Origin of the sequence: Aeromonas sp. RU39B (assembly GCF_900156095.1) — a bacterium.
GTDB lineage: Bacteria > Pseudomonadota > Gammaproteobacteria > Enterobacterales > Aeromonadaceae > Aeromonas.
In genome coordinates, this window is the sequence record NZ_FTMJ01000002.1 from 54,140 (window position 1) to 111,810 (window position 57,671).

Below are 57,671 nucleotides of genomic sequence, written 5' to 3' on the forward strand. Positions count from 1 at the left end.
GAGCCCGGTATTGATGCGGTTGCCACCGGCGCGGTCGAGATCCACCGCGATGCGGATGCGGGTCTCTTTGGTATTGCGCACCACTTCAGCCTTGCGGCCGCAGCCGAGCAGCTGGTCACGAATCGCCAGCCAGTTGTTCTCGGTCGGGTGGTAGCGAAGCCCGGTAATGCCCATGTTGTCGGCCAGTTGGATGTCAGTTTGACGATCGCCAATCACAAACGAGCGGCTGTAGTCGATACGACCGGAAGCCAGGTACTCCTTGACCAGCCCGAGGTGCGGCTTGCGGCAGCTGCAGCCATCGCCCGGGAAGTGCGGACAGATCAGCACCTTCTCCCAGTTAACACCTTGTGATTCAAACAGATGCATCATCAGATCATGCGGCGGCTGGAAATTTTCAAGCGGCAGGCTCGCGGTGCCCAGCCCATCCTGATTGGTCACCATCACCAGGGTAAATCCGGCGGCCTGCAATTCGCGCAAAACCGGGATCACCATGGGCTCAAAGCGCAGCTTGTCGAGACGGTCTACCTGCTTGTCGGTGACCGGCTCTTCAATCAGGGTGCCGTCACGGTCGATAAAAAGAAACGGTGTGCTCATAAGGTCTCCTTACCTGATATCGCGCAGCACGGTGAGCACGGCGTCCATTTCGCCCTGATAACCGATGGTGATACGCACCGAGTCGGCCAGGGTTGGCTTGTTGGAAAAATCACGCAGTATGATGCCGGACTCTTTCATGGCCGCAAAGACGCGGGCGCCATCGGTAAAGCGCACCAGCACAAAGTTGCCCTTGTCTTCGAAGATTTCGCGCACGCACGGCAGCGTTTTGAGTTCAGCCTTAAGGCGAGCTTTCTGGGCGTTGAGCTCGCGCACCCGCTCCTGCATCAGGGCCATGCCATCTTTCGAAAGCGCCTGCTTGGCAATCTGCGCCACCGGATCCGGGATGGGGTAGGGGGCAATCACCTTGGCCAGCAGGCTGATGATCTCGGCGCTGGCCAGGGTAAAGCCACAGCGGATCCCGGCCAGGGCAAACGCCTTGGAGAGGGTCCGGGTGACAATCAGGTTGGGGTAGCGGGCAAGCAAATCGACCACGCTCGCCTCGGGGCAGAACTCGATATAGGCCTCGTCCACCACAATCAGTGCGCGGCTGTCGGCGGTTTCCAGCAGATCAATCAACCCGTCGCGGCCGACCAGATCGCCGGTCGGATTGTTGGGGGAACAGAGAAACACCACCTTGACGTCTGACAGGCGGCTCTTGATTTCGCCCCAGTCAGGCTGGCGGCGCGTGGTGAGCGGCACTTCGACAATTCCCACCCCACAGGTTTCGGCGCTGATGGCGTACATGCCATAGGTGGGCGGGCAGATCATCACCTGATCCTGGCCGGCTTCGCAAAAGGTGCGAATGACCAGCTCGATGGCCTCATCGGCGCCACGGCTGACCAGTACCTGATCGGCATTGACGCCGGCATAGGCGGCGTAAGAGTCGACCACCTGCGGCGGTTGGCACTCGGGATAGCGGTTGAGGCGATCGGCACTGATGGTAAACGGGTAGGCAAGCGGTGCCTCGTTGGCATTGAGCCAGACGTGCCCCTTGCCGCCAATGCGGCGCGCTGACTGGTAGGGAGTAAGTGCACGCACCGCGCGCCGGGCCAGATCCTTGATACTCATGAGACGTCCTTTTATCAGTTCAGTGCGTTCAAACGCAGGGTCACGGCATTTTTGTGGGCGCCCAGTCCTTCCGACTCGGCGATGCGCTCGACAATCGGTCCCAGCCCTTTGAGCCCGTCCGCTGTCAGCTCCTGCACCGTGTAGCGGCGCTGGTAGTCGGCCAGTCCCAAGCTCGAGCAGGTACGCGCATAGCCATAGGTCGGCAGGGTGTGGTTGGTGCCACTGGCGTAATCGCCTACCGACTCCGGCGTCCAGGGGCCGAGGAAGATGGAGCCGGCGTTTTCCAGCTGACCGAGCAGGGCGCGTGGATCGCGGGTCTGCACAATCAGGTGCTCGGGGGCATAGATGTTGGAGATGGCGCAGGCTTCATCAATGTTGGCACACAGCAAAATCAGGCTGCTTTCGAGCGCCTTGGCGGCGATGTCGCGTCGCGCCAGTTGCGCCAGCTGACGCTCGACCTCTTCTTTGACCCTGGCCGCCAGTGTCTGGCTGTCGGTCACCAGCACCACCTGGCTGTCCGGGCCGTGCTCGGCCTGGGAGAGCAGGTCAGCGGCAATAAAGGCCGGGTTGGCGGTCTCATCGGCAATCACCAACACCTCGGAGGGGCCGGCGGGCATGTCAATGGCGGCGCCGCGCACATCCTGGCTGACCTGACGCTTGGCTTCGGTCACATAGCTGTTGCCCGGGCCAAAGATCTTGTCAACCTTGGGAATGCTCTCGGTGCCATAGGCCATGGCGGCAATAGCTTGGGCGCCGCCGATGGCGAACACCTTCTCCACGCCGCAAGCTCGGGCGGCAAACAGGATCTCGTCACTGGCTGGGGAGGGGGTGCACAGCACCACCTCGCGGCAACCGGCGATGGCGGCCGGAATCGCCAGCATCATCACAGTCGAGGGGAGCGGCGCGCTGCCGCCCGGCACATAAAGGCCAACCCGGGCAATCGGTTGAGTGCGCAGCTCGCACACTACCCCCGGTTGGGTTTCCACGCGCAGCACCGGCTGCGCCTGGGCGGCGTGGAAGGTGCGGATATTGCCGATCGCCTGGCGAATGGCAGATTTGATCTCATCGCCTAGGCGCGCATCGGCGGCAGCGAACTCTTGCTCGCTGATGCGCAGTGTTTCACGCGGTGCCCGCTCGAAGCGGCGCGACAACTCGCGCAGCGCTGCATCACCGTCGCGGCGCACCTGAGCAATGATGCCGCTCACGGTCGTGGCCAGCGATTCGGCGTTGGCCAGTGCCGGGCGCTCGAGCAGGCTGCGCTGCTCGGCTAAAGAGAGGATGTTCCAGTCGCAGGTTTTCATCGCCTTACTCCATCATCTTCTCGATGGGCAGCACCAGAATCGAGCTGGCACCGAGGGCCTTGAGGCGCTCCATGGTTTCCCAGAACAGGGTTTCGCTAGAGACCACATGCAGGGCGACCTGATTGGTGTCGCCAGCCAGCTGCATGATGGTCGGGTGCTCGGCGCCCGGCAGCAGGGAGGTGATCGCCTCAAGCTTCTCTTTCGGAGCGTGCAGCATGATGTATTTGCTCTCACGCGCCTGCAACATGCCTTGAATGCGCGGCATCAGCTTGTCGATCAGCTGCTGCTTGCTGCTCTCAAGGGGTTGGGCGGCCTGGATCAGCACGGCCTTGGAGCGGTAGATAACTTCCACCTCTTTCAGACCGTTAGCTTCGAGCGTAGCGCCTGTTGAGACCAGATCGCAGATGGCATCGGCAAGACCGGCGCGCGGGGCCACTTCCACCGAGCCGCCCAGCATCACGCTTTTGAACGGCAGGCCACGCTCGGCAAAAAAGCGCTTGAGCAAGCCGGGGTAGGAGGTGGCGATACGCTTGTCGGCAAGGCACTCGGCGCCGGTGTAATCGAGCTCGCGCGGCACTGCCAGCGACAGGCGGCAGCCTCCGAAGTCGAGCTGCTTGAGGGTTTTGACCTCGGCGGCCAGTCCCAGAGCCTGACGGCGCAGCTGCTCTTCTTCCAGCACGTTTTCACCGATGATGCCAAGGTCCACCACGCCATCCATCACCAGACCCGGGATGTCGTCGTCACGTACGCGCAGAATGTCGATGGGCATGTTTTCGACGTGGGCAATCAGCCGCTGCTCGAGCAGGTTGATCTTGAGGCCGCAGCTTTTGAGCAGGGCTTGGGAATCCTGGCTAAGACGGCCGGACTTTTGCATTGCGATACGCAGACGTTGTGTTTCCATTGCTCAATTTTCCTTTAACTAAAAACAAAAAACCCTCGGAAGCGGTGCTTCCGAGGGTCTGCTGATCGAGGGCCTGTGGAAGTCACCAGTATCGGTCTTCCAGCAGCCAACCTCCTGAAAGACTATTCGGGATGATGGTGGTGGTGATGATGAGCTTTCAGCAGGGTGGACATGGTGTTCTCTCACTTAACAAACAGGTGGCCGTCTTCTTAGACGCCGATGTGGTTTTAAATTACCCATCTGGAGCGAAATTGCAACCCCCGTATGAAATAAAACTACAAGGTCAAGTTCGCAGGCGGCCGGTCGATAAATCATCAACCATGATTGATAGAGACAGGCAGTGCTGCCAGGAGCGCAAAATGGCCAATCAGGATCTCATCTACTCCATCTTGCCTCGTGCCCCCGCCGCGCCCGGCTCTGATACAGTGCCGCGGGACGTGCGGGCCATTGCCAAGAAACCGCGTATTGACCCGAGCAGCCCCGATAGCCGTGAGCAGAGCAAGCAGCAAGCCAAGCCGCAGGTGCGTCCCCCACACCAGCCCACCGAAGGGGAAGTGCCGGAAGATCCTCCGCACCAGATTGACCTCTTCGTCTGACGCTCGCTTTTGGTATACTCGGGCTTTTGGTCACGACGCCCGCACCTGATGTCTGTTCACACCCTGTTTGCCCCCGATGGCGCCCTGTCTCGTCATATCGACGGTTTTGTTGCTCGCGCTCCCCAGCTGGAGATGGCTCGCGCCGTCGAGCAGGCAATTGGCGCCCACGGCCGTCTGCTGGTTGAGGCGGGCACCGGGACCGGCAAAACCTACGCTTATCTGGTGCCAGCCCTGGCCTCGGGCCAGCGCATCGTTATCAGCACAGGCTCGAAGAACCTGCAAGAGCAGCTCTATCACCGGGATTTACCGACCATCATCGGGGCGCTTGATTACGCCCGTCCGGTCGCGCTACTCAAAGGGCGCAGCAACTACCTCTGCCTTGAGCGCCTGCACAACCTGATGAGCGAGTCGCACCTGCAAAAGGCCGAAGTATTGGCCGATTTGGTCAAGGTCCGCTCCTGGTCCGGCACCACCACCACCGGCGATGTGGGGGATATTCCGGGCTTGCAGGAGAACGCAGAAATCCTGGCGCACATCACCAGCACCAACGACAACTGCCTGGGGCGCGATTGCCCCTATTACGATGATTGCCATTTGGTGGTGGCTCGCCGCCGGGCCATGGATGCTCAGGTGGTCGTGATCAATCATCACCTCTTTTTCGCCGATCTTGCGGTGAAAGACACCGGATTTGGTGAGTTGGTGCCCGAAGCCCAGGTGTATGTTTTTGACGAAGCGCACCAGCTGCCCGAGATTGCCACCGGCTATTTTGGCAAGTCGGTTTCGAGCCGCTCCCTGCAAGACTTGGCGCAGGATATTCAACTGGCCTATCGCAGTGAAGCGCAGGACATGGCCCAGCTTGGCAAGGCGGCCGATCGCCTGCAGATTGCCAGTCAGGATCTGCGGCTCGCCTTTGGCATCGAGAGCGGGCGCGGCAACACCCGCGACATGATCAAAAACAGTTATTGGGGACAGGCGCTGGCTCGCCTCACCGATGCGCTCACTCTGTGTTATGACGTGCTGAAACTGGCGCTTGGTCGCGGGGAGCGGCTGGATCAATGTTTTGAGCGGGTGAGCGAGATAAAGGGGCGCCTTGGTGAGGTGCTGGCACTTAATCAAACCGGCTGCTCTTACTGGTTTGAGTGCAGCCGCCTGCACTTTTCGCTCAATCTCACGCCGCTGTCGGTGGCCGAGCGTTTTGGCGCCGAGGTGCTGCGCCCCGAGGTGAGCTGGATTTTCACCTCGGCCACCCTGACGGTCGATGGCCATTTTGCCCACTTTGCCAGTGAGTTGGGGCTCGCTGGCAGTGCCGAGCTGGTGCTCGATAGTCCGTTTGATTACAGCGCCCAGGCCCGTTTATGTGTACCACGGTGTCTGCCTGAGCCCAACGTCTTTGGCCGGGCCGAGCAGCTGGCAAACATGATGATTCCGCTGATTAACCGCACCCCCGGCGGCTGCTTTTTCCTTTGCACCAGCCATCAGGCCATGCGTCAGGTGAGCGAAGTGCTGCGCCGCGAGGCCGGGCGGACCATCCTGATGCAGGGGGAGGACAGCAAGTCCCGGCTGCTGGCGACGTTTGTCGAAAACGGTCATGCCGTGCTGGTGGCCACCGCCAGTTTTTGGGAGGGGATCGACGTGCGCGGCGCAGCGCTCTCCTGTGTTATTATCGACAAGTTGCCGTTTGCCTCGCCCGATGATCCGCTGCTTAAAGCCCGGGTTGAGGATTGCCGGCTGCGCGGTGGCGATCCTTTCTCCGATATCCAGTTGCCCAAGGCGGTGATTGCCCTGAAACAGGGGGTGGGGCGGCTGATCCGTGATCGCTCGGATCACGGCGTGCTGGTCATTTGCGACCCGCGTCTGGTCAACCGCGCTTACGGCGCAACCTTTCTCAAGAGTCTGCCGGCCATTCCGCGTACCCGCGAGTTGGCGCGGCTCGGCGACTTTTTCAATCAGATTCCCAGCCAAGTTGAGGATGTAGCGTGTTGAAGATCCTGGCCGTTGATACTGCCACCGAGGCCTGCTCGGCCGCCCTGTTGATGGGTGAGCAGGTGTTTTCCCGTTTTGAAGAGGCGCCGCGCGACCACACCCGCAAGATCCTGCCGATGGTGCAATCGCTGCTCGATGAGGCCGGCATTACCCTCGAAGATCTTGATGCCATCGCCTTTGGCCGCGGCCCCGGCTCGTTTACCGGGGTGCGCATTGGTATCGGTGTGGCGCAAGGCCTGGCGCTCGGGGCTGACAAGCCGATGATCGGCATCTCTACGTTGGCCGCGATGGCGCAAGGGGCGCAGCGCCGGGATGGAGCGACCCGTGTGCTGGCGGCCATCGATGCGCGCATGAACGAAGTGTATGTCGGCCAGTATGAAATGCGCGATGGCCTGATGGTGTTAACCGGCGAGGAGCGGGTGATCGCTCCGCAGGTGTTAGCCGCCGAAGCGACGCTGCCCGGCAGCTGGCATAGCATCGGGACCGGCTTTACCACCTATGCCGAGGTGTTGACCCTTGCAGAGCAGCAAGTGGTTGCCAGTGGAGCGCAACTGCCGATGGCAGAGGATATGCTCCCGCTGGCCAAGGCCGCGTGGGAAGCAGGTGACGCCGTGCCGGTCGAGGCGGCGACGCCGGTGTACTTGCGCGACAAGGTGACCTGGAAGAAACTGCCGGGGCGCGAGTAATCGCAGGTGCGCCTTTTTCGCACATTGAATCTATCGGTCTGTAGCCAACAAACCAGCGTGATACCCACCATGAAGGAGAGTCCGATGCCAACCACCTTGTCGTTTGCGCGTGTACTTCGTCTTGTTGCCGGGTTCCTGCTGGCGAGTCTGCTCAGCGCCTGCGCTGCTGCGCCGCCCGAGCTGGCCTATCAGCCGGAATCGGCCTTGCTGCCCTATGCGCCGGCGCTGAACCGACCGGGTGCCATGGCGCGCTGGAGCGGCATTATCGCCAGTGTACGTAACGAAGCGGATCAGAGCGTGATCGAAGTGGTGGTGGTGCCTCTTCAGGCCAATGGTGCGCCAGAGCAGATGGAGCACAGCCCGGGGCGGTTCCTGGCGCTGGTAGCCGGTTTTGCCGACCCCACACTCTATGCCAAGGGGCGCACCCTCAGCGTCTTGGGCCAGCTGGCCGAGACGGTCGATGGCAAGATTGATCAGCATTCCTACCGGTTCTCGGTCATCAAGGTGCAAAAGAGCAAGCTCTGGCCACCGGTGAAGGATGTGGAAATTCGTTACGTGCGCCCCTTTTTTGGCGGCTTTGACGACGATTGGCCGCGCCGCCGCCCCTGATGAACGCCTGGGAGAGACACGGCGAGCTGCGCCTTGCCGATGGACGCACCATTGCCTGGCAAGCCAGTGGCGATCCGCAGGCGCCGCTTATTGTGGCGCTACACGGCTGGCTGGATAACAGCGAGAGCTTCCGGCCGTTGGCCGCACACCTGCACGGTTATCAGCTGGTGGCCTTTGATCTGCCGGGCCATGGCCATTCGAGCCACAAATCTTCACCGTATGTGTTTATCGATTGGGTCGATGATCTGCACCGCATCACGGTGGCTGCCGGCTGGTCGCGTTTTATCTTGCTCGGGCATTCGCTTGGGGCACTGGTCGCGTCGGCCTATGCCGGTGTCTTTCCCGAACGGGTAGAGCGGCTCATCTTGCTCGAAGGATTAGGGCCGCTCAGCCAGCCGGACAGTACAGTTCCTGCACAGATCCGCCGCGTACTGGAGCGGCGTCTCAATACGGCGCGGCGTCAGCATCCGGGCTTTGCCAGTGCGGCGCAGGCGGTCGCGGCGCGCCGTCAGGTGGGCGATCTCGATGAGGCGTCTGCCACCTTGATTGTTGAGCGCAATCTCAAGGAACAGGATGGCCGCTTTGGGTGGCGCAGCGATCCTGCGTTACGCGAACAATCGCCGCTGCGGATGAGCGAAGGACAGGCATTGGCGCTGCTGCATGCCATCACCGCTCCCGTGCTATTTATTCGCGGCAGCCATGGTTTCCCCGAACTGGGAGAGGCGGCGGATGTGCGCCGTGCTGCGATTTCGCAACTGCGGTGCGAAAAAATTGCGGGAGGTCACCATTTTCACATGGAAAGTCCCGCTGACACGGCCCTTTGTATCGAAAAATTCTGCGCTCTTCGCTAGAATGCCAGCCCTATTTCATCGAATTGTCAATTTGTGCGGCGCGTCCTGTTAATTCGCTGTTAATTCATGTTGCATTGTGTCAACATTCTTCTCCGTTAGAGTCTGAGCTCGAAACGAGCGATTTAATCATCGCTTCGTTGATTAATTTGGGAGGGGGCAAGGTGAGCGCACAAGTTCTTTATATGCAGGAGAATCTCGTGGAAAAAGTCTGGCTGAACCGCTATCCGGCAGGAGTCCCCGCCGAGATCGACCCAGACAAGTACGGCTCTCTGGTTGAGATGTTTGAAGCGTCGGTGGCGAAATTTGCCGACCTGCCGGCCTTCGTCAACATGGGTGAAACCATCACCTATCGTCGTCTCGAAGAGCAGTCCCGGGCCTTTGCCGCTTACCTGCAAAATGATCTCAAGCTGGAGAAGGGCGACCGCGTGGCGGTGATGATGCCCAACCTGCTGCAATACCCCATCGCCGTGTTCGGTATTTTGCGTGCGGGCCTCACCGTGGTGAACGTCAACCCGCTCTACACCCCGCGCGAGCTCGAGCATCAGCTCAAAGACTCCGGCTCTAAAGCCATCGTGATTGTCTCCAACTTTGCGCATACCCTCGAGAAGGTGGTCTACAACACGCCGGTCAAGCACGTGATCCTGACCCGTATGGGCGATAATCTGGGGCTGGCCAAGGGCACCTTGGTTAACTTCGTGGTCAAGTACGTTAAAAAGCTGGTCCCCAAGTATCATCTGCCGGGCGCCAGCTCCATGCGCCACGCGCTTTCGAGCGGCCGTTTTCTTCAGTATGTGAAACCGGAAATTCGCGGTAGTGACATCGCGTTTTTGCAATATACCGGCGGCACTACCGGCCTCTCCAAGGGGGCCATGCTCACCCACCGCAACATGATCGCCAACGTTGAGCAGTGCCTCGGCGTCTATGGCCCGCGCCTGACCCCGGGCAAAGAGCTGGTGGTCACGGCGCTGCCGCTCTATCACGTGTTTGCGCTGACGGTAAACTGCCTGTTGTTCCTGCAACTGGGTGGCTACAACCTGCTGATCAGCAACCCCCGCGACATCGCCGGCTTTGTCAAAGAGATCAAGCGCTACCCCTTTACCTGCATTACCGGGGTTAACACGCTCTTTAACGCCCTGATTAACAATGAAGAGTTCAACGCCATCAACTTTGAGCGCCTCAAGCTCACCATCGGTGGTGGCATGGCGGTGCAAAGAGCGGTAGCCGAAAAGTGGCAAAAGCTGGCCGGTGTCCCGCTGCTGGAAGGCTATGGTCTGACCGAGTGCGCGCCGCTGGTGAGCGTCTGCCCCTACGATCTTGAGTCTTACAACGGCTCCATCGGCTTGCCGGTCTGCTCTACCGATATTCGTCTGGTGGATGATGCGGGCAACGTGGTGACTGAGATTGGCCAACCGGGTGAGCTGCAGGTGCGCGGCCCGCAGGTGATGGTCGGTTACTGGCAGCGTCCCGAAGCCACCGCCGAGGTGATTCAGGATGGGTGGCTCTGTACCGGTGATATCGCCGTGTGCGACGAGCAGGGCTTTTTCAAAATTGTCGATCGCAAGAAAGACATGATTCTGGTCTCGGGCTTTAACGTCTATCCGAACGAAATCGAAGACGTCGTTGCCATGCATGGCAAGGTACTGGAAGTGGCGGCCATCGGCATGCCTAACCCTGTGTCCGGCGAGGTGGTGAAAATCTTTGTTGTACGCAAGGACAAGTCACTGACCGAAGATGAGGTGATTATTCATTGCCGCAAACATCTGACTGCCTATAAAGTACCGAAAGTGGTAGAATTTCGTGACGAATTACCCAAAACCAACGTTGGTAAAATCCTGCGTCGCGTACTGCGTGACGAGGAGCTTGCCAAGCAGTAAGTAGCAAGGCCCCCGCCTGCTCAAGCGCCGTGGTTTGTGCCACGGCGCTGTTGTTTTCGGGGGTTGTCACCACAAGGCGACAGCATGCAATACCAATTCATTTGTGATCAGGCGGCGCTGGAGCAGTTCCTCGCCGGACTTACCGATGCGCCTTTGGCGATCGACACCGAATTCGTGCGCACCCGCACCTACTATCCCCAGCTTGGGCTGTTTCAAATCTATGATGGCGCCAGTCTGGCACTGATTGATCCCCTGACGGTCAATCTGCGTCCGCTGTGGGATCGACTGGTTCGCCCCGGCACCATCAGCGTGTTGCATGCGTCGAGCGAAGATCTGGAGCTCATCCAGCATGAAGCCGGCCATCTGCCGGCCCAGATGCACGACACCCAGCTCGCGGCCGCGTTTCTTGGCTATGGTGTGTCGGTCGGATTTGGCGCGCTGGTCAATGACTTTCTCGGCGTCGAGCTTGTCAAAGATCAGGCGCGTACCGATTGGCTGGCCCGCCCGCTCAGCCCGCGCCAGCTCGACTATGCCGCCGCAGATGTGTTCTATCTGGCACCGCTTTACCAGAAGGTGATGGCGCGACTTGCACAGAGTGGCAAGCTGGCCTGGTTTGAAGAGGAGTGCCGCAATCACTGCGCGCGCAAACTGAGCATCAGTGATCCCTATCAGGCGTATCTCGACATCGGCAACGCCTGGCTGCTTGGCCGCCGTGAGCTTGCCATCCTGCGTGAGTTGGCTGCCTGGCGGCAAAAAGAGGCGGTGCGCCGCGATCTGGCCGTTAACTTTGTTATCAAGGAGCTGAGCCTGTTCAAGGTGGCCGAGAGCCGTCCGACCTCGTTGCGCGAGCTCGGCGATCTGGGTCTGCTGCCCATCGAGATCAAAATTCACGGCAAAACTCTGCTCGATATCGTGGCCCGTGCCCAGTCTGGCAATCCGGACAGCTGGCCGGATCGGGTGCGTCGCTTGGTCGATTTCCCTCAGTACAAGAGCGAGCTCAAGCGCATCAAGGCACTGGTGGAGGAGAAGGCCAAAGAGAGCGGGGTGCCGCCTGAGCTTATTGCCAGCAAGAAGATCATCCATCAATACTTCACCTGGAGCTGGCGCCTGCCCGAGGCGCAGCGCGCCACCGTGGAGCGGCCGAGCCTGCTGTGTGGCTGGCGCCACGAGCTGGTGGGGCATCTGCTGGAAAAACAGTGAAAACGGGGCGCAACAGCGCCCTGTTTTATCTCAGGGCTGCAGGCGATGGGCCAGCAGATAGTCAATCAGAGCGCGTACCCGGCCAGCCTGGGCACTCTGCTTTTGGTAATAGATATGTAACCCGGGATAGGTCACCCAGTAAGGTTCGAGCACCGGCAGTAGCGTCCCTGCCGCCAGATGGGGCGCGGCGACCGGTTCGATCATCTTGCCAATCCCCAACCCCTGTATTGCGGCATCGATCATCGCATCGGTATCGTTGACGATAAGCGCGGTGCTCATGTCGGGTGTGGGCATGTTGTCATCAAGAGCCAAACGCAGCGGCGACAGCCGGTTGGCGGTGACAAAGCGGTAGCGGATCAGCCGGTGCGCGCTGAGCGCCGAAGGGGTGGTCGGCGTGCCGTGTTCGGCCAGATAATCCGGCGAAGCAAACAGCGCCTCACGCAGCGGACCACTCAAGGGTCGAGCCACCATCCCTTCATCGACGCGATCGCCCAAGCGAATGCCCAGATCGATCCCTTCGCGCAATATATCCACCGTGGCATCAGAGAGGTGCAACTCGAGCTCGATATCCGGGTATTGCCGACAAAACCCGGCGTAGAGCGGCTGCACAAAGCGTTGAAATACGAAGCGTGGCAGGGTGAGGCGCACCTTACCGGTTGGGGCGCGGCCATGCTGACCGACCTGATCCATGGCACTGTCGAGCGCCGACATGACGTGCGCGGTCTGGCTGTGCAACTGGCTGCCCGCTTCGGTCAGCTCCATGCTGCGGGTAGTGCGGCGAAACAGGGGCAGCCCCACCGTCTGCTCCAGCTGTTTGAGGGCCAGGCTCACGGTGGGTGCCGACATCTCGAGGCGTCTCGCGGCAGCCCGAATCGAGCCCTCCTGCACGATACAGTGGAAGATCATCAGGCAGTGGAAGGTGGAGCCTCTCATCAAATATCCTGCAGCTGTTAGTTAATGGCTAACAATCATTTTGATTAATTGCGTCTAAAAATAAACAGTTTTCCTCTTTATAGTGGTGCCTGTCCATTTAATTGGGTTCCATAGGAGAACGCATCATGAGCAAGGTGCTGGTTATTTCCGGTCATCCCGATTTGTCCCACTCTTACACCAACCGGGTGATCCTCGCAGAGCTGGAGCAGGCCATCGATACCATCACGGTGCGGCGTCTTGATGAACGTTATCCTGATTTTCGCATCGACGTTGCTGCCGAGCAGCAAGCCTTGCTCGATGCCGACGTGGTGGTACTGCAATTTCCCTTCTACTGGTACTCGGTGCCGGCGCTGCTGAAAAAGTGGATCGACGAGGTGCTGACGTTCAATTTTGCCTATGGCCCGGAAGGGGACAAGCTCAAGGGTAAGCCGCTGCTGCTCTCCCTGACCATCGGCGGTCCGAAAGAGGCGTATACCCCGCTGGGTTATAACCACTTCCCAATTGCTGAGCTGCTCAAACCGCTGGAGCAACTCGCCTATCTGACCGGTATGGTGTATCAGCCACCAGTGTGGAGTCACGGCATGGTCTACATCCCGGGAGTGTATAACACGCAGGAGTTGGTCGAGCGTCGTGCTCGTGAGCATACTGGCCGACTGGTTGCGGCACTGCAGGGGCTGACCTCGTAAGCGGGGGGCGAAGGGTAGTAGAAATGAAACAGGCCGACGTGATGTCGGCCTGCTGGTATCCCTTTATACATTAAAGCTCGCGGGTATGGTTACCCTTGCGATAGCGCGTCTCACAGCGCGGACAGCGCTGGGTGGCAGGATCGTTTTCCAACGCGGCCAGCTCCAGCGGCTCTTCACAGTCGGAGCACAGGCCATAGAGCCCAAGCTCCATCTGGCATAGTGCTGCGTCAACGTGGATCAGCTGGGCCAGTTGCGGCTCGAACTGGGCCGGTAATACCCGGCGAGCCAGTTGCACCAGTTGTTCGACATCGGATTCGGCGGGAGTGCGGCCGGACTCAATCAACTGGGCCGCCGCCAGGCGCGCTACCAGATCGGCGCGCAGCCGATGCCAGTTCTCTTCCAGACGTTGACGAAAGTGGGCCAGCCGGGCCTCGCTCAATTCACACACAGTGCCCCCAACAGGCTGAAAACAGTGGAGTTAGTATAGAGACCCACCATCGGGGTCAAGATGACATGTGTCAAGTTAACTGTGCATTGCCCCCTTTTTCCTGCCGCGCCGGTTTGGGGGCGGCACTGACCACGGCCAGCACACCCACCACCAGACAGACCACTCCGAGTAGCACTCCGGTGCCGGGCAGGGTTTGGCGCAGCACAAAGGCATAGAGCAGGGCGGCCAGCGTTTCAAACACCAGCAAGGGGCCGACCAGTACGGTAGGTAAACGCTGGCTGGCGGCGTTCCAGCACAGGGTTCCCACCCAGGAACAAAACAGCCCCACCGTGGCCATCAGGCCGATAAACCGCCACGGCGTTGGACCAAAGGGGAGGGAAAAATCGGGGGTGGTCAGGCTCAGTTGCAGGCAACCGAGCAGATAGGCAATCAGCGCCACCGGAAGTGTCACCAGCCCTTGCGCCGTGGCCCAGACGGCAGCACTGCGATGGGGGTGGGCTCTGAGCCAGCGGGCGTTACGCAGGGGATACCAAGTCCAGCACACCACAGCCGCAGAGGCGAGGGAGAGGCCGAGCAGTTGCTGGCCAAGGCTTACCGGCTGCCAGGCCAGTTCGGCCCGGTTCACCAGATAAAGTCCTGCGGCAATGATCAGCAGTGCCGGATAGAGGCGCCGGGCAGGCAGTCGTCCGTCACGGTTGCCATAGAGCAGGTTGGCGCTTAGCGCCGTCACCACCGGCAGGGTGCCGATGATCATGGTCGCCAGCGGCGCGCCGATATGACCAATGGCGCTTGCCAGCAGGAAATAGTAGAGCAGGTTGCCCACCAGCGTCAGGGCCAGCGCCTCTTGCCAGTCACTTCTCGACAGTTGAGCCAGACGGCGGCGAGCGCGCCACGCCAGCGGCAGCACCACCAGGCCAAAGGCCACATAACGGCCACAAGAGAGCAGGGTTGCCGGGTAATCCGGTAATAACAGCGGAGTGACAAACACCAAGCCCCACATCAAACCCGCCAGCAGGGCAAACATAACACCAGCAAACATCGCGCATCCTTTCATGACAGCGTGGCGCCATCACAGAAACGCGGCGACAACCTGGCTATTACAGCAGAAATGCGGCAGCGCCGCGACGGCCAAACCGACGGGATTGATCAGGCCAAGGTGCTCTGCAGGCGGACCATTTCAAGCTCCAATGCAGCACGGATCTCGTCGGCCACCTTGATAGTGCGCACCCGGCGAAACAGGTCGTCAGCTTGCGGATATTCACGCACCAGGTAGGAAAACCACTGCTTGATGCGGCTCGGGGTGTAGTCAGCTTTATCACCCGCAGCATCTTCGCGGCTATACGTCACCATCAGTGCCAGCACCTCGGGCCAGCGCAGATGGGCGCAGTGTTGCTTCATTACATTGGCAAGATTGGGCAGCGACAAGGCGCCGCGCCCGACCATCAGCCGCTCGCAACCACTGGCTTGTTGGCAGCGCGTGGCATCGTGGTGATTCCAGATCTCGCCGTTGGCGGTCACCGGGATGGGCAGGGCGCGGCGAATGGCATCGATATATTCCCAGTGCGCCGGAGGGCGGTAGGCTTCGACCTTGGTTCTGGCATGCACGGCGAGCTCATCGGCGCCGCCTTGATAGACTGCGTCGGCGTTTTCCATATAGAGGCTTTTATCCTCAAAGCCAAGGCGGATCTTGGCGCTGACCGTGATGTGGGCCGGCACCGCCTCACGTACCGCCTTGACGATGGCATGCACCGTCTCGGGGGTTTTTAAGAGCACCGCGCCGCCCTGGCTCTTGTTCACCGTGGGGGCGGGGCAGCCGAAGTTAAGATCCACGCCCGGTGAACCGAGCTCAATGGCGCGCAGGGCATTTTCGGCCATCCACTCGGGGTGCTGACCGAGCAGCTGAACCCGGACCGGCGTACCGGCGCGGGTTTTGCCCCCTTGCTTTAATTCCGGGCAGAGACGGTAGAACACCTTGGCCGGCAGCAGCTGATCAACCACCCGCACAAACTCGCTGATGCACAGGTCATAGTCGTTGATGGCGGTGAGGGTTTCGCGCATCAGGTGATCGAGCACCCCCTGCATGGGGGCCAGGGTAACGTGCATGGCGGCTGCAGTTCTCTTGGGATAAAAAGGAGGCGAGATTGTAGTTGTCCGCGCCGCTGCTGTCAGCCCGGATCTCTGCTAGGATGCAGGAATATCCTGTCGGAGGGGCCATGAACCATCTGTTGACCCTGCTGGGCGTGCTCAGTTTGCTCCTTGGCATCATCGGCATTGTGGTGCCGTTGTTACCTACCACCCCGTTTGTGTTGCTGGCGGCCGCGTTGTTTGCCCGCTCGTCGCCGCGTTTTCATCACTGGCTGCTCAATCAGCGCCATTTCGGCCCCATGATCGATGACTGGCAGCGTTATCGCGGGATGCGTCGCTCGGCCAAACGGCGTGCCAATGTGATGATCCTGCTCTCGTTTGGTCTCTCGTTGCTGGTGGTATCGATAGATTGGGTTCGTTTGCTACTGATTATCATGATGGTGATCTTGCTCACTTGGATCAATCGTTTGCCTGTGGTCGAGCCAGTTGCATTGAAGGAGTGAAGTGCCTAAGCTATGGCGGCAAAATGCAATGGAGTTGGCCTGTCATTTTTGCAATGACGGGCCTTTTTGTTTGTCGCGCTAGCGATACGAAGAAATGGTCAAAGCATGAACCAGGATACCCTGCAGTTTCTCGAAGACAGCATCAAAACCATTCCCGACTACCCGAAGCCGGGCATCATGTTCCGTGATATCACCAGCCTGGTAGAGAATGCGGATGCGTTTCGCACCACCATCGATCTGCTGGTCGAGCACTATCGTGATCATGGCGTTACCAAGGTCGTCGGTACTGAAGCGCGTGGCTTCATCTTTGGTGCGCCGGTCGCCTGTGCGCTGGGCGTTGGCTTTGTTCCGGTGCGCAAGCCCGGCAAACTGCCGCGCGAAGTGATCGAGGAGTCTTACGAACTCGAATATGGCCAGGACACCCTGCAGATGCACGTAGATGCCATCTCTGCCGGTGACAATGTGCTGGTGATTGACGATCTGCTGGCCACCGGCGGTACCGTCGAAGCCGCAGTCAAACTGATCCGCCGCGCTGGTGGCACCGTGACCGATGCTGCCTTTGTGATCTCCTTGCCGGCGCTCGGTGGCGAAGCCCGCCTGACCGCAGCCGGTGTCAAGGTGCTCAGTCTGGTCGAATTCGACGGCGAGTAATCTGACGACAGCCAGCACGCACTGTGCAGGTGTTGCAAAACGAGAGGGAAAACCGGCCGGTTTTCCCTCTTGTGTTTGTGGCGTTTGAAAAGCGGTCAGTCGCGCGCACCGGCACGCGCGCAAGGTATTGCCACCGCATCCTTTGTGTTAGCATCCCGGTTTAGATCCGTTTCTTCTCCCCTCTGGAGTGCGATGAGCTATCAGGTATTGGCCCGCAAGTGGCGCCCCCGTACATTCGATCAGGTGGTTGGTCAGCAGCACGTGCTGACGGCGCTGACTCATGCCCTGGATCAGGGGCGGTTGCACCATGCTTACCTGCTCAGTGGCACCCGTGGGGTCGGTAAGACCACGATCGCCCGTATTCTGGCCAAGAGCCTCAACTGCGAGCGCGGGGTGAGCAGTCACCCCTGCGGAGAGTGTGATACCTGCCGCGAAGTGGAGCAGGGTAACTTCGTCGATCTGCTTGAGATTGACGCGGCCTCGCGCACCAAGGTGGAAGATACCCGCGAGCTGCTCGACAACGTGCAGTATCGCCCGGCACGTGGCCGCTTCAAGGTGTACCTCATCGACGAAGTGCACATGCTCTCGCGCCACAGTTTCAACGCGCTGCTCAAAACGCTGGAAGAGCCGCCGCCCTATGTCAAATTCCTGCTGGCGACCACCGATCCGCAGAAATTGCCGATCACCATTCTCTCTCGCTGCCTGCAGTTTCATTTAAAGAGTCTGGATCAAACCCAGATCGCCACGCAGCTGGAGTGGGTGCTTGATCAGGAGGGGCAACCCTTTGAGCCGCGCGCCCTGCTGGCGCTGGCCAAGGCAGCCGACGGCAGTATGCGCGATGCGCTCAGTCTGACCGATCAGGCATTGGCTCACGGCAATGGCAGTGTCCATCTCGAGAGCGTGCTCGCCATGCTCGGTACGCTCGACCATCGCCATCTCTATCAGCTGGTGGAGGCGGTGCTGCGCCAGGATGGTCCGGCAGCGATGGCCAAGGTGGCCGAGATTGCGACGCTCGGTCCCGATTTTGATCAGCTGCATGCCGAGCTCGAATCATTGCTGCACCGGGTGGCCATGGCCCAGCTGCTGCCTGCCAGTGTGCAGGAGGAGGGCGCCGAGGCCGAGCTGTTGCTGCAGCTGGCGCGCACTATGGCCGCCGAAGAGGTGCAGCTTTGCTATCAGATTGCCCTCAATGGCCGCAAAGAGCTGCCTTGGGCGCCGGATGGCCGCAGTGGCCTTGAGATGACGGTGCTGCGTATGTTGGCCTTCTCGCCCCGGCGGGTGGCACTGCCGAGCGCGAGCTTTGCCACTATGGCGCAAGCCGTTGCGCCGCTGGGCGTTGCTGCTCTCTCTGCGCCGGTGGTCGCACCTGCGCCGGGAAAGCCTGAAACGGCGCCAGCCGAGCCAGAGGACCCGGAGCACGACGAGCAGGCGCTCTTTGCCGAGCAGACCGAGTTAATGGCTCAGGCCGAGCAGATGGGGTATCAGGCCGAAGATACGCCTGCTTCGTCTGCTGCACCGAGAAATGAGATCGCACCCGTTGTGATCGAGAGTGCCGCCGAGCCGCCCATGCCTGAAGCACCGGCGCCGCATACCTCCGGTGCGCTGTCGCTGCTTGGCAAGCGCAATATGCTGCGCAGCCGTCTGCGGGGTGATGCCCCGGCTGCGGCGCCAGCCGTTACCGCCGCCAAGCCTTATACGCCGCCAGCTCGGGTGAGCGAGGCGGTGCCTGCGCCGTCAGTGGTGACGCCAGCGCCAGTCGCCGCGTCCCCCGCGTCTGTGCAGCAAGAGGCGAGTGCCCTCGTGCGGCCAGCAAGACGGATGGATCCTGCGTTCGCCGAGCCTGATGAAGAGGAAAGTGACGGCGATAGCTGGAACGATTATGAAGCGGCCATGGCGCAGATCTCGTGGCAGCCACAGGCGCAGACACCGGTCACGCCACCGGTGGTTTCAACCTCCTCCGATTTGCCGCCCTGGTCGTTGGATGATGCGTCTTTGCCAGTGCCGCAGACTGAAGCAATTCAACCGTCCGTGTCGGCCTTAGACGCTGATATGCCGGCACCGATTGCGCCTATGGCTCAGGATGTGCCCGTTGTCGAAGAGCCTGCAGCGAGAGCCCCCATCGATTGGGATGAGTTGGAGTCTGCCGAAGAGAGTGTGTCAGGCTTTGGTGAGCGGTTACTGCCTTCCAGCCTCTTGGCCCACTGCGGTGATAGCTGGTCTGAACTTATCTCCCACACTCAGGTTGCGGGTCGCCTGCGTCAGCTGGCGATTAACTCGGTGATGCGCCGTGAGCCGGGCCTTCTGCATTTGACCCTCAAGCCCGAGCAGCGTCATCTGGTCAGCGAGCGGGCCTGTCAGGCGCTGGCTGAGCATCTGGCCCCGGCGCTGGGTGAAACCGTGCGCGTTGAGGTCGAGCTGGGCGTCATCGACGGGCAGGAGACGCCGCTTGAGGTCGAGCATCGTCTCTATCATCAGGTTTTAGAGCAGGCGAATCGTGATATGCAACATGATCCCCACGTACAGTTTATGCGCCAGCGTTTTGGTGCCGAGCTGCATGTTGACTCCATTGAGCCTCTGGTGGAGTGACCGGCCCCGTCCGGATTTGAAAAACTGCTTGCTCATCCCCATATGTGAAGCAAGCCCCGCGGCCAGGCGCCGTATCCGTTAAGAGATGAGAGACAAGATATGTTTGGTAAAGGTGGAATCGGTAACCTGATGAAACAGGCTCAGCAGATGCAAGATCGCATGCAAAAGATGCAAGAGCAGCTGGCCGAGATGGAAGTGACCGGTGAAGCCGGTGCCGGTATGGTCAAAATCACCATGATGGGTAACCACAACGTGCGCCGCGTCGAGATTGACCAAGGTCTGATGGAAGACGACAAAGAGATGTTGGAAGACCTCATCGCCGCCGCGTTCAACGACGCCGTGCGCCGTGTTGAAGAGCAAAACAAGAGCAAGATGGCTGAGCTGACCGGCGGTATGCAGCTGCCCCCCGGCTTCAAGATGCCGTTCTAATGCCGCTTTCTTGGCGAACGTTTGCGCTGTAGCAAATGTTGCCCATGTGAATATCAACGCAGCCAGCGAGCCTGATGCCCGCTGGCTGCGTTTTTTTTATCGCTGCTCACTGCTTATTATTTTCCACTGTGACTGCAATGAGTGATTTGGCTCACACTTGTGAGAAATAGGGTGGTATGCCCAGCACAGGTATTTGAGCGACAGTTATGCACTGATATCGCTTGGCTAGTAATCTTCGCTTGTAAAATATAGTGCGTGAAAAAATGAAGCACCTGGATATTATTTAATTCATCGCCAGTTGTTAATTTCATGACGAATGCAATTAAGTTCAAACCTATCGTGCTTTGTCATGTAAAGCTATCGAGCTTCACTTGTCGATAGATACAGTGAATGCGCTATGGCTGCAAGCAGGTGCCATGCACTCTGGCGGGATGCTGGCCGTGGCGCCAGGCCTTAAAGGTAGCAGGTTAGAGAAGCGTATTTTCCATATGATTCAAGCATGGCCACGTTAAAACACGATGCTTCCATTGAGCTAATTGATATTCAAACTCATTTCATCTTTAGGTTTAAGCCTGAATGCGTTGCATCATATACACAGTGCCGCGAACATTTATTGTGTTCTGTGGATTGACAGTGAGATAAGAGGAATTGAATATAGAGAATAATATGAGTGATGATTCATTATAAAAATTAAAAGCAGGCAGGTTTTATTTAATTTCAACAGATAAATAAATCGAACGTCCACTCATATTATGCAAGTCAATCACGCTTGCATTTTCTTAACATAATAGTCGCTTAAGGATAAGGGATAATGGGAAATTGGAACAGTTTGCGAGTCAAGGTCAGTGCCGGGTTGATCTTGCTGACAGTGTTGATTTTGCTCAGCAGTGTCTTGAATTATCGGGCGTTGGAGACCCTTAGCCACAACTCCGAGCAGATAGCCGGTAACGTGCTCCCTGCCGTGGAAGGGGTTATCAATGCCGACCGGGATCTCTATCAGGCCTTGTTGGCCGAACATGAGGCGATTCTGGCTACCGATAGCACGCAGGTGGGCGCTAAAAAGGCCGACTTTGATGAAAACGTGCAGCAGGCCCATGAGCGGATGAACGGATTTTTGGCGGCGCTGGCGGCTTATCCGGAGATCACTTCCCGTCTGAGCAACTTTGAGCAGCAGTTTAGTGTTTGGCACAACGCTTCTGCCGAGGTATTCACCCAGCTGGCCAAAGGCGACAAAGCGCAGGCCATCACGCTCTTGAACGGTGCCGATACACTGTTTAACCAGTTACGCCAGCAGTACAACCTTGCTGGCGAGCTGGGCGATCAGCTCGGGGCGCGCCTGCACCAACATTCAACGGCCACCAGTGACAGCCGTCAACAGATGACACTCATCATCGCTGTGATCTCTGTGCTGATCGGGGTGGTACTGAGTTATACCAATCCCAAAGCGATCGTGAATTCGGTCAATCAGGTGCGCAGTAAAATCGATGATATCTCCATGGGGGGCGGTGATCTGGTTAACCGCCTTCCGATTGTCTCCCGTGATGAATTGGGCCAGCTGTCGATGAGCGTGAACCGCTTGCTCGATCAGTTGCAGGGGCTCATCAAGGATGTGATTACCGATGTGAACACGCTCGAGGGAAGTACCCTCAATATGGGTAAGATTGTTCACCATGCTGAAGCGGTCAGTGAGCAGCAACAGCAGCATTTGAGCTCGGTGGTGGCTGCCATTACCGAGATCAGCCATGCGGTGGCCGATATCTCGCAACATGCGCAAACCACCTCAGCGCAGAGCCATGAGGCGCAGCAAGCGGCCAATCATGGCATGTCGCTGCTGGAGACAAACAGCACATTGAGCCATCAGCTCTCAGGCAGTATTCAACACGCCAGCCAGATCGTGACCCAGCTGGAGGCCGAATCGGAGCGGATCGCGACGGTGCTGGATGTGATCCGAAGCATTGCCGAGCAGACCAATTTACTGGCGCTTAACGCAGCCATCGAAGCGGCACGCGCCGGTGAGCAGGGGCGCGGTTTTGCGGTGGTGGCCGATGAGGTCCGTACCCTGGCGGGGCGCACCCAGAATTCGACAGCCGATATTCAGGCGATGATCACCTCGCTCAAGCAACAGGTGAGCGGCGCCGTGGTGGCCATGGACAAGGGTCATGAGCAGGTGCAGAGCTCGGTGGCGATGGCCGAGCAGATGCGCAGCGCCTTCTCCTCCATTCAAGGGCTGGTTGCGCAAGTGCAAGACATGAACTTCCAGATTGCCTCGGCCACCGAGCAGCAGAGCACGGTGATGAACGATATCAACAAGAGTGTTACCGAGCTGGACGAGTTGGCCGGTGAGGGGCGCCAAGTATCCCAATCGGTTAGTCACAGTGGTAAAGAGCTGGATAGGCTTGCTCGTCATCTGGCCGAGCGGGTGGGGCAGTTCAAGGTGTAATCCCTGTTAATCAATCCTTAGGTGTAATCAACGCTCCTGAACGCAAGCGCGGCCGGGAGCGTTTTATTTAGTTTCCATATGGTGCTTTTCTTCGAACACTAGACGAGAGTGGTATAGGCACATGGCCTGCACTCTACTACTCTTCTAGACAGCGTGTGCCCATATAAAGGCATGACATCTCAAGAAGTTAGCAAGTCCGACACCATCATGGAGGAAGATATGGGACGCATCTTGCGCAATTTGTCCGGTCTGTTATTCGCGCTGATCAGCCTGAGTGCATTGGCACAAGAGCCGCTGTTGACCATCAAGGTGGCTGGCTGTTGTGATGGTAAGGACTCGATCGCGCTGACCCGCGCCGATTTTGATGCTTTGCCTCAGCACGAATTAACCACCCGAACGCCCTGGACCGAAGGTGAGCACGTCTATCGCGGTGTCTTGCTGCGCGATCTGGTCAAACACTTCAACATTCGTGGTGATGAGGTCAAAGCTGTGGCGCTTAATGATTATTGGGCTGCACTGCCGCTGGCTGATGGTGAGCAGTTTGATGTGCTGCTGGCATCCCGGCAGGATGGCAAGGAGCTGACACTGCGTAACAAGGGACCACTCTGGGTGATTTACCCTCTCTCGCAACATCCTGAACTGGACAAAGAGATTTACCACAGCCGCATGGTGTGGCAACTCTCTGCTATTGCTGGAAAGTAAGATGCTGCGCGGTAAATTCCTTTCCATGATCTTGCTGATGACCGCCTTTCTTGGCGTCGCAGTCTGGTCAGTCTGGAATTATGATCGCGCCTTCAAGGCTGTGACCCGCTATACCCAGCTTTCGGCATGGTCACTGGCCCAGCTCGAGCTGGAGATTCAAAGCTTTCAGCATGCACTCGATCTCTATCGCGCCGGGGCCACCAGCGCGCAGGAGATGAATCGCCGCTTTGACATCGCCTGGAACCGGCTTGATGTGTTTATCCACGGCGCTGAGGCAAAACCGGTGCGCGATCGCTCTGGCGCAGGCGTCGTGGCAGAGCGCATTTTGCAGCTTTTCCAGCAGCATGAGCGTGACGTGATGACGGGAAAGGCCAGTGATAAAGGGCTGCAGGCATTTTCTGTGCAGTTGCATCAGGCGCTGGCCGATGTGCGCGATGTGATGGTGAGAAACTTCACCGGCCCCATGGCTATTGAGCAGCGCACATTACTGGCTAAAACCCGGGTGCAGAACTTTCTTATCCTGGCCGTTTTGCTGCTGGCCTGCGCCTTGATGCTGCTGCAGCTGTTTCGCGAAGTGAAGCGTCAGCATTATCTGGCCTGGAATGATGCGTTGACCGGATTGCCCAATCGAGCGGCCCTGTTGCAGCATCTGGCGTCTCTGGCGGCCAAACGGCGGGCAGGACAGGGGGAGATCACCCTCTGCTTACTGGATCTGGGTCATTTTCGTGAGGTCAACGACAGTCTGGGGTACGAGCGTGGCGATGCCCTACTCAAAGGGGTGGCCGACGAGCTGACGCGCCATCGGCAGCCCGGCATGTTTATCGCCCGCATCGGCAGTGACGAGTTTGCGCTGGTGATAGCTGGCAAGATCCCTGCCTATTTGCGTTTCCCGTTTTTGGAGACGGTGCTTTGCCGGGTGCAGCGTTTTGTGTTCGATGCCGATCCGGCGCATCGGGTTCGTGCGTTTATGGGGATTTGTCATCAGGCCGGCGCGACGGGCACGCCTAAAGAGCGGTTGCTGTTTGCCGATATTGCCCTCGAGAGTGCCAAGAGACAGCGGGCTCACCGCTATGTGGTGTTCTCTTCCAAAATGCACGAACACTATCAGCGCAATCGTCAACTCTCTGCCGAGCTCAATGAACTTATCCACTCTGCGCCGGGTGATCAGCTGTTTTTGTGTTATCAGCCGATTATCCATGAGCGTGGGGGGAATGTGCTGGGGGCCGAGACCCTGCTGCGCTGGCGCCACCCCACGTTTGGCTTTATCAATCCGTTCGATGTGATAAGCCTTGCAGAAGAGAACGGTATGGGCGAGCGGCTGGGCCAGTGGATTTTCGCCCGCCTGCAACACGATCTCTCGCGCTTTCCTGCATCGACGCTGGCTCGACTCGAGCTGTCGGTTAACTTGTCGGGATCGATGTTCCATACCCGGCTGGCAGAGCATACCGTGCAACTGATGGCGGGTGGCCCACTCAGACTGGATCAGTTGGTTCTGGAGTTAACGGAGACCATCGCGCTGGATGACTTACCCTTAAGCAAACAGATCTTTGCCAGCCTGCGGCGTCATGGCATTCGGGTCGCTCTTGATGATTTCGGGACTGGCTGGTCGTCGTTTTCCTATCTGCGCGAGCTCTATTTTGACAAACTCAAAATAGATCGCTCGTTTATTACCGCCATCGACAGTGACGAGCGTCAGTCCCTGTTTGTCAGCGCCATTACCACGCTCTCGCACCAGCTTGGGGTGCAGGTGGTCGCAGAAGGGGTGGAGACTCAGGCCGAGCTACAAGTAGTACGTCGGATTGGCGTAGATAAAGTGCAAGGGTATGTCTACTCCAAGCCGCTGGCCATCGATGATTTTCTAACCTATTGCCAGCATTGGCAGAAGATCAATCCCGTTACCATGGTGCGCCTCTCCGGGTGACATCTCTGCGCACATTCAGTTTGCCCGCCAGTTTGTGTATAGTCCTGCCAAAGTCCTGCCTTCGAAAATGAGATCCCCATGAAATTCAGTCCCCTGCTTGATGAGATGATCAAGGCGCTGCAAGTGTTGCCGGGTGTGGGGCCCAAATCTGCCCAGCGCATGGCCTTTCAGCTGCTTGAGCGCGAGCGCGGCCGTGGTATCAAACTGGCGCAAACCTTAACCCGGGCACTGACCCAGATTGGTCACTGCAGTCACTGCCGTACCTTTACCGAAAACGAGCAGTGCGAGCTGTGCGCCAATCCCAAACGGGCCGAAAATGGCCTGCTGTGCGTCGTGGAAAGTCCCGCCGATGTGGCGGCTATCGAGCAGACTGGCCACTACAGCGGCCGCTATTTTGTGTTGATGGGTCACCTCTCACCGCTCGATGGCATTGGCCCGGAAGATCTGGGGCTCGATATTCTTGAGCGGCGACTGGCCGATGAGTCGATTTCCGAGCTGATTTTGGCCACCAATCCGACCATCGAAGGGGATGCTACCGCCTATTACATCGCTGAGCTGGCGCGCTCCGCCGGTGTGAACGTGAGCCGGATCGCCCACGGCGTTCCGGTGGGCGGTGAGTTGGAGCTGGTTGATGGCACTACGCTGTCTCATTCTCTGATGGGGCGACAGCCCCTTAACTAAGTCGTGCGACAGGCCCTTAACGAAGCCGGTGCGTCAGCTCTTAACTAAGCGGGAGCGTCAGCTCCTTAACTCAACTTGTGCTGGCGCGCCGCAGCCTGTGATTGTCGTGCGCCAGCGCTCGCAGATTTAGCAATAACCCGCCGTATTTGATGAAAAAGGCAGCAAACGCACTCGTTGCCTCTTGAAAGCTGGTTGGGCGTCCCCATCTTTCCTGACGAAACCGTTCAACCAGAATCGTCAAGGAATTGCCGATGACCCAAGCCGTTCATGCCGAAACCCACGGGTTTCAGACCGAAGTGAAGCAGCTGCTGAGCCTGATGGCCCACAGCTTGTACTCCAACAAAGAAGTGTTCCTGCGCGAACTCATTTCCAACGCCTCCGATGCTGCCGACAAGCTGCGCTTCAAGGCGCTCGAAGAGTCTTCCTTGTATGAGAATGACGGTCAGTTGCGCGTTCGCCTGATCGTCGACAAGGAAAAGCGTACCCTGACCATCTCCGACAACGGGATCGGGATGAGCCGTGATCAGGTGATTGAGCACCTCGGAACTATCGCCCGCTCGGGTACCGCCGAATTTTTCAAGAACCTCTCCGGTGACAAGAGCCAGGACTCCCAGCTGATCGGTCAGTTCGGGGTGGGCTTTTACTCCGCCTTTATCGTGGCCGACAAGGTCACCGTGCTGTCGCGTGCGGCCGGTGAGCCGGCTGATCGCGGCGTGCAGTGGGAATCGGAAGGGGAAGGCTCTTTCACCGTCGCCGATATCACCAAAGAGAGCCGTGGTACTGACGTTATCCTGCACCTGCGCGCCGAAGAGGAAGAGTTCCTCGACGACTGGCGTTTGCGCTCGGTGGTGGGCAAGTACTCCGATCACATCTCCATTCCGGTTGAGATGTACAAAGAGGCGACGCCCGATCGCGAAGAGGATGGCGAAACCATCGTGGGCTCGCCGGCCGAGTGGGAGAAGGTGAACCGCGCCACGGCGCTGTGGACCCGCAATCCCAAAGAGATCACCGACGAAGAGTATCAGGAGTTCTACAAGCACATCGCGCACGATTTTGAGGATGCGCTGCTGTGGGGCCACAACCGGGTAGAAGGGGCGCAGGAGTACACCAGCCTGCTCTACGTCCCGGCCCGTGCGCCGTGGGATCTCTATAACCGCGAGCAAAAACATGGCCTCAAGCTCTATGTTCAGCGCGTCTTTATCATGGACGACGCCGAGCAGTTTATGCCGGCCTATCTGCGCTTTGTGAAAGGGGTGCTCGATTCCAACGATCTGCCGCTCAACGTCAGCCGTGAAATCCTGCAAGACAACAAGACCACTGCGGCCCTGCGCAAAGCGTGCACCAAGCGTGTACTGACCATGCTCTCCAAGCTGGCCAAGGAAGACGCCGAGAAGTACGCCAAGTTCTGGAACGAGTTCGGTAACGTGCTCAAAGAGGGTCCGGCCGAGGATTATGCCAACAAGGAAGAGATTGCCAAGCTGCTGCGCTTTGCCAGCACCGCAGGCGAAGGCGAAGCCGCGACTGTCTCCCTTGAAGATTATGTTGGCCGCATGAAAGAAGGTCAGCAGAAGATTTACTACATCACCGCTGACTCCTATGCCGCCGCCAAGAACAGCCCGCACCTGGAGATCTTCCGCAAGAAGGGCATCGAAGTGCTGCTGATGTGGGAGCGTGTCGATGAGTGGCTGATGAGTCACTTGAGCGAGTTCGATGGTAAGCAACTGATCTCGGTCACCCGTGGTGAGCTGGATCTGGGCGAGTTGGAAGACGATGCCGACAAACAGGCGCAAGAGGCCTCTGAAAAGGCCAACGCCAGCCTGGTTGAGCGCGTCAAGGCAAGCCTTGGTGATGTGGTCAAAGAGGTGCGTGTGACTCACCGTCTGACCGACTCTCCGTCGTGCATCGTGACCGATGCCTACGGCATGAGCACCCAGATGATCAAGCTGATGCGTGCTGCCGGCCAGCCGGTGCCGGAGCAAAAATACATCCTTGAGCTCAACCCGGAGCATCCGCTGGTCAAGAAACTCGACGGCATTGCCGACGAGTCGCTGTTTGGTGAGTGGGTCACCCTGCTGCACGAGCAGGCGCAGCTGGCTGAGCAGGGCGGTCTGACCGATCCGGCCAGCTTTGTGGCGCGGGTAAACCGTCTGCTGCTTGGCTAATAAAGAACATTTCAGTGCAGCCCACCGCTTGCGGTGGGCTTTTTATTCGGCCAAACGCCCAATAACTAACTCAAAAGTGGTGGTAAAATGGCCGGTTGCCGCCCTGCGGCTTGTGGAAGCAGGGGAAAGCGTGTAGTTTTTTCCCGCAAACGATTTGAATAACCCATTTATAGGAGCGTGTATGCGCATTGTTCTGCTCGGAGCACCGGGGGCCGGCAAGGGTACCCAAGCTCAGTTCATCATGGAAAAACACGGTATTCCGCAAATCTCGACCGGCGACATGCTGCGCGCCGCGATCAAGGCGGGCACCGAGCTGGGCCTCAAGGCCAAGGCGGTGATGGACGCAGGCCAGCTGGTCTCCGACGACATCATTATCGGTCTGGTCAAGGAGCGTATCGCCCAGTCCGACTGCGCCAATGGCTTCCTGCTTGACGGTTTCCCGCGCACCATTCCCCAGGCGCAAGCCATGAAGGATGCGGGCGTCAGTGTTGATTTCGTGCTCGAGTTCGACGTGCCGGACGAAGAGATCGTCAAGCGCATGAGCGGCCGTCGTGTGCACCCGGGCTCGGGTCGTACCTACCACGTGGTGTTCAACCCGCCCAAGGTAGAAGGCAAAGATGACGTGACTGGCGACGATCTGGTGATCCGCGCCGATGACGAAGAGACCACTGTGCGCAAGCGTCTCGACGTTTACCACACCCAGACCGCTCCGCTGGTCGGGTTCTACAAGAAAGAGGCCGAAGCCGGCCACACTCAGTACCACAAAATCGACGGTACCCAGAGCGTGGATGCGGTTAGTCAGCAACTGGCTACCCTGCTCGGTTAATTTCTGGTAAAAAAAGGGGCCTCAGGGCCCTTTTTTTCATACCAAAAAATAACGAGAGCAACGTGACGACAAAAACCGGTATTCTGCTTGTCAATCTGGGTACGCCTGCCGCCCCTACCACCGCTGCCGTCAAGGCGTTTTTGCGCCAGTTCCTGCATGATCACAGAGTGGTTGATCTTCCGCGCTCCCTCTGGTGCCCACTGCTTCACTTCATCATTCTGCCAACCCGCTCACCGAAAGTAGCCAAGCTCTATCAATCTATCTGGACGGCCGATGGCTCACCGCTGATGGCCATCAGTGTGCGTCAGCGCACGGCGTTGGAGTTAGAGCTCAAGCGGGAAGGCGTGGATGTGCCGGTTGCGCTGGCCATGACGTATGGCTCGCCCTCGATGGAAAGTGGCTGGCAGCAGCTCAAATCCCAGGGAGTGAATCGGGTCATCATCTTGCCGCTCTATCCGCAATATTCGGTGAGCACCACCGCCAGCGTGTTCGATGCCTGGGCCAGGGTGATGAAGAGCGAGCGAAACTTGCCGGTGATGCGCCTTATTCGTGACTACCATGCTCACCCGGAATACATCCAGGCGCTGGCCCAGAGCGTGCGCCGCTATTGGGAGCAACAGGGGCAGGGGGATCATCTGCTGATGTCGTTTCACGGCATCCCGGAGCGCTACGAGCGCGAGGGGGATCCCTATGGTCAGCAGTGTCGCCACACCGCCGCCCTGCTGGCTGCTGAGCTTGGCCTTGAGACCGGGCGCTGGAGCATCACCTTCCAGTCGCGCTTTGGCAAAGAGGAGTGGCTAAAGCCCTACACCGACGAGACAGTGGCGGCCCTCCCAGGCAAGGGGGTGAAGCGGCTGGATGTGGTGTGTCCGGCGTTTGCGGCCGATTGCCTCGAAACGCTGGAGGAGATCGATGGACAAAACCGCGAGCTCTTTATGGAGCATGGTGGTGAGGCGTTTCACTATATCCCCTCGCTCAATGACAGTGCCGCCCACATTCGCATGATGGTGTCGCTGATTTGCCGTGAGCTGGCCTGAATACTTCAAGGAGCAAGAGAATGACCATTACCCTGCTTTATGGTGGCCTGCTGGGCTTGCTGTTTTTAATATTGACGGTGCTGGTGATTGCAAGGCGCTTCAAATACCGGGTATCGATTGGGGAGGGGAATTGCCCCGAACTGCAGACCGCTATCCGGGCGCACGGCAATTTTGCCGAATATGTTCCGCTGTGCCTGGTGCTGCTCGGTGGCTGCGAGTTAGCCGGCGTCGCCCCGCTCTGGCTGCATATCAGCGGCGCCCTGCTGGTGGTTGGGCGGATATTACACGCCATCGGTATTCAGATTCCCAAGGCGCCCAATCCCTACCGCATGTTTGGCATCTTGAGTACATTTGCCGTGCTGTTGATGCTCTCGCTGTTGGCGCTGTCGCACGCCTTGGCATAGCAAACAGCGTCGTTGAAATCCGGCCGACAAAGATAAAACGTTTGCTTGTCGGCCAGTGACCAAAGAGGGCGCGTGAGCGGCTTTTCGAGTGCCGACGATGTGTTAGAATCGCGGCCCTCTTTTCCTTCCTCTTGAGCCAAAGAGCCACAGTCATGAAATTTCCCGGCCAGCGTAAGTCCAAACACTATTTTCCGGTAGACCGTCGTGATCCTCTTATCTCCCAGAACGTCGAACTGGCAGAGCGCGGTAAAGCCTATGTCATCGGAATAGATCAGACGCTGGTGGATATTGAAGCCCATGTTGACCGTGATTTTCTGGCCCGTTATGGCCTGAGCTGTGGTCACTCGGTGCTGATTTCTGACGAAGTGGCCGAGCAGATTTACGACGAGCTCAAGAGCAATAACATGGTGGTGAGCGAGTTTGCCGGCGGCACCATCGGCAACACCATGCACAACTACTCGGTGCTGGCTGATTCCCACTCCATCCTGCTTGGGGTCATGAGCCAGGACATCCGCATCGGCAGCTATGCCTATCGTTATCTGTGCAACACCTCTTCGCGCGTCAACCTTGATTACTTGCAGCCGGTTGATGGCCCGGTGGGCCGCTGCTTTACCTTTATCGTGGAAGGGGGAGAGCGCAGCTTTGGTATCAATGCCGGCAAAATGGATCACCTCGACGTGGCCCATATCCCGGAAAAGCTGATCCGCGAGGCCTCGGCACTGGTTATCTCTGCCTATCTGGTGCGCGGCGCCGAAGGAACCCCGATGAAAGACGCCGCCATGGCCGCGGTGCGTTATGCCCGAGAAGCCGGCGTTCCGGTGGTGCTGACCTTGGGCACCCGTTTCGTCATTGAATCTAATCCCCAGTGGTGGCGCGACTTTATCAGCGAGAACGTCACCGTGCTCGCCATGAATGAAGAAGAGGGCGAGGCGCTGACCGGGTTCTCCGATCCCCTGGCGGCTGCGGACAAGGCGCTGGACTGGGCTGATCTGGTGCTCTGCACCGCGGGGCCGGTCGGGCTCTATATGGCTGGCTATACCGATGATGACGTCAAGCGTGAAACCACGCTGCCGCTGCTGCCGGGGGTCGTGCCCGAGTTCAACATGTATGAATTTAGCCGTCCCATGCTGCGTAGCAGTTGCCGCAAACCGATGCGGATCTACTCCCACATCGCCCCTTACATGGGCGGCCCCGAGAAGATCAAAAACACCAACGGTGCCGGTGATGGCGCCCTGTCGGCGGTGTTGCATGACATGGTGGCCAATGCCTATCACCGCAATGCCGTGCCCAACTCGGCCAAGCATGTCACCGATTTTCTCACCTATTCGTCGCTCTCCCAGGTGTGCAAATACGCCAACCGTGTCAGTTATGAAGTGCTGGCCCAGAGCAGCCCACGCCTGTCACGGGGCTTGCCCGAAAAGGAAGACAGCCTCGAAGAGGTGTACTGGGAGCGTTGAAAATAAGGGACCGTTTGGTCCCTTTTTGTTTGATCTGACAAGCAGTTACAGAGGTGCGAATTGGACAGGGGGCGATCTGTGCCCTAGCGTCATAGGGATGCCCTTTAGCCGCAGGAGGAACTGACTGTGCTGAGTCATCTCTCTATTCGTCGCCGTTTGTTGCTTATCTCCCTGTTTATTGTGCTGGCGCTGGCCATGCTGACGCTTTTGTCGGCACGCAGTACTTATCAGGAGCTGCGTGCCGAAAAAGATGCCCAAACTCGTTATCAGGTCGAGACCGCCTGGAGTCTGGTCAGAGGCTACGCCGATCAGGTGACCGCCGGCACCCTGACCGATGAGGTTGCCAAGGCGCAGGCTCGTCAGGCGCTTAAGGGAATTCGTTACGGCAACAACGACTACTTCTGGGTCAATGATCTGAAGCCGGCCATGATCATGCACCCCATCAAGCCGGAACTCGATGGCAAGGATCTTTCGGCCGTGGCCGACCCATCCGGCAAGCACCTGTTTGTCGCTTTTGTCGAGGCGACAGCCAATGCGCCGCAAGGGGCTCATGTGGAATATCTCTGGCCCAAACCGGGCCACGACGCGCCGGTGGCCAAGGTATCGTTCGTCAAACGCTTTGCTCCCTGGGGCTGGATCATCGGCACCGGTGTATACATCGATGACATCGAGCAGCAATATCAGCGCACCCTGGCCAAACTGATCGCCTTCAGTGTCGGCGTGCTGGCGATACTGCTACTGCTGCTCGGCTGGTTGAGTCGTACTATCACTGCTCCTTTAACGATTACCACTCGCGCCTTATCCCATCTTGCCGATGGTGAGGGGGATCTGCGTCAGCGCTTGCCGTTGCAAGGTGGCGATGAGCTCTCCCGGTTATGTGGCAACTTCAACCGCTTTACCGGCCAGATGGCCACCTTGGTGCAGGAAGTGCAGCGCATCGCCGCAGGTAATGAGGCGGCGGCGCAACGCATGAGCGATGTGGCGCGCCAACATCACACACTGGCTAATGCCCAGGTCGCGGATACGGCAGAGGCGTCGCGTTCGGTCGCCAGCGTGACGGAGCACTGCGCCCAAATTGGCCAGCATGCCCAAGATGCTGCACAGTTGGCGACTCAGGCCATGACCATGGGCCACGAGGGGGCGCAGCTTATGCAGCGCAGTGATGCGGCGGTCAAGCGCCTGACCGAGCAGCTAACTCATTCGGTGCAGCAGGTGGAACAGTTGGGTGGCGACAGTCAGAGGATCGATAACGTGCTGGAGGTGATCCGCTCGATTGCCGAGCAGACCAATTTGCTGGCGCTCAATGCGGCCATTGAAGCGGCCCGCGCCGGTGAGCAGGGGCGAGGCTTTGCCGTGGTAGCCGACGAGGTGCGCACTCTGGCCAACCGCACTCATGCCTCGACCGATGAGATTCGTACCCTTATCGTCAACGTGCAGCAGGGTAGCCGGCAGGTCAGTGAGCAGATCAGCCAGTTGCAGCAACTGAGCGATGAGACCGCGCGCCTGACCTTGGCGGTGGGGGAGGTGATCGAGCGCATAACCACCGTGGTGGATAAGATGGGTGGCATGAATGACGCTGTCGCCAGTGCGGCAAGCGAGCAGACCCGTGAGGTGGACGGAATCAACCGCCATATGGAGACTATTGCCGGGGCTGCCCACCGGGCACTGGAGCACAATCTCCAGACCGAGCAATCGGCGGGTGAGCTCACTACGCTCAGCCATCAACTCTCGACCCTGGTCAGTCGTTACCAGACCTGACCAGGTGTGGGGTTTTTTGCCATCAATGCTTGAGTCCTGCCGGCTTTTGGGAGACCATTTACCCCCATCTGCCGGCCTTGGCATATGCCAATAGAATAGAGAGACCCCATGAGTAAACTGACCGAAAACCTCGACGCCAACTTTGAACTCTTCGTTGAAGAGGTGCGTGACACGGGTCAACTGTGGGGCTTGCGTTACGGTGAGGATTGGGTGGTTTGCCAATCTGCCGAGTTTGAAGATGCCGATGTCATGCCGCTGTGGTCCAATGAAGAAGATGCCCGCCAGCATTGTGCTGAAGAGTGGGCCGACTACGAGCCGGATGTGATTGATTTGGAAGAGTTCCTTGATGTGTGGGTCAGCGATCTGGACGAAGACGAAGTGCTGATCGGCCCGAACTGGAACAGCGATCTGGAAGGGCGTGAAGTCGAGCCCATCGAACTTGCCAAGGCGCTGGTCGATATCGGCGAAGAGTAATTTCACTAAACATGACAAAGAGCCACCCGAGCGGGTGGCTTTTTTGTTTTTAGTGGTTGTCGGCGCAATCGAAATAACAATCATGTGATTAATATCCTGTCTTGCTGCGCTGTCACTTTCCCTTTTGCTGAATTCAGTTGAGACTCCATAGAGTGAGAACATGGCTGCGGGAGGGACGATGGGCGATGCACTGGGAGCCCGCTATTTTCAGGCTGACGATGCCGGGCTTGTGCCCTGGCTGGAGAGTCGGGCCGAGGCGAATCTGTTTTGTCTGATGGCTGAGCGCGATCGCGTCATTTTGCCTGCCTTGCAACAAGCGTGCAGAGCGCACCATATCGCGCTGCATGGCGCTATCTTCCCGGCTTTAATCAACCAGCAGGGGGTTGAACCGAGCGGCATCTGGCTGTGCCCCGAGCCTCGGGCGCAGCATCGACTGGTTGTGTTTGACCGTGCTCAGGGGGTTGAAGGGCAGGTTCGCTTACTCGAAGAGGCTATCCATGCGCTGCTTGCGAACTGGCCGGATGCCGCCCATCGCCCCTGCTTACGGCTTATCTTTGACGGCCAGCTCCCCCGCGTAGGCTCTCTGGTCGATAGGCTCTACCTCACCTTTGCAGATCGGGTCCGTTATGTCGGGGCCTGCGCTGGGAGCGAGACCTTTGCGCCGATTGACTGCCTGTTTGATACGACCAGCGCCATGGGGAATGGGGTGGTGTGTAGCGTATTGCCAGCGCAAAACTGTCAGGCGCTGCCCCATGGTTATCGCATATCTGATCGGCAGATGCTGCTGACCAGTCACACTGGCAACTGCATCAATCAAATTGACTGGCGGCCGGCCTTCGAGGTGTATCAATCCCTGGCAGAGCAGTTGTGTGACACCCCCATCAGTGCCGAAACCTTTTATCAGGTGGCGGTGCATATGCCCTTTGGGGTGCTGCGTCTCGATCAGGAGCCAGTGGTGCGCATTCCGGTGCAACTCGATGCCAACGGAGCCATCCACTGTGCAGGTGAAGTGCCGGACCACGCCATTTTGACGCTACTCGAAGGGCCACCGGCCAATCTTGAGCTGGCCAGGTCTCTGCACATGAGCGCATTGCCTGCTGCCACCGAGCTGGCACTGTTTTACTGCGCCGGCCGCTATCAACACTTGGGCGATGCGGCTAACGCCGAGCTGCAAGCCTTGTGGCGAGAGAGCGGCGTGCAGCAGCTCTATGGGGCGCTTTCGCTTGGCGAAATCGGGGAGCGCTCGGCCGGCCAGGTGCCGCTGTTTCATAACGGCGCCATCACCTGCTTTACCATGAGCCATCAGCAGGAGAGGGCATGAATCAAACTCAGGCGTTGGCCGTCGTATGCGATTTGGCTCTCTCCATCGGTCGGGAAAATACCCTGGATGCCTTGCTTGGCAATGCGCTGCAGCGCTTTTTGTTTCACAGCGGCTGCCCGGTTGGCATGGTATTAAAACGCTGCGACGAGGTGGACTGGTTGGTCTGCAAGGTGGTGGGAGATCATGTGCTGGCAAGGCAATGTGACCAAACCATGACGCTGCCAACCGAGTTGCAGAGGGAAGGTCACTATACGGTAACCACCCCTCTTCGACTGCACACCGTGCGCCATTATGGTTATGCCTTGCGTCTTGAAATTGATGACGAATACCTGTTGCTCCTGCTTAGCGAGCAGGCGGTGTCCCACTCCTTGCCCCTGTGTCAGATCTTCAAACCGGTGCTCGGTAATTTAGGGCAGGCGATCCGGCTTTGCCGTGACAGTGAACAGTTGGCCACTCGCCGCGAGCAGGAGCTGCGCAGCATGCGGCGGTTCAACGAGTCCTTGCTGCACGCCATTCCCATCCCGGTCTTTTACAAAGACATGTCACAGCGTTTTATCGCCTGTAATCCGGCATTTTCGTCGCTGCTGGATCTGGATATCAGCGATATACGCGGTCGCACGGCTGGCGAACTCTGGCCCGATGCCTGCAGTCAGCCCTTGATTGCGCAAGAGCAGTTACTGCTGTCGCAAGGGGTGGCGCAGCAGCGGGAGTGTCAGGTCTGCAACCGGGCCGGTGACAAGCGCAAGATCATCTATTTCTGTGATCTGTTTTATGACCCGCGAGGTCAGCGTGCAGGTCTCATTGGGGCGTTTGTCGATATCACCGAGATCCGCGACGGGGAAGCTCGTCAGCGTGAGCTGCTGGCCGACAGTGTCAGCGCCCTGTCTACCGCCATGCTGCACCGGGATCGCAGCACGGCAGGTCATGAGCAACGGGTCAGTGATCTGGCCATCGCCATTGGCAAGGCCATGAACCTCGATGCCGACCGGCTTGAGGGTCTGAAACTGGCGGCCATGGTGCACGATATCGGCCTTATCCAGGTACCGGCCGAAATCATCACCCGCCCGCGCAGGCTCAGCGAGTGTGAGTTCGCGCTTATCAAGCTGCACAGTGAGGCCGGTTACGACATTCTCAAAGATATCCATTTCCCTTGGCCGCTGGCCGATATCGCACTGCAACATCACGAGAATATCGATGGCAGTGGCTATCCTCATGGGCTTAAAGGTGACGAGATTTTGCTCGAGGCGCGCATTATCCGGGTGGCAGATTCCATTGATGCCATGCTCTCCCATCGGCCGTTTCGGCGCTGCTACACTCTTGACCATGCCTTAAGTGAGCTGTGCCGCTATAAAGGCTCGCGCTATGACCCGCAGGTGGTCGATGTCTGTCAGGCCCTGTTTGCCGCAGGTTTCTCGTTTAACGACCGGATGGAGTGATTCATGGCCAATGACGCGCCTGCCATTGAGTGTGACCTTGCATCTTGCAGTGTCTTGCAGCGGCTGCCAGTGGGGCTGCTGGCTCAGTTTATCGAGCAGTTGCCGTTTCAGGTGATCCTCAAAGATTGCGACTCCCGTTATATCGCCTGTAATCGCACCTTGGTGAGCCTGCTTGGCCGCGAGCCGCAAGAGATGATTGGCATCACTGATATGGACCTGTTTCCGGCGCCGTTGGCTGAGCGCTATCGACGTGATGACCTGACCGTGATGCAGCAGCATAAAACCCTGCAGCTGGAGGAGCCACTGCAGCTAGGGGAGCAGACTATCTGGCTTCATACCACCAAGTTTCCGCTCTACGGTGAACAGGGCGAGGTGGTGGGGGTGGGGGTATTTTTCGAAGAGGTGACGGATCGTAAAAACCTCTCCAGCGATTACCAGCGTCGCACCTGGGCGCTGGAGGCGATGAGCCAGTGCAACCATTCGCTGGTGGCTGCGGGCAGTGAGAGTGAGTTGCTATACGGGGTGTGCGAAGCGCTGGTGTTGCACGATCGCTACCGTCTGGCGCTGGTGGGGTGGGCTAAGGATGATGAGGACCGACGTGTCGAGCTGGTGGCCGCCGCCGGCCCGGTACGCGACTACGTCAAAGGGCTGCAGCTCTCCTGGGGTGATGTACCACAAGGGCAGGGTCCGGTTGGCCGTTGCTTGCGCGAGCGGCAGATCATCAATACCCCAAATTTTGTCGATAGCTCGCGTACACTCGCCTGGCACGACACCGTGCTGGCGCTGGGGTTGGCGTCGGTGCTGGCTCTGCCACTGACTCGCGCCGATGGCACGGCGGGCGTGCTGGCCCTCTATGCCGATGTGCCGAATGCCTTTGGTAAAGAGGAAGAGGCGCTGTTTGCCGAGCTGGCGAGCAACCTGATGTATGGCTTGCAGGCCCGTCAGACCCAAGCTGATTATGCGGCCTCACTGCTGGCCCAGACCTTGGCCGCCCGGCAACAGGAGCAAGCCCTGTGCGAGGCGCTGGGCGCCATCGCGGCGGTGCTGGAACAGCGCGATCCCTATACGGCGGGTCACCAGACCCACGTCGCCGAGCTCGCCGAGCTCATTGGCAAAGAGCTCGGACTCGATACCGAGCGACTGCGGGTGATTTATCTCAGTGCCATCGTGCACGATCTGGGCAAAATCCAGGTGCCGGTCGAGATCCTGACCAAGCCCGGGCGTTTGACCTCCATCGAATTTGCCCTGATCAAGCAGCACCCGGAAGTGGGGTATGAGATCCTAAAGGGCATTCCCTTTCCCTGGCCGATAGCCGAGATCATTAGGCAGCATCATGAATATCTCGATGGCTCCGGTTATCCGCAGGGGCTTAAAGGCGAGCAGATCCTGCTGGAGTCGCGCATCTTGACCGTGGCCGATATTGTCGAGTCCATGTCGTCGGATCGTCCCTACCGTCCGGCTTTGGGCATCGACGAAGCGCGCATCCAGATAGCGCAGATGCGCGGCGAAAAGCTTGACCCCGTGGTGGTGGATGCCTGTCTGCGGGTTCTGGATCGCGGTGAATTTGAGCCGCATCTGTTGCAGCTCGAGTAGTCGGCTTGCCGCCCGGTACTGTACAAACGTACAATGCCGGCCATGAATCCATCAGATACTCTTCCTGCCGACCTGCCCGGCGAAGGATTTATCCTCACCCGGCATGCTCGCGACCATGGCGGTCATACCGAACTGGTGTTGTGGCTTTGGAGCCGCAGCGGACCGGTGCGTTTGGTGATCCGCGATCAGGAGCCCCTGTTTTTTGTCCCCGACAGCGAGCGGGACGACGCGATGACGCTGTTTCGCGCCCACGGTATGCGTGGACGGGTGCGCCGCCTGCCGCTGCAAACCTTTGATGGCCGCGCTGTGGCTGGCGTCTATTTCTCTACCCTGGCGGCTTTTCACAAGGCGGTCGAGCTGCTGCTTATCAAGGGCATTGAGCACTTCGAAGCCGATATTCGCCTCGCCGAACGCTATCTGATGGAGCGTTTTATCACTGCTGGCGTGCGCTTTGAGGGGCCCAGCAAACGGCGCGCTGGTTATTGGGAAGTCAGTGACGGGCGCTGCGCCCCGGCCGAGGTGACGCCGGATCTCTCCTGGGTATCGCTCGATGTGGAGTGTGCCATGGATGGGGCGCTCTTCTCGGTGGGACTATCGAGTCCACTTGATGAACGAGTGATCATGATTGGCGAGCCGGAAGAGAGCGCGACACCGGTTGAGTGGGTGGACGACGAGCCGGCGCTGCTCAGTGCGCTCGAGCGCTGGTTCCAGCGTTTCGACCCGGATGTGGTAATCGGTTGGAACGTGGTCAATTTTGACTTTCGCCTGCTGCTGCGCCGGGCCGATCTCTATCGGCGCCGGCTGCGCCTTGGACGAGCCCGTGAGCCAGCCTTTTGGCGCGCTTCGCGTCAAGACCCCCAAAGTGGCAATGTAACGCTGCCCGGGCGTATGGTGCTGGACGGGGTGGATACCCTGAAAAGTGCCACCTGGCAGTTTCCCAGTTTTAGCCTCGATGCGGTGGCCAGTGAACTGCTGGGTCGTGGCAAGGATATCGATGATGTGGCCAACCGGGGCCAAAAGATCACCGAGCTGTTTCACTCCGACAAGGGGCGACTGGCGCGTTATAACCTCGAAGATTGCCGCTTGGTGCACGAGATCTTTGCCCACTGTGATCTGCTGGCGTTTGCCATTGAGCGGGCTTCGCTGACCGGCCTTGAGCTTGACCGGGTCGGTGGCTCGGTGGCGGCGTTTACTAACCTCTATCTGCCGCGACTGCATCGGGGCGGCTATGTTGCCCCCAATCTGCCGCAAGGAGGCGGGTTGGCCAGCCCTGGCGGCTATGTGATGGATTCCAGTCCCGGCCTTTATCGTCATGTGCTGGTGCTCGATTTTAAGAGCCTTTATCCAAGCATCATTCGCACCTTTCGCATCGATCCCATGGGCTTGGTGGAGGGGCTGCGCCACCCTGAGCAGGCGATCCCCGGCTTTCGTGGCGCGCTGTTCTCCCGCGAGCGGCACTTCTTGCCGGCCCTGATCGAAGGGCTGTGGCAGGCCCGTGACCGGGCCAAGGCGGCGGCCAATAAGCCGCTCTCCCAGGCTATCAAGATCATCATGAACTCCTTTTACGGCGTACTCGGCTCAGGTGGGTGCCGCTTTTACGATCCGCGCCTGGCAAGCTCCATCACCTTGCGCGGACACGGCATCATGCAGACCACCCGCGAATGGATTGAGGCACAGGGCTATAAGGTGATTTATGGCGATACCGATTCGACCTTTGTGCATTTGGGCCGGGAGGTGGGCAGTGCTGAGGCAGACCGGATTGGCCATGAGCTAGCCAGTCGCATCAATTTACAGTGGCAGGAGAAAATTCGCGCCGAATTTGACCTCGAGAGCGCCCTTGAGATCCAGTACGAAACCCATTATCGCCGCTTTTTGATGCCGACCATTCGCGGTCTCGACAAGGGGAGCAAGAAACGATATGCGGGCCTGGTGGGCGAGGGGGAGAGTGAGCGGCTGGTATTCAAGGGGTTGGAGACGGTGCGCACCGACTGGACCGAGCTTGCCAAGGCCTTTCAAAGTGAGCTGTTTAATCTGGTGTTTCACGACAAGGATCCGGCGGCGCTGGTACGTGATACGGTCGATGCCACCCGCCGTGGTGAGCGTGACAGCCAACTGGTTTATCGCAAGAGATTGCGCCAACAGCTTGAAGAATATCAAAAAAATATTCCGCCCCATGTGCGGGCCGCGCGTCTTGCCGATGATGAAAATCGCCGCCGTGGTCTGCCGCTACGCTATCAGCATCGTGGCAGTATCGCCTATCTGATGACGAGCAACGGCCCCGAGCCACTCGAATACCGGCGCAGTGCCATCGATTATGAGCACTATGTTGAGCGGCAGTTGAGGCCGATTGCCGATGCCATTTTGCCGTTTGTCGGTGAGTCATTTGACCGGATTTGTGGTCAGCAACTCGATCTGTTTTGATCTGTTTTTTCCTTCATCCGGCATATGATACGCAGGTGACCGGATAAGAAGGAGCCGTTGTGCCTTACCTTCAATTTGCTTCCCACGGCAGTTATCGCCTGAGCTATCAAGATGGCGTGCTCTATTACGCCGTCAACGGCTGCTTCAACTTCGAGGGTGTCAGCCGCTGGCGAGATGACATCTTGATGCTGCTCGACAAGGTGGGCCACGCCCCGTTTTGTGTGCTGGTGGACTTGACCCGTTACGATGGGATGACCCAGGATGCGCTGCCGATTGTCAATGAGGTCAACGAGTGCTTTAACCAGCGCCAGCTGGTTGCCAAAGGCTATCTGTGCGCCTCTCGCGTCAAATTCGACATGCTTTATGGCCAGACTCCGGCTATCTCATCCCAGCGCGGCATCATGTTTCGCACTCTCGAAGAGGCCAGGCTGCGTTTGACCGGACTACTTGCCAACGCGCAGCCTGCCTGATGGTCTTTATGCGTTTTCTGCCGTCGGCTCTTCGGCCAGCAGACGAGCCAGCAGTGAGACGGCCGGATCGCTGCGCTGACTGTCATCGGCAAAATGCAGGCCAAGCGCAATCAAGCGACTGGCGCCGCTGGCCAGCGGCAGCGCCTTGAGCGTGCCTTGCACCAAATCCTGCGCCATCAGTCCTCGTGGCAACCATCCGTAGCAGAGCCCCTGGCGCACCGCTTCCAACGCGGTCTCCATAGTATTCATGCGCCACAGCCGTCCCTCATCCGGGCCGGGCTGACTCTCGGTGCTGCGGATTTCACAGCGCAGATGACGGGATAGCGCCAGGTAATCAAGCGGGGCAGGCTCGCTAAAGAGTGGGTGATCGGCATGCGCCACGGCCAGCAGTTCAACGCTTAGCAGCGGGTCGCTCTGACGCGGATCTTGAGCATTGTTCATCAGGATCGCCAAGTCGTAGCTGGCGTGACCTTGTGGCTCTTTTATCTGGCGCACGGTCTCTTGCAGGCTCACCTCCACGTGGGGGTAGTGCTCGGCTAATTCGTGCAGGGCGTAAAACAGACGCTGTTTGGGAAACAGGCAGTCCACATGCAGTCGGATGCGCGAGGCCCCCCCCTGCGCCATCGCCTTGGCGCGCCGCTCAAGCTGCAGCATGCCATCAAGCAGCGGTGTCACGTCGGCCAGCAAAAAGGCACCGGCGTCTGTGAGTACGGCTCGGCGTCCTTTCAGGTCGAGCAGCGGCAGCCCCAAACTCTCTTGCAGGCGGCTGACGGCATAGCTGATGGCCGATTGGCTGCGGTGCAGGGTCTCTGCAGCTTGGCTGAAGCCGCCCTGCTCAACGATGCAGCGCAGCACCGCCCACTGCTCAAGGCTGGTACGGGGAAGTGGATTCATACACAGGGTTCCATATATCTAATTATTGAATCTTTAATCACTAAAAAAGCGACTTTTAATGCAGTTTATTAGATATAGACTGGTTTCGTCACCCAATAAGAGGAATCTGTGATGACTGATCTGTTTGCCTCTACCCAGCCGGAGACGCTGACTGACTTCATTGGCCGCCACGTTATCTATACCTATGACAACGGTTGGCAGTACGAAATCTATATCAAAAACGAGCGCACGCTCGATTATCGTATCCACTCCGGCATGGTGGGTGGCCGCTGGGTGCGTGATCAGCTGGCCCACATCGTTCGCCTAAGCCCCAGCGTGTGCAAGATCTCTTGGGACGAACCGACCGGTACGACGGTGAGCATTGCGCTGAACATCGAAGAGAAGAAACTGCACGGCGTCATCTTCTTCCCGCAGTGGATTGCTCAAGATCCGGTCAAGACAGTGTGCTTCCAAAACGAGCATATCGACCGCATGCTGGCACTGCGTGACGCTGGTCCCACCTATCCCAAGCTGGTGATCGACGAGTTTGCCACCGTAACCTTTATGGAGCAGTGCGGTGCCAATGACGAGAGCGTGATCGCTTGTGCGCCGTCCGAGCTGCCGGCCGGTTACGCCGATCGCCGCAACTGATGCACTGGCAGTTGATGCGTGAAGGCCGCCTCGAGGGCGGCCTTTTGCTTACTGGGGAAACTCAGTTGCGCGCCAGATTGATGCGCCCCGAGCTCTCCAGCCAGCTGCGAATACGTTTGGCATCGGCCACCCGGGCGTCGGTGGTGTCAGCACCAAGCAGAACCATAATCACCGGTTGACTGCTGACCTTGGTTTCCATCACCAGGCAGCGGCCGGCTTCACGAATGTAACCGGTCTTGGAGAGGTTGAACTCCCATTCCCCTTCGCGTACCAGACGATTGGAGTTGCGATAGTGCAGGGTGGTACGTCCGGTGAAGACCTGGCGCTCGGTATCGGTGGAGTATTGGCGAATAAGCGGATAATTAGCGGCCGCTGCCACCATCTTGGCCAGATCGTGGGCAGTCGAGACGTTGCGCGGGGTGAGGCCGGTGCTGTCATAAAAGTGGGTATCCCACATGCCGAGCATGCGGGCTTTGGCGTTCATCGCCTCAACAAAAGCAGGCTTGCCACCCGGATAGTGACGACCCAGTGCCGAGGCCGCGCGGTTTTCCGAGGACATCAAGGCAATGTGCAGCATGTCGGCGCGGCTCAGGCGCGAGCCCACCGCCAGCCGTGAGCCGGTTCCTTTGAGGCGATCCACGTCAGCATCGCCCACGGTGAGTGTTTCGTTAAGTCGCAACCCCGAGTCGAGTACCACCATGGCGGTCATCAGTTTGGTGATAGACGCAATCGGTAACACCTGATTGGCATTGCGCTCCGAGAGAATCTCGCCGGTGCGGTGATTGGCCACCACAAACGAGGCCGAATTGAGCGACGGATTCGCGCGCGAGGAGAGCATTTCACTGGACGACGGGGTCTGCAGGAATGAATTAGCCAGCGCTGGCTGCATGCCGACAGGCAGCATCAGAGCGCCGATCAGCAGGGAAAAAAGAGGACGTATCATCATTTCGGATTACCGCACAAAATACTGGGAATGCACACACATGAAGTTATAAGACGGCTTTTGTCGCTTAACAACCCACTCTGCCTTGAAATGTTTGCCAGAGCGCAATGGTGATGCCGGTCTATCACGTCCGCGCTGTGTGGAGAGCGAGACGGGCGCTCACTCTACCGCTGCGTGCTTCCCTTGTCATCCACTGTGGGCGTTTTTATCGCCAGAGTGGGAGCCAGTTGGCGGGCGACCTGCAACGCCCGGATCACCGCTTCCCGATCAAGGCGTGGGCGGTTGTCATCGAGCAGTTGTTGCCACAGGCTGGCGGCCTCGGCATAGCGAGCATTGAGAAAATGATCGGATGCCAGCAGCATCAGGGCCGTGACCTCTTTCGAATCTTGTGCCAGCGCCTGTTTAAGCTCGCGGTGAGCGGCCGGGGTCAACTGCTGCCCCGCCTGATAATACAAGACAGTGGCGCGCGCAGCATGGGTCGCGGCGCTGGTTTCGCCTTCCAGCTCGGCCAGTCGTTGATAGGCCCAGAGTGACTCGTTAAAACGGTTTTGATAGAGCAGCCACTGGGCGAGCTCGGCCCAGGCATCGCGATCGCGTACATTGGCCTTAATGCGCTGGCGAAGGCGCTCCCCGGCGGCGCTTTTCAGGGCATCGCCCGACAGCGCCAGCAACGGGTCTGGATTGGCTTGCCAATGGCGCCACTGGCCATAATGGCCAAGCGCAGGATAAAGCAGTAGCGCCGAGGTGAGTGAGGCCAGCAACATCACTCGCCACAGCCAGCGGGGCGGGGTGGGCGTGTTCTCAGCGCTGGCTACTGGCAGCGGATCCATGACTGGCTGAGCAGGTTCCGCATCCTGCCGCTTATCGGTTGTATGCCGGTGGGTACGGCTGGCGAGCCACAGACCGCCTAGCACCAATAGCAAGGGCGGCGCGCCCCACAGCAGCCAGGTGGTGGGGTTAAGCGCAGGGCGGTAGCTGATAAATTGGCCGTAGCGGGCAATCAGCGCCTCTTCAATGGTCTTATCCGATTCGCCGGCCGTCACCCGCTGGAGCACTTCGCTGCGCAGATCGCGCGCCAGCGGCGAGTTAGATTCCACCAGATTCTGGTTTTCACAGGCCGGGCAACGCAGCCGCTCGATCAGTTGGCTGGCGCGGCGCGCGTCGTTAGCGCTTAGCGCAGATTCACTCACACTCTGGCTGTGCGCTGTCTGAAGCGGCGCCATAAACAGCGAGAGTGCTAGCAGTAAGTTGCTCAAGCTCACCTTCATGGCGTGGTCTCCTTTAGCAAAGGAGCAAAGCGCGATTGCCAGATTGTTTCGGTCAGCACGCCGCTGTGGCGCGCCAGCAAGGTGCCATCGGCACCCACCAGCCAGGTTTCTGGCGTGCCGATCACCCCAAGTGCCAGCGAAAATGCACCGTGACCATCATCGAGCACCAGCTCATAAGGGTTGCCAGCCTGCTCGAGCCAGGCTTGGGCGGCTGCCGGTTTATCCCGGTAATTGAGCCCAACGATGGGCAGCTTGCCGGCTAGCGTGGTCAACAGTGGATGCTCATTGCGGCAGTTGGCGCACCAGCTGGCCCAGACGTTGAGCAAAAAAGGTCGGCCGCGCAGGATGCGGGTATCAAGGGATTTTCCCTCCAGCGTGGTGAGGGTAAGGGAGGGCAAGGTGCGGCCAATGCCCACCTTGTCGTGACCATCCCCTGCCGGTGTCAGCGATTGCCAAAGCAGCAAGACGATACCTAACGCCACCCCAAGCGGCAGCCAGCGCATCAGTGGGCGCATGCTGCCTCCTGCGCTGCGCTGCGCCGGCGCCTGCATGCCGGCAGCAATCCGGCCAGCGCCAGCAGTGCGCCGCCGAGCCAAAGCCAGCTTGCTCCCGGCTTGTAGGCAATACGCAGGGCGATGCGCTGACCCTGTTTATCACCCGGCACCACATAGAGATCGCCGCGGGCCAGGCGCAGCAATCCCACCTCGTTCATCTGCATGGTGCGCACGCTGTAAAAGCGCTTCTCCGCCCATGTCCGGCCAAGTTCACGGCCATCACGACGCACAATAAGGTGGTAGCGCTCGGCGCTGTAGTTCGGGCCCAGCTCGGCGCTGATATCCGTAAGCTCGAGCTGATAATCGCCGATGAGGGTGTGTTCACCTACAGAGAGCAACTGGTCGCGCTGCTGGGTATAACCGGCGAGCTGGCTGGCGCCGAGCACTGCAATGGCCACCGCCAAATGGGCCAGATGCATGGTCAGATGGTAACGGCCGTCGCGCCAGAGGGCATACAGGGTGACGACCGCGAGCCACATGGCCAGCAAGCTGGCCAGTGCCGGTAGCGGAGCAAGTGGCATGGGATGCTGCAGGTTAAGCCACAAGGCCGGCGGCACTGCCAACAGCAGGCTTCGCAGCAGCCCAGTCCAGGGCGCCAGCGGGTGATCGCCGCGCTGCCAGCACAGCCAAGGCAGCCAGATTAAAAGTGCCATGGCCAGCAGCACCAGCGGCACAAACAGGGCATTGAAATAGGGTGGACCGACCGAGATGGCGCCCCATCCCCAGAAGGCGTAGAGCAGGGGATAAAAGGTGCCGATGAGCACCACGGCGGCCGCCAGCAGCGGCAGGCCAATGGCACAGGCTAGGGCAGTTTCGCGCGACCGCCAGCCAAAACGAACGCGCTCAAAGGTCAGCTGCCCGCGCCATCCATATAAAAGCAGGCCGCCGCCGAGCACGGCGCCCAGCAAGATAAGCAGGGAGTGGCCCCGCTCACTGTCGATGGCAAACGCATGCACCGAGCTCATCACGCCGGCGCGCACCATGAAGGTACCGAGCAGGCTCATGGCAAATGTGAGCAGAGCCAGCAGCAAAATGGCGTGGCCGTAGATGCTGCGCCGCTCAAACGCAGCCAGAGCGTGCAAGAGGGCGGTGCCGAGCAGCCAAGGCAGCAGGGAGGCGTTTTCCACCGGGTCCCAGAACCACCAGCCACCCCAACCGAGTTCGTGATAAGCCCACCAGGCACCGAGTGCAATCCCGGCCGTGAGCCAGCCCCAGGCACTGCGAGCAAGCGGTCGCCAAGTTTGTACCAATGTGCTGTCGAGTCGGCGCTCCCACAAGGCGGTGACCGCCAGGGCAAAGCTGGCGGCAAAGCCCACGTAGCCCAGATAGAGCAGCGGTGGATGGAGGATCAGCGCCACATCTTGCAGCATCGGATTGAGATCACGCCCCTCAAACGGCGGCGGAAACTGGCGGGCAAACGGATTGCTATAGATCAGTAAAAACAGCAGCAGCACCAGACCCAGCCAGCCCATGATGCTTTGCGCGCGCGCCCGGGTGACCAAAGGTTGATGGAGGGCGCCAAGACGCACACTCCAAAGCTGCAGGGCAAAGATAAAAAAGAGCAGCGATCCTTCATGTCCGCCCCAGACGGCGGCCAGCTTGAAGGGAAGCGGCAGCCGGCTGTTGCTGTGCTGCGCCACATAGCTCAGGGTCAAATCGTTGTGGGCAAAGCTCAATGCGAGCAGTAGCAGCGCGCCGCCGCTCAATAGCACACAGAGCCAGGCCAACCTGTTGGCAAGGTGGCTGGCGCCAAGACGGGCCGATAACCAGGGCAGAGCGCCCTGACACAGGGAGAGAAGCGTGGCTAATAACAGGCAGAGCAGCGCAAACTCGGGCAACATGCGAGGCTAGGTCCAAGATGGCGGGGAGAGACTCCCCGCCGGTTTAAACAGCACGCTCATCACGCCACCGTCATCTGGCCGGCATAGAGGATGAAATAGCGCAGTAGCAGGATGCCGGTGAGACTGCAGCAGCACACCAGCAGCAACTTGCCGCGGCCATGTCCCGGCAGACGACCGAGCAGCAACGGTGCGGCCAGACCGATGCCCACCACCCCCAACCAGAAGACGCCGGACCAAAAACCACCACCGAGGGCGCTCATCAGGGCCACCATCTTCTGACCGTCGCCAAACCACAAGCCGGTGAAAAAGCAGACCAGTAACAGGGCTTCGATAAGTACCAGCGGAGTCTCGAAGCGGTGCAGAAAATGCACTGTAGGATCATCAGAGGGCGTCTTGAACGCCGTGACCGCCAGTAAAATCGAACTGGCGACTCCTGAGCTTAACCCCGAGACCAGAAACAGCACCGGCAGCACCGGGTTGTTGAGCATCGGATAGCTTTTGAGCGCCGACAGCAAAAAACCGGTGTAGGCGCCAAGCAGCACGGCAAGCAGTAGCAGCAGCGGCTCCACCAGCTTGTCCAGCCGTGGCAGGGCAGCTAGCAGGGTATCCACCCAGACGAGTTTCCCCGGCAAGAAACGTGCTCGCAGCATCGTCAACTCTCTGGCAAACACGCCGCCGAGCCAGACAAACAGCACCGCCATATAGACCTGAAACAGCATGACCCCCATCGACATCACCGAGTCAAACTGATAGTGGAACATCAGCTTCCAGAAGGTCCACGGGCGGGCCAGGTGGAATATCAGGATCAGCAGCCCGAGGATCACCGAGCCCGGCCCCAAGATAGCCACGGCCTTGAGCACACCGCTCTGGCTCGCCTGCGCCTTGAGCACCTTTTGCTTGAGCAGCACGGCGAAGGTCACGCTCCCGGCCGAGATCCCGAGCAGGAACAAATAGATGGCGATCGGCCAGTCCCACACCAGCGATGGAAAGTGGAACGGATCGGCTGGCAGCATCATGATTTCACCTCCCCGTTGAGCGTCCCGTTCACATAACCGGCGGGTACGCCGTCACGCCCGATCTCGAGCTCTTCACCGCTGCCGGATGCCGCGACCCGATACATCTTGGGCGAGGTGCCCAGATGGGATTTGGCGCGGTAAGTCGGCTGTGTGGCCAGTTTCTGGTTGATGGCGCTGTGCGGATCATCCAGATCGCCAAAGGTCAGTGCCTGGGTCGGGCAGGCTTCCACGCAGGCGGGGAGCTTGCCACGGGCCAGATTGGTGTGCAGACAGAAATCGCACTTGTCGGCGACCCGGGTTTGCGGATTGATAAAGCGCACCCGGTAGGGGCAGGCGGCGATGCAATATTGGCAGCCGACGCAGAGATCGGCATTGACATCGACAATCCCGGTAGCCGCATCCACGTGAGAGGCGCCGGTCGGACAGACATGTACACAGGGTGCGTTATCGCAGTGCTGGCAGGAGTGGCGATAGAAGTGGTAACGGGCTTCGGGGAAGGTACCGATGGGGCCCTTGCGCACGATCTGCAGACGCGACACCCCGTTAGGCACCTTGTTGACCTCGCGGCAGGCATCCATGCAGGCTGTACAGCCAATACAGGCCGTCTCATCGTGCAGCATCCCCAGCCGCTTGCCGTTGACCATCATGCTGGCTGCCAGGCTGTGCACCGGTCCTGTCATCATGATGAGGGCGCCGGCCCCCATCCCGGTCAGGAAACCGCGGCGAGAGCAGCTCATGGGGCCTCCTTGTCGCTCGCCTCAGCCTCGTTGGCCAGTTTGGCGGCGTGCTGCTTGCCGTGACAATCCACACACAGACCGATGCGAGCCTTGTCGCTGATGCCGACCATGGGCTCCTTGGCAATATGCAGTTCATGGCAACTGGTACAGGCCAGCTTGGTGGCGTGCACATCATGGGCCCAGAAGGCTTCACGCAGCGGTTTGGGCTCGTGGCAGCTCAGGCACACGCCATTTTTCTGATCAAGGGGCATGCTGGCGTCGGCAAAGTTCATCACATCCTTCACCCCTTCACGGTGACGGGGCGAAGGCTTGCCGTGGCAGTTGGTACAGGTCACCGGCCCCAGGTTGTTGGGGTTGGTCGCCTTGGCGTGCTTGCCGTGCATCCCTTCGCTCTCTTTTTTGTGGCATTGGGTGCAGGCGTAGTCGGGATTACGCTGGGGCAGCACATCGCTCTGGCTCGTCGTCGTGGCGCTCGCAGTGGTGGCCTCTTCGGCCCGAAGGGCCGGGCTGCCGAGCACCGAGCACAGGGCCAGCGGCAGCAGGAAACGTGAAAGCAGTGTCATCATTTTATCTCATCCCACCGGTTGGCTGCCGGCCCTTGCGAGCCGGCAGGTGACTTACTGGGCCAGTCGGCCCGCCGCTTTGGCCTGTTCGTCCCAGGCCGGTACCGTGGTTTTGAGGAATTGCTGCTTGTCGGAGATGAACTTCTGCATGTCCATACCCAGAGCGGCCTGCGCTTTCTCCTTGGTGCTGATATCCGGCAGCGGAATCTCGCCGGTAATGCCCTTGGTCGCGAGCAGGCGGGCGAGCTGGGTGCGGGCATCGGCCGCCTTGTCCAGTGCCGTACCAAGGACCTTCAGACCCACTTCAGGTGCGTGCATGTGGATGCCGTGGGAGGCAATCGCGTAATCCCAGCGCCATTGGGCGTGACGGATGTCCTGCAAGATGGGCTTCATCTGCTCTTCGGTAGCGCCGGCATCCCAGGCCGCCTTGGCTTCAAAGTGAGCGTGCACCAGTTGGCGCTCGACTTTCAGCTTGAGCTCATGCACCGCATCTTTGCGCTCTTGAACCACTGCTTGCAGGGCTTGTTTGCTCTGGGTGTGGCAGTTAGCGCAGGTTTGTTCGAATCTATCGAACGGATTGCCGACCTTGTGATCGGTATAGAGCTTGCCATCGGCGCCGCGCACCTTGGGCATGTGGCAATCGACACAACCGACATTGTTCTTGCCGTGGATGCCGGCGCGCCAGGTTTCATACTCGGGGTGCTGCGCCTTGAGCATGGGCGTCTTGGAGAGGCCATGTACCCAGTCAGCAAAGCCGAGCTTGTCGTAATAGCGCTCCATATCGTCCACTGAGGTACCCTCATCCCACGGGAATTTCACCGACTTGGTGGGGGCCTTGAAGTAGTATTCGACGTGGCACTGGCCGCACACCTGCGCTTGCTGATCGAAGCGGCCCTGTTTTTCAAATGGCATATGGATGGCGTCCATGGCCCGGCTGGCATAGGGACGTGACAGATGCAGGGCCGGTTTGCCCTCTTTGAACGCCTTGCTGCCAGTATCGTGGCAGTCGGCGCAGCCGATGGTATTGACGATTTCAGGGCCGCCCTTGGCCCACATGCCCTTGAAGTAGGCATCTTCCCCCTGACTGTCGATCACGCGCGCAACGTCCGGGCTCTTGCAGCTCCAGCACGCCATCGGCAGCGGGCCATCTTCCGCAGTTTTGGGGGCGCCGGTACGCAGGGTTTCGCGCACATCGGTCAGGGCGTAGTAGTGACCACGCGGCTTGTTGTAATCCTTGGAGAAGGGGTAGCCGGCCCACATCACCACCATGTTGGGATCGTCTGCCAGCGCATCGGTGCGTTCGCTGCTTTCGCTGGTTTTCTTCCACGACTCGTATTGGCTCGCATGCTCTTTGGCAAACTGTTCGTTGCGTGCCTCGACCTCGGCCATCGTTTGTCCTGCCCACAGCACACCTGTCAGCAGAACGCCCAGGGTTAACCCCATGTTCTTGATTGCTGATCCCACGATCATCACTCCCAGAAGATGGCCTCTGTCAGTGAGCAGGGGCCTTTGTTGTCATGAATGGACAACCGCAATGTCCATTTGCTCATCGGGGATAATATGAAATGAATAATTCAAATGGCTATTTGTCGGAGCAAAACTTGTTCTGGATCAATTGCTCCCGGCACCGGATGTCAAAAGTGGGAGTGACTTAACAGTTTCATCCAGTAGCGGGAACCTTGGCTGGCGTAGAGGGCCGTTTCGCGTTCGAAAGGGGGTCAGGCGAATCGATTATTCGGTGACCAATATGTCGAAATAATAGAAAGGACGGCGTCATTAGAGCACGGTATGATGTGCTCTTTTCGGATTCTTAACAGTCGACCGTCTCTCGCCGGAGTTGTCATGACCACGCTACGTATCGCTGTCCCCACTCGAATCACCGCTCTGCAAGACCCTTCCGCCCTGATTATCGCCGCTAATGGTGCGCAGCTGCCGGCCAGCGTAGGCATGTTACTCGAGCCCGGCATGCAGCTGCAGGTGGCCAGGCCCGAACAAGTGACGCTGCAAGCGCAATCTGCCGAGCCGCTGAATGTTAACGATGCGTCAACCCAGGCGCAGCTCGATGCCATTCAACAAGCCATCTTGCAGGGGAACGACCCGACGGCGCAGTTTGAAGCCACAGCGGCCGGCGCGGCGGCTGCGGGGGGCGGTGTGGTGGGCTCGAGTGCCGGCAGCGCGGTGATTGTCGAACGCATCGGTGACGCCACCTTGGCAGAGGCCGGTTTTGATACCACCCATGATGGGGGTAACGCGGTTCCTCCCCAGCGTGTGGCGGCAGTGGATATCGACGCCTTTGCGGCCATCACAGTCGATGAGCCACAAACCGCTGACAATATCATTAATGCCACTGAGCTGACCGCCCTGATCATTCGCGGCAGTGTCGATGATGTGGAGGTGGGGCAGCCGGTCACCGTCACGCTCACCGATAGCAGCGGTCAGAGCGTGACACTCACCACGACGGTGTTACCCGGCAACGTGTGGGCCGCTGACTTTGGCGATCTGACCGGCCGGCTGGTCGATGGCCAGATCACCATCACCGCTACCACAGTGGATGGGGCGGGCAACCGCGCCGTTGATAGCGCTAGCACGCTGCTTGATACCGTCACCACTATCTCCCTTGATCTGGCAGACAGTAGCGATAGCGGCGCCAGCCAGACTGATAACCTGACCCGGGATACAACGCCGCTGCTGCAAGGCCGGGGTGAGCCCGGTGCCAGCGTGACATTAAGTCTGGCCGGTCAGGTGCTGGCCGTGCTCACGGTGGATAGCGATGGCAACTGGCAATTCACTCTGCCGGCGGGGCTACCCGATGGGCAACACGATTTCCAGGTTGAGGCGGTTGATATCGCCGGTAACCGCGCCACGCAAACGTTGAGTATCACGGTAGATACCCAGGCGTCGGTGGATCTCGACGATCTTGATACATCGGCGCTGTTCGGCCAGACCAATGCCACGTTGAGCGGCACCAGCAGTCAGGTCGAAGCCGGACAAACCGTGACGATCGATCTGATTGGTAAAAGCGGCGTATTGCTTACCACGACCGCGCTGGTGCAGGAGGATGGTCGCTGGCAGGTAACCGGGCTCGATCTCTCTTCTCTCAACGACGCTTTTGAAGTGTGGGCCAGTGTCACTGATTTGGCCGGCAACAGTGCGACCGACGGCGCTCCGCTGATTGGCCAGAGCGAGACGCTCACCCTCTCCGAGTCCGAACTGGCGCAAGGGGCTGTCGTTGCGACCGGCACGCTCAATACCGGCGCCGGGGTGGATGGCAATCTGCAGGTGGTTTTTGGTGCGGATCAAACCAGCCTCGAGCAACTGGGGCTGCAGAGCCATGGCGAGCGGCTTAGCTATAGCCTGAGCAGTGATAACCATGTGCTGACGGCCACGGCTGGCGGTCAGACCGTCTTTACCCTGACACTCTCTGACGATGGCAGTTATCGCATCGAATGGGCCCAGAGCCTTGATCACCGCAGCGATACCTTAGCCTTGCCGTTTGCGCTGGAGTACCGTGATAACGACGGCGATCTGGTTAAGGCCAACCTGTCACTGCAATGGGTTGATAGCACGCCGGTAGCATTTACGGTTCCCGCGACAGCGCTCACTGAAGATGCGTTTGGCCACTCAGACGATGTGGTGAGCGCCAGCCGTTTTGTGATAAGTCACAATGCCGATCCGATCTTGCCAAGCAGTGTGATGTTCAGCCAGCAGAGCGATACTCTAGCCCGTCTCAATGGCTTGGGGCTCAGTAGCGATGGTCATCAGCTCACATTTGAATTTGATGGTGCGCGCCAACTGATCGGCTTTTACCAGGATGCGCAGGGCAAGCGGGTCGCGGTGCTCAGCGCCACCCTGACCGGCAGTGCCAATGGCCTCGATGTGGACGGTGAGATGTCCGTGCATCTGAGTGCGCCGCTGGATCACCAGCGCAGTGACGTTATCTCTCTTAACCTGCAGGTCGAAGCGCGTGATATTGATGGCGACAAGACTCAGGCTGCGGTGGTGATTACCCTGCGTGATGGCGCAGACCCGGTTATCGGCAGTGACCCCGGTATTGCCCTGACGGAAGGCCCGTCCCAGACGGTGGATGGTCAGGTGGCTGTGACCGTGGGTAGCGACCGCTTGGTTTCCCTTCACTTTGAGGGCGCCCAACCCTCGCTGACTGGGCTGACCAGTCAGGGTAAGGCGACGAGCTACGAGGTGCATGATAACCAGCTGACTGTCAAAGATTGGCAGGGCAAGACGCTGATGACAGTGACCATCGGGCTTGATGGCAAATACAGCGTTGCACTTAGTGGTGCTTTTGACCAACCGGCGGCGCCTCATCGTCTTGATCTGGGGCTACAGGTGGTGGGTCGTGATGCCGATGGGGATCACAGCAACGTCGGCACGCTTAACATCAGCATTGTTGACGGCGCTTTGCCACAGGTCGAGGCAGTGTCCTTGCCACTGGTAGAGGACAGCAACTGGCAGCAGAGCCAAACTCTTAATGGCGATCTGGTCATCAAAGCGGGCAGTGATCCGCTGGCCAGCATCACCTTCGATGCCAATCAGCCGGGGCTGCAGGGATTCACCTCGGGCCAACAGGTTGTGACCATCGCGGTGGCCGATCATCGTATCGAGGGGCGTACCTCCGATGGCACGCTGGTGTTTGAGCTGACTCTCGGCAACGATGGCAAATACAGCTTTACCCTTCATCAGGCACTGGACCAGGGCAGTGCCGACAGCCTGCTCAAGGCGGGTTTTACCCTGCTCGACAGCGATGGCGACAAGGTCTCCTCCACCATTACTGTGGCGGTAGGTGATGGCGCCAACCCGACCATCTCCGCAGTGACTGGCACTACCATCACCGAGATGGCGCAAGGGGAGGTGGCCACGGTCAGCACCATGAGCTTCACGGTGACCCACGGCAGCGATGCCCTCGATCCCGCATCGCTCGGTTTTGATATTGCCACCATCCAGAGCACCCTGACCGGCCTGACCAGTCATGGCAATCCGATCACCTTCTCCCTCGACGCCAACGGCCAGCTGGTCGGGATCGCCGGCGGGCAGGTGGTACTGCGCGCCGAACTGAATCCGGTCGACAACAACGGCAACTGGAGCATCACCGCCAAGGTCACCCTGAGCGGTGAGCTGGATCACAAGGGGAGTGAATCTCTTAACCTGCCGCTGGCGGTCACGCTGGCCGACAAGGATGGCGATCGCATCGGTACTTCGCTGCCGCTCATCATCTCGGATGGCAAGGCACCGAGCTTTATTCCTGGCATTGGTGTGACTCTGGATGAGGGTGACCTCACCGGCAGCAACAGCCTGAGCCAAACCGGTCACTTTGACGTGCAAGCCGGATCGGATCGTGTGGCCGATGTGGTGTTTGCCGATGGTAGCCTGCAACCGGCGCTCACAGCGCTCGGCCAGAGCGTCAAGTACGAGCTGTTTGATGGGGATCCTGCCATCTCCGGTAGCCAGTTGCTCAAGGGTTATGTGATGGTGGATGGCCAGCGGGTCGAGGTGTTTGAGGTCAAGCTGATCGGTAGCCTCGATCAGGCGGGCAAGAACGGTTTTGACTATCAGGTGACTCTCTATCAGGGGATCCATCAGGGCGCCAACGCCGTGACCGAGTTGCCCATCAAGGTGATCGTCAACGACTATGACAAGGCGGGTGGCAACAACGACAGCACCAGCGGCACCCTCAATATCCAGATTGGGGAAGGTGAGAAACCGACGTTGATACTGACCGGCGTGACGCTGGCAGAGGGGCGCTTCGATGGCGCCAACTCGGCCACCGACGACCAGCAGGCGAGCGGCAAAATCACCATTAAAGCTGACTCGGATCCGGTGACCGATGTGCGGCTGACGCTCTCCGGTCAGGTCATGGATGCCAGCTGCAAGCCCATTAGCCACAATGGCGAGGTCTTGACCTGGAAAGCGGTTGGCACGGATGGCCACACCTTCCAGGCCGTGACCAGCGGCGGTCTGGTGGTGATAACGGTGTCGATCCCCACAGTGCCCGCCAGCATCGCCGCTCACAGCAGCGCGGCTATCGATTATCAGGTGACCGTGCATACCAACCTGGATCACGGGGCGGATGACAAACTTAACCTGACCTTGCCGGTCAAGGTGACCGACAGCGACGGCAGCGTGACGACTGGCAATACCACCGCCGTGATTACCGATGCTGACAACCCCGTGATCACCAGCATCGAGGGTGTCACCGTCAAGGAGTCGGATCTCAACGGGGGCAGTGGCCAGCATGGGGGCACCAGCCCGTCAGGTTCGGGAGAGGTTGCCATCGGTCAGGTGATGATCGGCGCCGGGAGCGACCGGGTGGCTTCTCTGCAACTGGATGTGGCCCGTTTCAACGCCCTCAACAGCCTCACGTCGGGGGGCAAGGTGGTCACCATTGCCGCCGATAGCCAGCCTGGCGTGTATCTTGGCAAAGACAGCGCAGGCAAGCTCATCTTCAAGCTGACGTTGGATGTCTCTGGCCGTTATACCTTCGATCTTACCGGCAATCTGGATCACCGCGTCCAGGGCAAGGATCTGCTGGATATCCAGCTGCCGTTACAGGCGCGGGACAGTGACGGAGACCTCAGCGCCGAAGTGATTGGCCATGTGAGCGTGCAAGATGATGTGCCCGTGGCTGTGGATGCAAGCAAGACCCTGAATGAAGGTGCAAAAGTGACCGGCGATCTGCTGGCCACTGCCAGTGAGGGGGCGGACGATGCAGTCGTTAAATCGGTAACCATCAACGGTTTCGAGCACCCCGTCGCCGCAAGGGGCAATACCACCATCTCGGTAACAGATGGCACAGGACAAGCTATCGGCACTTTGGTTATCAATGCCGAGGGTAACTACAGCTTCACGGCCAAGTCGGGCATCGATCACAGCAACAGCACCCTGGTACAGCAGATTGGATTCCATTTGGTGGACGGTGACGGGGATACCGATGATGGGGTTCTGACTCTGACCATCCGGGATGAGGCTGGCAAACTCACTGTGAGCTCGGTCACCGGTCAGGAGGATGCGGGTGCAACCGATCCGGGCCAGGGGATCCCCATTACCATGAGCCTGGATGTGGGGGATTTCGATCGGGGCGAACATGTTGAACAACTGCTGTTCCAGGCGCCGGCCAATGCCCAGGGTACCTTCTATTTCAACGGCATCGCACTGACCACCATTACCCAAGGTGGCAAGACCTGGTATCAGGTGCCGCCTACGGCCATGGTGGCGGTGGCCAACACCAACGACAAGTTCGAGCTCACCGGTGTCACCTTCGTGCCGAACCACGACTACTCGAGCTACAACAACGGAGGCAATCCCCTGCGCTTCCCGGTGCAGTTGCAGGTGGGCGTCACCGAGGGGAGCAAGCCCCCGGTGCTTACCGGCAATCTTGATATTACGGTACAGGGTATTGCCGACCAGCCACTCTGGGATGGAGCGAGCACACACCAGCACTACACCACTAGTGAGGACAGCAGCGGCATTGCCCTCAATGTGCAGGCGGGCCTCACCGATAGGGATGGCTCCGAGACCCTGACCTACCAGATCAAATGGGAAGCGGGTCAGGGGACTCTGACCCTGAACGGCCAGGTGCTTACCCCGGGGACAAACGGCCTCTATACCGTTGCTGGTAGCGACATCAACAAGATCACCGTGGTGCCCGGTAAGGACTATAGCGGTGACATCAAGCTATCGGTGACTCCGATCAGCACGGAGAAGAACCCGATCGCTCAGGGTCAGGGTATGGCGCAGGGAGACAAAATTGAGTTGGTGATCAACGTTAATCCGGTAGCGGATGACGCCAAGCTGACCCTTCGTGACATTCAGGGCAAGGAAGACACCCTGCTCGATCTGGGCAGCAAGATCGCCCTTGTTCATCTGGATGACAAACTCGATGGCTCCGAGCAGATGTTTGTCCGCATCAGTGGCCTGCCTGACGGTGCAACTTTGTTGCTGGGCGGTGTAGCGGTGAGTCAGAGCGCCGAAGGCTACTACGAGGTTCCCTACGATCGTATTGGCGATCTCAAACTAGAACCACCTAAAAACAGCAACGTCGATTTTGACCTCACCATCAAGGGCGTGTTGAAAGACACGACGACCTTGACCGATGTCAATGGTCAGACCCATACCGTGGTCAATGA

The 57,671-nt window shown here is 59.1% G+C and carries 47 protein-coding genes and 1 other annotated feature (2 of these 48 running past the window's edge); of the genes, 30 read left to right on the forward strand and 17 right to left on the reverse strand.

The genetic code is table 11. From position 1 onward, the window contains the following. The 4 genes in view from hisB to hisG are tightly spaced (at most 14 nt apart) and all read right to left on the reverse strand, a layout consistent with a single transcriptional unit that may run on beyond the window. Nucleotides 1-594 carry the 5' portion of a bifunctional histidinol-phosphatase/imidazoleglycerol-phosphate dehydratase HisB gene (hisB, locus tag BW958_RS03080; protein WP_076574247.1) on the reverse strand. The gene continues 516 nt to the left of window position 1, outside the view, so 594 of the gene's 1,110 nt are visible here — the first part of the coding sequence; its start codon is at nt 592-594; its stop codon lies beyond the left edge, outside the window. A 9-nt stretch (nt 595-603) separates the two neighbouring features. Next, nucleotides 604-1,662 carry a histidinol-phosphate transaminase gene (gene hisC, locus BW958_RS03085; RefSeq protein WP_076574249.1) on the reverse strand — a complete coding sequence of 353 codons (1,059 nt, stop codon included), beginning with the start codon at nt 1,660-1,662 and terminating at the stop codon, nt 604-606. 14 nt (nt 1,663-1,676) lie between these two features. Then, entirely contained in the window at nt 1,677-2,963 is a 1,287-nt protein-coding gene (gene hisD, locus BW958_RS03090) for a histidinol dehydrogenase (protein ID WP_076574251.1), read from the reverse strand. Between the two features lie 4 nt (nt 2,964-2,967). Then, the gene (gene hisG / locus BW958_RS03095; protein ID WP_076574253.1) at nt 2,968-3,864 is read right to left on the reverse strand and encodes an ATP phosphoribosyltransferase; all 897 of its coding nucleotides are present in this window, start codon (nt 3,862-3,864) and stop codon (nt 2,968-2,970) included. Between the two features lie 23 nt (nt 3,865-3,887). Then, nucleotides 3,888-4,011 (reverse strand) — a sequence feature (His leader region). Between the two features lie 212 nt (nt 4,012-4,223). On the opposite strand from hisG, the gene BW958_RS03100 reads away from it, so the two are divergent. The 7 genes from BW958_RS03100 to rnd all read left to right on the forward strand — a co-directional run bounded on the left by BW958_RS03100 (nt 4,224) and on the right by rnd (nt 11,663). Then, a complete protein-coding gene (locus BW958_RS03100) occupies nt 4,224-4,460 on the forward strand; it encodes a hypothetical protein (RefSeq protein WP_076574255.1) in 237 nt (78 codons plus the stop codon). Nucleotides 4,461-4,508: 48 nt separating this feature from the next. Beyond that, on the forward strand, nt 4,509-6,443 hold the full coding sequence (locus BW958_RS03105; RefSeq protein WP_076574257.1) for a DNA repair helicase YoaA: 1,935 nt from the start codon (nt 4,509-4,511) through the stop codon (nt 6,441-6,443). Continuing rightward, the gene (gene tsaB / locus BW958_RS03110; RefSeq protein WP_076574660.1) at nt 6,440-7,129 is read left to right on the forward strand and encodes a tRNA (adenosine(37)-N6)-threonylcarbamoyltransferase complex dimerization subunit type 1 TsaB; all 690 of its coding nucleotides are present in this window, start codon (nt 6,440-6,442) and stop codon (nt 7,127-7,129) included. The genes BW958_RS03105 and tsaB overlap by 4 nt, the downstream gene beginning before the upstream one ends. Before the next feature lie 84 nt (nt 7,130-7,213). Beyond that, nucleotides 7,214-7,738, forward strand: coding sequence for a Slp/YeaY family lipoprotein (locus BW958_RS03115; RefSeq protein WP_083687223.1), 525 nt, complete (start codon nt 7,214-7,216; stop codon nt 7,736-7,738). Beyond that, nucleotides 7,738-8,589 carry an alpha/beta fold hydrolase gene (locus BW958_RS03120; protein WP_076574662.1) on the forward strand — a complete coding sequence of 284 codons (852 nt, stop codon included), beginning with the start codon at nt 7,738-7,740 and terminating at the stop codon, nt 8,587-8,589. Before BW958_RS03115 ends, BW958_RS03120 begins: the two co-directional genes overlap by 1 nt. Before the next feature lie 197 nt (nt 8,590-8,786). Further along, complete coding sequence (gene fadD / locus BW958_RS03125; protein ID WP_143232999.1) at nt 8,787-10,463, forward strand: long-chain-fatty-acid--CoA ligase FadD; 1,677 nt, start codon at nt 8,787-8,789, stop codon at nt 10,461-10,463. An 84-nt stretch (nt 10,464-10,547) separates the two neighbouring features. Next, nucleotides 10,548-11,663: a ribonuclease D gene (gene rnd, locus BW958_RS03130; RefSeq protein WP_076574261.1), complete on the forward strand. Its 1,116-nt coding sequence runs from the start codon at nt 10,548-10,550 to the stop codon at nt 11,661-11,663. 30 nt (nt 11,664-11,693) lie between these two features. Here rnd and BW958_RS03135 read toward each other — a convergent pair whose 3' ends face one another. Then, on the reverse strand, nt 11,694-12,596 hold the full coding sequence (locus BW958_RS03135) for a LysR family transcriptional regulator (protein WP_076574263.1): 903 nt from the start codon (nt 12,594-12,596) through the stop codon (nt 11,694-11,696). Nucleotides 12,597-12,721: 125 nt separating this feature from the next. On the opposite strand from BW958_RS03135, the gene BW958_RS03140 reads away from it, so the two are divergent. Then, a complete protein-coding gene (locus tag BW958_RS03140) occupies nt 12,722-13,282 on the forward strand; it encodes an NAD(P)H-dependent oxidoreductase (RefSeq protein WP_076574265.1) in 561 nt (186 codons plus the stop codon). Nucleotides 13,283-13,352: 70 nt separating this feature from the next. Here BW958_RS03140 and BW958_RS03145 read toward each other — a convergent pair whose 3' ends face one another. The 3 genes from BW958_RS03145 to dusC all read right to left on the reverse strand — a co-directional run bounded on the left by BW958_RS03145 (nt 13,353) and on the right by dusC (nt 15,833). Continuing rightward, nucleotides 13,353-13,721, reverse strand: coding sequence for a TraR/DksA family transcriptional regulator (locus BW958_RS03145; protein WP_076574266.1), 369 nt, complete (start codon nt 13,719-13,721; stop codon nt 13,353-13,355). 79 nt (nt 13,722-13,800) lie between these two features. Beyond that, on the reverse strand, nt 13,801-14,769 hold the full coding sequence (locus BW958_RS03150) for a DMT family transporter (RefSeq protein WP_076574267.1): 969 nt from the start codon (nt 14,767-14,769) through the stop codon (nt 13,801-13,803). Nucleotides 14,770-14,876: 107 nt separating this feature from the next. Continuing rightward, nucleotides 14,877-15,833 (reverse strand): tRNA dihydrouridine(16) synthase DusC, encoded by a 957-nt coding sequence (dusC, locus tag BW958_RS03155; protein ID WP_076574269.1) that lies wholly within the window; start codon nt 15,831-15,833, stop codon nt 14,877-14,879. Nucleotides 15,834-15,943: 110 nt separating this feature from the next. Here dusC and BW958_RS03160 point away from each other — a divergent pair, with 110 nt between their 5' ends. The 20 genes from BW958_RS03160 (at nt 15,944) to BW958_RS03255 (ending at nt 41,087) form a co-directional block, all read left to right on the forward strand. Then, nucleotides 15,944-16,318: a YbaN family protein gene (locus tag BW958_RS03160; protein ID WP_076574271.1), complete on the forward strand. Its 375-nt coding sequence runs from the start codon at nt 15,944-15,946 to the stop codon at nt 16,316-16,318. Between the two features lie 105 nt (nt 16,319-16,423). Next, nucleotides 16,424-16,969, forward strand: coding sequence for an adenine phosphoribosyltransferase (gene apt / locus BW958_RS03165; RefSeq protein ID WP_076574273.1), 546 nt, complete (start codon nt 16,424-16,426; stop codon nt 16,967-16,969). A 192-nt stretch (nt 16,970-17,161) separates the two neighbouring features. Next, a complete protein-coding gene (dnaX, locus tag BW958_RS03170) occupies nt 17,162-19,555 on the forward strand; it encodes a DNA polymerase III subunit gamma/tau (protein WP_076574274.1) in 2,394 nt (797 codons plus the stop codon). 99 nt (nt 19,556-19,654) lie between these two features. Then, entirely contained in the window at nt 19,655-19,984 is a 330-nt protein-coding gene (locus BW958_RS03175; protein ID WP_076574276.1) for a YbaB/EbfC family nucleoid-associated protein, read from the forward strand. An 811-nt stretch (nt 19,985-20,795) separates the two neighbouring features. After that, nucleotides 20,796-22,424 carry a methyl-accepting chemotaxis protein gene (locus BW958_RS03180; RefSeq protein ID WP_076574277.1) on the forward strand — a complete coding sequence of 543 codons (1,629 nt, stop codon included), beginning with the start codon at nt 20,796-20,798 and terminating at the stop codon, nt 22,422-22,424. Nucleotides 22,425-22,643: 219 nt separating this feature from the next. Beyond that, nucleotides 22,644-23,126 carry a putative pterin-binding protein gene (locus BW958_RS03185; protein WP_076574279.1) on the forward strand — a complete coding sequence of 161 codons (483 nt, stop codon included), beginning with the start codon at nt 22,644-22,646 and terminating at the stop codon, nt 23,124-23,126. A gap of 1 nt (nt 23,127) precedes the next feature. Further along, the gene (locus tag BW958_RS03190; RefSeq protein WP_076574281.1) at nt 23,128-25,047 is read left to right on the forward strand and encodes a putative bifunctional diguanylate cyclase/phosphodiesterase; all 1,920 of its coding nucleotides are present in this window, start codon (nt 23,128-23,130) and stop codon (nt 25,045-25,047) included. A gap of 78 nt (nt 25,048-25,125) precedes the next feature. Continuing rightward, nucleotides 25,126-25,728, forward strand: coding sequence for a recombination mediator RecR (gene recR / locus BW958_RS03195; RefSeq protein ID WP_076574283.1), 603 nt, complete (start codon nt 25,126-25,128; stop codon nt 25,726-25,728). A 251-nt stretch (nt 25,729-25,979) separates the two neighbouring features. Next, nucleotides 25,980-27,890 (forward strand): molecular chaperone HtpG, encoded by a 1,911-nt coding sequence (gene htpG, locus BW958_RS03200; RefSeq protein WP_076574285.1) that lies wholly within the window; start codon nt 25,980-25,982, stop codon nt 27,888-27,890. 181 nt (nt 27,891-28,071) lie between these two features. Beyond that, entirely contained in the window at nt 28,072-28,716 is a 645-nt protein-coding gene (gene adk, locus BW958_RS03205) for an adenylate kinase (RefSeq protein ID WP_076574287.1), read from the forward strand. A 62-nt stretch (nt 28,717-28,778) separates the two neighbouring features. Next, entirely contained in the window at nt 28,779-29,753 is a 975-nt protein-coding gene (hemH, locus tag BW958_RS03210) for a ferrochelatase (protein WP_143233000.1), read from the forward strand. A 20-nt stretch (nt 29,754-29,773) separates the two neighbouring features. Then, nucleotides 29,774-30,157: an MAPEG family protein gene (locus BW958_RS03215; RefSeq protein ID WP_076574290.1), complete on the forward strand. Its 384-nt coding sequence runs from the start codon at nt 29,774-29,776 to the stop codon at nt 30,155-30,157. Between the two features lie 152 nt (nt 30,158-30,309). Beyond that, on the forward strand, nt 30,310-31,614 hold the full coding sequence (locus tag BW958_RS03220) for an inosine/guanosine kinase (protein WP_076574292.1): 1,305 nt from the start codon (nt 30,310-30,312) through the stop codon (nt 31,612-31,614). A 126-nt stretch (nt 31,615-31,740) separates the two neighbouring features. Next, complete coding sequence (locus tag BW958_RS03225; RefSeq protein ID WP_076574294.1) at nt 31,741-33,372, forward strand: methyl-accepting chemotaxis protein; 1,632 nt, start codon at nt 31,741-31,743, stop codon at nt 33,370-33,372. Nucleotides 33,373-33,480: 108 nt separating this feature from the next. After that, nucleotides 33,481-33,846 (forward strand): DUF2750 domain-containing protein, encoded by a 366-nt coding sequence (locus BW958_RS03230; protein ID WP_076574296.1) that lies wholly within the window; start codon nt 33,481-33,483, stop codon nt 33,844-33,846. A 178-nt stretch (nt 33,847-34,024) separates the two neighbouring features. After that, the gene (locus BW958_RS03235) at nt 34,025-35,167 is read left to right on the forward strand and encodes an FIST signal transduction protein (protein ID WP_076574298.1); all 1,143 of its coding nucleotides are present in this window, start codon (nt 34,025-34,027) and stop codon (nt 35,165-35,167) included. Beyond that, nucleotides 35,164-36,603, forward strand: a complete 1,440-nt coding sequence (locus BW958_RS03240) for an HD domain-containing phosphohydrolase (protein ID WP_076574300.1) — start codon at nt 35,164-35,166, stop codon at nt 36,601-36,603. Before BW958_RS03235 ends, BW958_RS03240 begins: the two co-directional genes overlap by 4 nt. Nucleotides 36,604-36,606: 3 nt before the next feature. Next, entirely contained in the window at nt 36,607-38,196 is a 1,590-nt protein-coding gene (locus tag BW958_RS03245; protein WP_083687225.1) for an HD domain-containing phosphohydrolase, read from the forward strand. A 42-nt stretch (nt 38,197-38,238) separates the two neighbouring features. After that, the gene (locus BW958_RS03250) at nt 38,239-40,617 is read left to right on the forward strand and encodes a DNA polymerase II (protein ID WP_372628880.1); all 2,379 of its coding nucleotides are present in this window, start codon (nt 38,239-38,241) and stop codon (nt 40,615-40,617) included. A gap of 59 nt (nt 40,618-40,676) precedes the next feature. After that, nucleotides 40,677-41,087, forward strand: a complete 411-nt coding sequence (locus BW958_RS03255) for a hypothetical protein (protein ID WP_076574302.1) — start codon at nt 40,677-40,679, stop codon at nt 41,085-41,087. 6 nt (nt 41,088-41,093) lie between these two features. Here BW958_RS03255 and BW958_RS03260 read toward each other — a convergent pair whose 3' ends face one another. Continuing rightward, entirely contained in the window at nt 41,094-41,981 is an 888-nt protein-coding gene (locus BW958_RS03260; protein WP_076574303.1) for a LysR family transcriptional regulator, read from the reverse strand. A 111-nt stretch (nt 41,982-42,092) separates the two neighbouring features. Here BW958_RS03260 and BW958_RS03265 point away from each other — a divergent pair, with 111 nt between their 5' ends. Continuing rightward, complete coding sequence (locus BW958_RS03265) at nt 42,093-42,611, forward strand: phenolic acid decarboxylase (protein WP_076574304.1); 519 nt, start codon at nt 42,093-42,095, stop codon at nt 42,609-42,611. Nucleotides 42,612-42,672: 61 nt separating this feature from the next. Here the strand turns inward: BW958_RS03265 and pbpG are convergent, their stop codons facing one another. From pbpG to nrfA, 8 genes are all read right to left on the reverse strand, one after another. Beyond that, nucleotides 42,673-43,557, reverse strand: a complete 885-nt coding sequence (pbpG, locus tag BW958_RS03270; RefSeq protein ID WP_076574305.1) for a D-alanyl-D-alanine endopeptidase — start codon at nt 43,555-43,557, stop codon at nt 42,673-42,675. Between the two features lie 161 nt (nt 43,558-43,718). Then, the gene (locus tag BW958_RS03275; RefSeq protein ID WP_076574306.1) at nt 43,719-44,822 is read right to left on the reverse strand and encodes a cytochrome c-type biogenesis protein CcmH; all 1,104 of its coding nucleotides are present in this window, start codon (nt 44,820-44,822) and stop codon (nt 43,719-43,721) included. After that, entirely contained in the window at nt 44,819-45,337 is a 519-nt protein-coding gene (locus BW958_RS03280) for a DsbE family thiol:disulfide interchange protein (protein ID WP_076574307.1), read from the reverse strand. The genes BW958_RS03275 and BW958_RS03280 overlap by 4 nt, the downstream gene beginning before the upstream one ends. Beyond that, on the reverse strand, nt 45,325-47,217 hold the full coding sequence (nrfE, locus tag BW958_RS03285; RefSeq protein WP_076574308.1) for a heme lyase NrfEFG subunit NrfE: 1,893 nt from the start codon (nt 47,215-47,217) through the stop codon (nt 45,325-45,327). Before nrfE ends, BW958_RS03280 begins: the two co-directional genes overlap by 13 nt. A 59-nt stretch (nt 47,218-47,276) precedes the next feature. Next, nucleotides 47,277-48,230, reverse strand: a complete 954-nt coding sequence (nrfD, locus tag BW958_RS03290; protein ID WP_076574664.1) for a cytochrome c nitrite reductase subunit NrfD — start codon at nt 48,228-48,230, stop codon at nt 47,277-47,279. Further along, nucleotides 48,230-48,970 carry a 4Fe-4S dicluster domain-containing protein gene (locus BW958_RS03295; protein ID WP_076574309.1) on the reverse strand — a complete coding sequence of 247 codons (741 nt, stop codon included), beginning with the start codon at nt 48,968-48,970 and terminating at the stop codon, nt 48,230-48,232. The genes nrfD and BW958_RS03295 overlap by 1 nt, the downstream gene beginning before the upstream one ends. After that, nucleotides 48,967-49,536, reverse strand: a complete 570-nt coding sequence (gene nrfB, locus BW958_RS03300) for a cytochrome c nitrite reductase pentaheme subunit (protein ID WP_076574310.1) — start codon at nt 49,534-49,536, stop codon at nt 48,967-48,969. Before nrfB ends, BW958_RS03295 begins: the two co-directional genes overlap by 4 nt. 51 nt (nt 49,537-49,587) lie before the next feature. Next, complete coding sequence (gene nrfA / locus BW958_RS03305; RefSeq protein ID WP_076574311.1) at nt 49,588-51,003, reverse strand: ammonia-forming nitrite reductase cytochrome c552 subunit; 1,416 nt, start codon at nt 51,001-51,003, stop codon at nt 49,588-49,590. Between the two features lie 372 nt (nt 51,004-51,375). On the opposite strand from nrfA, the gene BW958_RS03310 reads away from it, so the two are divergent. Then, nucleotides 51,376-57,671, forward strand: the 5' portion of a protein-coding gene (locus BW958_RS03310) for a retention module-containing protein (RefSeq protein ID WP_076574312.1). It continues 4,303 nt past the right edge of the window; only the first 6,296 of its 10,599 coding nucleotides appear in the window; the start codon lies at nt 51,376-51,378; its stop codon lies beyond the right edge, outside the window.

What these genes read in the sequence shown, in the direction of transcription:
- BW958_RS03295 (WP_076574309.1), bottom strand. Translation starts at nt 48,970, where the DNA reads ATGAGCTGCTCTCGCCGCGGTTTCCTGACCGGGATGGGGGCCGGCGCC.
- BW958_RS03245 (WP_083687225.1), top strand. Translation starts at nt 36,607, where the DNA reads ATGGCCAATGACGCGCCTGCCATTGAGTGTGACCTTGCATCTTGCAGT.
- BW958_RS03235 (WP_076574298.1), top strand. Translation starts at nt 34,025, where the DNA reads ATGGGCGATGCACTGGGAGCCCGCTATTTTCAGGCTGACGATGCCGGG.
- BW958_RS03100 (WP_076574255.1), top strand. Translation starts at nt 4,224, where the DNA reads ATGGCCAATCAGGATCTCATCTACTCCATCTTGCCTCGTGCCCCCGCC.
- BW958_RS03140 (WP_076574265.1), top strand. Translation starts at nt 12,722, where the DNA reads ATGAGCAAGGTGCTGGTTATTTCCGGTCATCCCGATTTGTCCCACTCT.
- BW958_RS03175 (WP_076574276.1), top strand. Translation starts at nt 19,655, where the DNA reads ATGTTTGGTAAAGGTGGAATCGGTAACCTGATGAAACAGGCTCAGCAG.
- BW958_RS03115 (WP_083687223.1), top strand. Translation starts at nt 7,214, where the DNA reads ATGCCAACCACCTTGTCGTTTGCGCGTGTACTTCGTCTTGTTGCCGGG.
- BW958_RS03250 (WP_372628880.1), top strand. Translation starts at nt 38,239, where the DNA reads ATGAATCCATCAGATACTCTTCCTGCCGACCTGCCCGGCGAAGGATTT.
- nrfD (WP_076574664.1), bottom strand. Translation starts at nt 48,230, where the DNA reads ATGCTGCCAGCCGATCCGTTCCACTTTCCATCGCTGGTGTGGGACTGG.
- BW958_RS03275 (WP_076574306.1), bottom strand. Translation starts at nt 44,822, where the DNA reads ATGAAGGTGAGCTTGAGCAACTTACTGCTAGCACTCTCGCTGTTTATG.
- dnaX (WP_076574274.1), top strand. Translation starts at nt 17,162, where the DNA reads ATGAGCTATCAGGTATTGGCCCGCAAGTGGCGCCCCCGTACATTCGAT.
- pbpG (WP_076574305.1), bottom strand. Translation starts at nt 43,557, where the DNA reads ATGATGATACGTCCTCTTTTTTCCCTGCTGATCGGCGCTCTGATGCTG.
- nrfA (WP_076574311.1), bottom strand. Translation starts at nt 51,003, where the DNA reads ATGATCGTGGGATCAGCAATCAAGAACATGGGGTTAACCCTGGGCGTT.
- BW958_RS03185 (WP_076574279.1), top strand. Translation starts at nt 22,644, where the DNA reads ATGGGACGCATCTTGCGCAATTTGTCCGGTCTGTTATTCGCGCTGATC.
- BW958_RS03260 (WP_076574303.1), bottom strand. Translation starts at nt 41,981, where the DNA reads ATGAATCCACTTCCCCGTACCAGCCTTGAGCAGTGGGCGGTGCTGCGC.
- nrfB (WP_076574310.1), bottom strand. Translation starts at nt 49,536, where the DNA reads ATGATGACACTGCTTTCACGTTTCCTGCTGCCGCTGGCCCTGTGCTCG.
- BW958_RS03215 (WP_076574290.1), top strand. Translation starts at nt 29,774, where the DNA reads ATGACCATTACCCTGCTTTATGGTGGCCTGCTGGGCTTGCTGTTTTTA.
- nrfE (WP_076574308.1), bottom strand. Translation starts at nt 47,217, where the DNA reads ATGTTGCCCGAGTTTGCGCTGCTCTGCCTGTTATTAGCCACGCTTCTC.
- BW958_RS03220 (WP_076574292.1), top strand. Translation starts at nt 30,310, where the DNA reads ATGAAATTTCCCGGCCAGCGTAAGTCCAAACACTATTTTCCGGTAGAC.
- BW958_RS03105 (WP_076574257.1), top strand. Translation starts at nt 4,509, where the DNA reads ATGTCTGTTCACACCCTGTTTGCCCCCGATGGCGCCCTGTCTCGTCAT.
- hisD (WP_076574251.1), bottom strand. Translation starts at nt 2,963, where the DNA reads ATGAAAACCTGCGACTGGAACATCCTCTCTTTAGCCGAGCAGCGCAGC.
- recR (WP_076574283.1), top strand. Translation starts at nt 25,126, where the DNA reads ATGAAATTCAGTCCCCTGCTTGATGAGATGATCAAGGCGCTGCAAGTG.
- BW958_RS03150 (WP_076574267.1), bottom strand. Translation starts at nt 14,769, where the DNA reads ATGTTTGCTGGTGTTATGTTTGCCCTGCTGGCGGGTTTGATGTGGGGC.
- BW958_RS03160 (WP_076574271.1), top strand. Translation starts at nt 15,944, where the DNA reads ATGAACCATCTGTTGACCCTGCTGGGCGTGCTCAGTTTGCTCCTTGGC.
- BW958_RS03280 (WP_076574307.1), bottom strand. Translation starts at nt 45,337, where the DNA reads ATGCGCCCACTGATGCGCTGGCTGCCGCTTGGGGTGGCGTTAGGTATC.
- BW958_RS03240 (WP_076574300.1), top strand. Translation starts at nt 35,164, where the DNA reads ATGAATCAAACTCAGGCGTTGGCCGTCGTATGCGATTTGGCTCTCTCC.
- BW958_RS03265 (WP_076574304.1), top strand. Translation starts at nt 42,093, where the DNA reads ATGACTGATCTGTTTGCCTCTACCCAGCCGGAGACGCTGACTGACTTC.
- BW958_RS03230 (WP_076574296.1), top strand. Translation starts at nt 33,481, where the DNA reads ATGAGTAAACTGACCGAAAACCTCGACGCCAACTTTGAACTCTTCGTT.
- rnd (WP_076574261.1), top strand. Translation starts at nt 10,548, where the DNA reads ATGCAATACCAATTCATTTGTGATCAGGCGGCGCTGGAGCAGTTCCTC.
- hisC (WP_076574249.1), bottom strand. Translation starts at nt 1,662, where the DNA reads ATGAGTATCAAGGATCTGGCCCGGCGCGCGGTGCGTGCACTTACTCCC.
- htpG (WP_076574285.1), top strand. Translation starts at nt 25,980, where the DNA reads ATGACCCAAGCCGTTCATGCCGAAACCCACGGGTTTCAGACCGAAGTG.
- dusC (WP_076574269.1), bottom strand. Translation starts at nt 15,833, where the DNA reads ATGCACGTTACCCTGGCCCCCATGCAGGGGGTGCTCGATCACCTGATG.
- BW958_RS03190 (WP_076574281.1), top strand. Translation starts at nt 23,128, where the DNA reads ATGCTGCGCGGTAAATTCCTTTCCATGATCTTGCTGATGACCGCCTTT.
- BW958_RS03180 (WP_076574277.1), top strand. Translation starts at nt 20,796, where the DNA reads ATGGGAAATTGGAACAGTTTGCGAGTCAAGGTCAGTGCCGGGTTGATC.
- apt (WP_076574273.1), top strand. Translation starts at nt 16,424, where the DNA reads ATGAACCAGGATACCCTGCAGTTTCTCGAAGACAGCATCAAAACCATT.
- BW958_RS03135 (WP_076574263.1), bottom strand. Translation starts at nt 12,596, where the DNA reads ATGAGAGGCTCCACCTTCCACTGCCTGATGATCTTCCACTGTATCGTG.
- BW958_RS03120 (WP_076574662.1), top strand. Translation starts at nt 7,738, where the DNA reads ATGAACGCCTGGGAGAGACACGGCGAGCTGCGCCTTGCCGATGGACGC.
- hisG (WP_076574253.1), bottom strand. Translation starts at nt 3,864, where the DNA reads ATGGAAACACAACGTCTGCGTATCGCAATGCAAAAGTCCGGCCGTCTT.
- adk (WP_076574287.1), top strand. Translation starts at nt 28,072, where the DNA reads ATGCGCATTGTTCTGCTCGGAGCACCGGGGGCCGGCAAGGGTACCCAA.